Origin of the sequence: Vibrio sp. YQ_11 (genome assembly GCF_043103065.1) — a bacterium.
Lineage (GTDB): Bacteria > Pseudomonadota > Gammaproteobacteria > Enterobacterales > Vibrionaceae > Vibrio > Vibrio parahaemolyticus.
In genome coordinates, this window is sequence record NZ_JBICJM010000029.1 from 1 (window position 1) to 57,671 (window position 57,671).

52 protein-coding genes, 4 tRNA genes and 1 pseudogene are annotated in these 57,671 nt (G+C 46.0%); 35 read left to right on the plus strand and 22 right to left on the minus strand.

Going from position 1 to position 57,671, the window contains the following annotated elements; translation table 11 throughout:
- Nucleotides 1-115 precede the first annotated feature (115 nt).
- From ACF8EG_RS11780 to ACF8EG_RS11795, 4 genes are all read left to right on the plus strand, one after another.
- A tRNA-Leu gene (locus ACF8EG_RS11780) sits at nt 116-200 on the plus strand.
- Nucleotides 201-229: 29 nt separating this feature from the next.
- Nucleotides 230-314 (plus strand) — tRNA-Leu (locus ACF8EG_RS11785).
- A 47-nt stretch (nt 315-361) separates the two neighbouring features.
- Nucleotides 362-436 (plus strand) — tRNA-Gln (locus ACF8EG_RS11790).
- A 54-nt stretch (nt 437-490) separates the two neighbouring features.
- Nucleotides 491-575 (plus strand) — tRNA-Leu (locus ACF8EG_RS11795).
- A 141-nt stretch (nt 576-716) separates the two neighbouring features.
- Here the strand turns inward: ACF8EG_RS11795 and ACF8EG_RS11800 are convergent.
- Nucleotides 717-1,892, minus strand: coding sequence for a 2-octaprenyl-3-methyl-6-methoxy-1,4-benzoquinol hydroxylase (locus ACF8EG_RS11800; RefSeq protein WP_069506712.1), 1,176 nt, complete (start codon nt 1,890-1,892; stop codon nt 717-719).
- Between the two features lie 258 nt (nt 1,893-2,150).
- On the opposite strand from ACF8EG_RS11800, the gene miaB reads away from it, so the two are divergent.
- From miaB to lnt, 5 genes are all read left to right on the plus strand, one after another.
- Nucleotides 2,151-3,575 carry a tRNA (N6-isopentenyl adenosine(37)-C2)-methylthiotransferase MiaB gene (gene miaB, locus ACF8EG_RS11805; RefSeq protein ID WP_005496209.1) on the plus strand — a complete coding sequence of 475 codons (1,425 nt, stop codon included), beginning with the start codon at nt 2,151-2,153 and terminating at the stop codon, nt 3,573-3,575.
- 73 nt (nt 3,576-3,648) lie between these two features.
- Nucleotides 3,649-4,746, plus strand: a complete 1,098-nt coding sequence (locus ACF8EG_RS11810) for a PhoH family protein (protein WP_005483495.1) — start codon at nt 3,649-3,651, stop codon at nt 4,744-4,746.
- 2 nt (nt 4,747-4,748) lie between these two features.
- Complete coding sequence (gene ybeY / locus ACF8EG_RS11815; RefSeq protein WP_069506716.1) at nt 4,749-5,213, plus strand: rRNA maturation RNase YbeY; 465 nt, start codon at nt 4,749-4,751, stop codon at nt 5,211-5,213.
- 106 nt (nt 5,214-5,319) lie between these two features.
- The gene (gene corC, locus ACF8EG_RS11820; protein ID WP_005483493.1) at nt 5,320-6,219 is read left to right on the plus strand and encodes a CNNM family magnesium/cobalt transport protein CorC; all 900 of its coding nucleotides are present in this window, start codon (nt 5,320-5,322) and stop codon (nt 6,217-6,219) included.
- Nucleotides 6,220-6,258: 39 nt separating this feature from the next.
- Nucleotides 6,259-7,776: an apolipoprotein N-acyltransferase gene (gene lnt / locus ACF8EG_RS11825; protein WP_069506720.1), complete on the plus strand. Its 1,518-nt coding sequence runs from the start codon at nt 6,259-6,261 to the stop codon at nt 7,774-7,776.
- A gap of 94 nt (nt 7,777-7,870) precedes the next feature.
- Here the strand turns inward: lnt and ACF8EG_RS11830 are convergent, their stop codons facing one another.
- Nucleotides 7,871-8,341, minus strand: a complete 471-nt coding sequence (locus tag ACF8EG_RS11830; protein ID WP_005454505.1) for a zinc ribbon-containing protein — start codon at nt 8,339-8,341, stop codon at nt 7,871-7,873.
- A gap of 155 nt (nt 8,342-8,496) precedes the next feature.
- On the opposite strand from ACF8EG_RS11830, the gene leuS reads away from it, so the two are divergent.
- From leuS to lipA, 12 genes are all read left to right on the plus strand, one after another.
- A complete protein-coding gene (gene leuS, locus ACF8EG_RS11835) occupies nt 8,497-11,070 on the plus strand; it encodes a leucine--tRNA ligase (protein WP_069506723.1) in 2,574 nt (857 codons plus the stop codon).
- A gap of 171 nt (nt 11,071-11,241) precedes the next feature.
- Nucleotides 11,242-11,784 carry an LPS assembly lipoprotein LptE gene (gene lptE / locus ACF8EG_RS11840; protein WP_005454508.1) on the plus strand — a complete coding sequence of 181 codons (543 nt, stop codon included), beginning with the start codon at nt 11,242-11,244 and terminating at the stop codon, nt 11,782-11,784.
- 5 nt (nt 11,785-11,789) lie between these two features.
- On the plus strand, nt 11,790-12,809 hold the full coding sequence (holA, locus tag ACF8EG_RS11845; protein ID WP_005496214.1) for a DNA polymerase III subunit delta: 1,020 nt from the start codon (nt 11,790-11,792) through the stop codon (nt 12,807-12,809).
- A gap of 91 nt (nt 12,810-12,900) precedes the next feature.
- Nucleotides 12,901-13,218: a ribosome silencing factor gene (gene rsfS / locus ACF8EG_RS11850; RefSeq protein ID WP_021453827.1), complete on the plus strand. Its 318-nt coding sequence runs from the start codon at nt 12,901-12,903 to the stop codon at nt 13,216-13,218.
- Between the two features lie 4 nt (nt 13,219-13,222).
- A complete protein-coding gene (gene rlmH, locus ACF8EG_RS11855) occupies nt 13,223-13,693 on the plus strand; it encodes a 23S rRNA (pseudouridine(1915)-N(3))-methyltransferase RlmH (protein ID WP_069506726.1) in 471 nt (156 codons plus the stop codon).
- Nucleotides 13,694-13,722: 29 nt separating this feature from the next.
- Entirely contained in the window at nt 13,723-15,648 is a 1,926-nt protein-coding gene (gene mrdA / locus ACF8EG_RS11860) for a penicillin-binding protein 2 (RefSeq protein WP_005493014.1), read from the plus strand.
- Nucleotides 15,648-16,769 (plus strand): rod shape-determining protein RodA, encoded by a 1,122-nt coding sequence (gene rodA / locus ACF8EG_RS11865; protein WP_005483658.1) that lies wholly within the window; start codon nt 15,648-15,650, stop codon nt 16,767-16,769. The genes mrdA and rodA overlap by 1 nt, the downstream gene beginning before the upstream one ends.
- 2 nt (nt 16,770-16,771) lie before the next feature.
- A complete protein-coding gene (locus tag ACF8EG_RS11870) occupies nt 16,772-17,575 on the plus strand; it encodes a septal ring lytic transglycosylase RlpA family protein (protein WP_029832608.1) in 804 nt (267 codons plus the stop codon).
- Between the two features lie 92 nt (nt 17,576-17,667).
- Nucleotides 17,668-18,846, plus strand: a complete 1,179-nt coding sequence (locus ACF8EG_RS11875; RefSeq protein WP_005488796.1) for a serine hydrolase — start codon at nt 17,668-17,670, stop codon at nt 18,844-18,846.
- Nucleotides 18,847-18,984: 138 nt separating this feature from the next.
- The gene (gene ybeD, locus ACF8EG_RS11880) at nt 18,985-19,263 is read left to right on the plus strand and encodes a DUF493 family protein YbeD (RefSeq protein ID WP_005488798.1); all 279 of its coding nucleotides are present in this window, start codon (nt 18,985-18,987) and stop codon (nt 19,261-19,263) included.
- A gap of 176 nt (nt 19,264-19,439) precedes the next feature.
- Entirely contained in the window at nt 19,440-20,102 is a 663-nt protein-coding gene (gene lipB / locus ACF8EG_RS11885) for a lipoyl(octanoyl) transferase LipB (RefSeq protein ID WP_005488805.1), read from the plus strand.
- Complete coding sequence (lipA, locus tag ACF8EG_RS11890; protein ID WP_005496220.1) at nt 20,099-21,064, plus strand: lipoyl synthase; 966 nt, start codon at nt 20,099-20,101, stop codon at nt 21,062-21,064. Before lipB ends, lipA begins: the two co-directional genes overlap by 4 nt.
- A 261-nt stretch (nt 21,065-21,325) precedes the next feature.
- Here the strand turns inward: lipA and glyA are convergent, their stop codons facing one another.
- A complete protein-coding gene (gene glyA / locus ACF8EG_RS11895; RefSeq protein ID WP_025555682.1) occupies nt 21,326-22,576 on the minus strand; it encodes a serine hydroxymethyltransferase in 1,251 nt (416 codons plus the stop codon).
- A gap of 347 nt (nt 22,577-22,923) precedes the next feature.
- Between glyA and ACF8EG_RS11900 the strand changes: the two genes are divergently transcribed.
- Both ACF8EG_RS11900 and ACF8EG_RS11905 read left to right on the plus strand, forming a co-directional pair.
- Entirely contained in the window at nt 22,924-23,526 is a 603-nt protein-coding gene (locus tag ACF8EG_RS11900; protein WP_005496223.1) for a YitT family protein, read from the plus strand.
- Between the two features lie 90 nt (nt 23,527-23,616).
- Nucleotides 23,617-24,669 (plus strand): annotated as a pseudogene (locus ACF8EG_RS11905) (transcriptional regulator); the annotation flags it as partial.
- 76 nt (nt 24,670-24,745) lie between these two features.
- On the opposite strand, the gene treC reads toward ACF8EG_RS11905, so the two are convergent.
- The 4 genes from treC to gmhB form a co-directional block, all read right to left on the minus strand.
- Nucleotides 24,746-26,431, minus strand: a complete 1,686-nt coding sequence (gene treC / locus ACF8EG_RS11910; RefSeq protein ID WP_069506731.1) for an alpha,alpha-phosphotrehalase — start codon at nt 26,429-26,431, stop codon at nt 24,746-24,748.
- An 87-nt stretch (nt 26,432-26,518) separates the two neighbouring features.
- Nucleotides 26,519-27,943 (minus strand): PTS trehalose transporter subunit IIBC, encoded by a 1,425-nt coding sequence (gene treB, locus ACF8EG_RS11915; RefSeq protein ID WP_065764296.1) that lies wholly within the window; start codon nt 27,941-27,943, stop codon nt 26,519-26,521.
- 176 nt (nt 27,944-28,119) lie between these two features.
- Nucleotides 28,120-29,067, minus strand: coding sequence for a trehalose operon repressor TreR (treR, locus tag ACF8EG_RS11920; RefSeq protein ID WP_005459168.1), 948 nt, complete (start codon nt 29,065-29,067; stop codon nt 28,120-28,122).
- Between the two features lie 102 nt (nt 29,068-29,169).
- A complete protein-coding gene (gene gmhB / locus ACF8EG_RS11925) occupies nt 29,170-29,721 on the minus strand; it encodes a D-glycero-beta-D-manno-heptose 1,7-bisphosphate 7-phosphatase (protein ID WP_005459163.1) in 552 nt (183 codons plus the stop codon).
- Between the two features lie 342 nt (nt 29,722-30,063).
- Here gmhB and metN point away from each other — a divergent pair, with 342 nt between their 5' ends.
- From metN to ACF8EG_RS11940, 3 genes are read left to right on the plus strand one after another with little or no spacing between them, the layout of a single operon-like run.
- Nucleotides 30,064-31,098 (plus strand): methionine ABC transporter ATP-binding protein MetN, encoded by a 1,035-nt coding sequence (gene metN / locus ACF8EG_RS11930; RefSeq protein ID WP_005459161.1) that lies wholly within the window; start codon nt 30,064-30,066, stop codon nt 31,096-31,098.
- On the plus strand, nt 31,088-31,765 hold the full coding sequence (locus tag ACF8EG_RS11935; protein WP_005459160.1) for a methionine ABC transporter permease: 678 nt from the start codon (nt 31,088-31,090) through the stop codon (nt 31,763-31,765). The genes metN and ACF8EG_RS11935 overlap by 11 nt, the downstream gene beginning before the upstream one ends.
- 32 nt (nt 31,766-31,797) lie before the next feature.
- Complete coding sequence (locus ACF8EG_RS11940) at nt 31,798-32,607, plus strand: MetQ/NlpA family lipoprotein (protein ID WP_005459159.1); 810 nt, start codon at nt 31,798-31,800, stop codon at nt 32,605-32,607.
- 103 nt (nt 32,608-32,710) lie between these two features.
- Here ACF8EG_RS11940 and ACF8EG_RS11945 read toward each other — a convergent pair whose 3' ends face one another.
- Nucleotides 32,711-33,487, minus strand: coding sequence for a Zn-ribbon-containing protein (locus ACF8EG_RS11945; RefSeq protein WP_005459158.1), 777 nt, complete (start codon nt 33,485-33,487; stop codon nt 32,711-32,713).
- A gap of 2 nt (nt 33,488-33,489) precedes the next feature.
- Nucleotides 33,490-34,035 carry a SecY-interacting protein gene (syd, locus tag ACF8EG_RS11950; RefSeq protein ID WP_069506734.1) on the minus strand — a complete coding sequence of 182 codons (546 nt, stop codon included), beginning with the start codon at nt 34,033-34,035 and terminating at the stop codon, nt 33,490-33,492.
- Nucleotides 34,036-34,143: 108 nt separating this feature from the next.
- Between syd and queF the strand changes: the two genes are divergently transcribed.
- The 6 genes from queF to ACF8EG_RS11980 all read left to right on the plus strand — a co-directional run bounded on the left by queF (nt 34,144) and on the right by ACF8EG_RS11980 (nt 42,549).
- The gene (queF, locus tag ACF8EG_RS11955; RefSeq protein WP_005459155.1) at nt 34,144-34,989 is read left to right on the plus strand and encodes an NADPH-dependent 7-cyano-7-deazaguanine reductase QueF; all 846 of its coding nucleotides are present in this window, start codon (nt 34,144-34,146) and stop codon (nt 34,987-34,989) included.
- A gap of 162 nt (nt 34,990-35,151) precedes the next feature.
- Nucleotides 35,152-37,434: a lipopolysaccharide assembly protein LapB gene (locus ACF8EG_RS11960; protein WP_069506739.1), complete on the plus strand. Its 2,283-nt coding sequence runs from the start codon at nt 35,152-35,154 to the stop codon at nt 37,432-37,434.
- Nucleotides 37,435-37,532: 98 nt separating this feature from the next.
- Entirely contained in the window at nt 37,533-39,098 is a 1,566-nt protein-coding gene (locus ACF8EG_RS11965) for a diguanylate cyclase (RefSeq protein WP_017448796.1), read from the plus strand.
- 289 nt (nt 39,099-39,387) lie between these two features.
- Nucleotides 39,388-40,749, plus strand: coding sequence for a nucleotide 5'-monophosphate nucleosidase PpnN (gene ppnN / locus ACF8EG_RS11970; protein WP_005496242.1), 1,362 nt, complete (start codon nt 39,388-39,390; stop codon nt 40,747-40,749).
- Nucleotides 40,750-40,820: 71 nt separating this feature from the next.
- On the plus strand, nt 40,821-41,603 hold the full coding sequence (xni, locus tag ACF8EG_RS11975) for a flap endonuclease Xni (RefSeq protein WP_025794972.1): 783 nt from the start codon (nt 40,821-40,823) through the stop codon (nt 41,601-41,603).
- A gap of 193 nt (nt 41,604-41,796) precedes the next feature.
- Nucleotides 41,797-42,549: a DNA/RNA non-specific endonuclease gene (locus ACF8EG_RS11980; protein WP_024700108.1), complete on the plus strand. Its 753-nt coding sequence runs from the start codon at nt 41,797-41,799 to the stop codon at nt 42,547-42,549.
- Between the two features lie 91 nt (nt 42,550-42,640).
- Here the strand turns inward: ACF8EG_RS11980 and rlmM are convergent, their stop codons facing one another.
- From rlmM to pomA, 7 genes are all read right to left on the minus strand, one after another.
- The gene (rlmM, locus tag ACF8EG_RS11985) at nt 42,641-43,732 is read right to left on the minus strand and encodes a 23S rRNA (cytidine(2498)-2'-O)-methyltransferase RlmM (RefSeq protein WP_005459145.1); all 1,092 of its coding nucleotides are present in this window, start codon (nt 43,730-43,732) and stop codon (nt 42,641-42,643) included.
- Nucleotides 43,729-44,127: a DUF423 domain-containing protein gene (locus ACF8EG_RS11990; RefSeq protein WP_005496247.1), complete on the minus strand. Its 399-nt coding sequence runs from the start codon at nt 44,125-44,127 to the stop codon at nt 43,729-43,731. Before ACF8EG_RS11990 ends, rlmM begins: the two co-directional genes overlap by 4 nt.
- On the minus strand, nt 44,117-44,740 hold the full coding sequence (locus ACF8EG_RS11995; RefSeq protein WP_025631515.1) for an alpha/beta fold hydrolase: 624 nt from the start codon (nt 44,738-44,740) through the stop codon (nt 44,117-44,119). The genes ACF8EG_RS11990 and ACF8EG_RS11995 overlap by 11 nt, the downstream gene beginning before the upstream one ends.
- Nucleotides 44,721-45,641, minus strand: a complete 921-nt coding sequence (locus tag ACF8EG_RS12000) for a transcriptional regulator GcvA (protein ID WP_011105705.1) — start codon at nt 45,639-45,641, stop codon at nt 44,721-44,723. Before ACF8EG_RS12000 ends, ACF8EG_RS11995 begins: the two co-directional genes overlap by 20 nt.
- A 546-nt stretch (nt 45,642-46,187) precedes the next feature.
- Nucleotides 46,188-47,636 carry a tRNA uracil 4-sulfurtransferase ThiI gene (gene thiI / locus ACF8EG_RS12005; protein ID WP_005488737.1) on the minus strand — a complete coding sequence of 483 codons (1,449 nt, stop codon included), beginning with the start codon at nt 47,634-47,636 and terminating at the stop codon, nt 46,188-46,190.
- A 294-nt stretch (nt 47,637-47,930) separates the two neighbouring features.
- Nucleotides 47,931-48,878 (minus strand): flagellar motor protein MotB, encoded by a 948-nt coding sequence (locus ACF8EG_RS12010; RefSeq protein WP_069506742.1) that lies wholly within the window; start codon nt 48,876-48,878, stop codon nt 47,931-47,933.
- Nucleotides 48,879-48,893: 15 nt separating this feature from the next.
- The gene (pomA, locus tag ACF8EG_RS12015) at nt 48,894-49,655 is read right to left on the minus strand and encodes a flagellar motor protein PomA (RefSeq protein ID WP_005482965.1); all 762 of its coding nucleotides are present in this window, start codon (nt 49,653-49,655) and stop codon (nt 48,894-48,896) included.
- Between the two features lie 261 nt (nt 49,656-49,916).
- Between pomA and xseB the strand changes: the two genes are divergently transcribed.
- From xseB to dxs, 3 genes are read left to right on the plus strand one after another with little or no spacing between them, the layout of a single operon-like run.
- The gene (xseB, locus tag ACF8EG_RS12020; protein ID WP_005381566.1) at nt 49,917-50,159 is read left to right on the plus strand and encodes an exodeoxyribonuclease VII small subunit; all 243 of its coding nucleotides are present in this window, start codon (nt 49,917-49,919) and stop codon (nt 50,157-50,159) included.
- Nucleotides 50,160-50,180: 21 nt separating this feature from the next.
- Complete coding sequence (gene ispA, locus ACF8EG_RS12025) at nt 50,181-51,065, plus strand: (2E,6E)-farnesyl diphosphate synthase (protein WP_206948686.1); 885 nt, start codon at nt 50,181-50,183, stop codon at nt 51,063-51,065.
- Between the two features lie 20 nt (nt 51,066-51,085).
- Nucleotides 51,086-52,951 carry a 1-deoxy-D-xylulose-5-phosphate synthase gene (gene dxs, locus ACF8EG_RS12030; protein ID WP_069506748.1) on the plus strand — a complete coding sequence of 622 codons (1,866 nt, stop codon included), beginning with the start codon at nt 51,086-51,088 and terminating at the stop codon, nt 52,949-52,951.
- A 76-nt stretch (nt 52,952-53,027) separates the two neighbouring features.
- Here dxs and pgpA read toward each other — a convergent pair whose 3' ends face one another.
- The 6 genes from pgpA to ACF8EG_RS12060 form a co-directional block, all read right to left on the minus strand.
- On the minus strand, nt 53,028-53,534 hold the full coding sequence (gene pgpA, locus ACF8EG_RS12035; protein WP_069506750.1) for a phosphatidylglycerophosphatase A: 507 nt from the start codon (nt 53,532-53,534) through the stop codon (nt 53,028-53,030).
- A gap of 37 nt (nt 53,535-53,571) precedes the next feature.
- Nucleotides 53,572-54,537 (minus strand): thiamine-phosphate kinase, encoded by a 966-nt coding sequence (gene thiL / locus ACF8EG_RS12040; protein ID WP_005496252.1) that lies wholly within the window; start codon nt 54,535-54,537, stop codon nt 53,572-53,574.
- A gap of 83 nt (nt 54,538-54,620) precedes the next feature.
- A complete protein-coding gene (nusB, locus tag ACF8EG_RS12045) occupies nt 54,621-55,088 on the minus strand; it encodes a transcription antitermination factor NusB (protein ID WP_005456038.1) in 468 nt (155 codons plus the stop codon).
- Nucleotides 55,088-55,558: a 6,7-dimethyl-8-ribityllumazine synthase gene (ribE, locus tag ACF8EG_RS12050; RefSeq protein ID WP_005440184.1), complete on the minus strand. Its 471-nt coding sequence runs from the start codon at nt 55,556-55,558 to the stop codon at nt 55,088-55,090. Before ribE ends, nusB begins: the two co-directional genes overlap by 1 nt.
- Nucleotides 55,559-55,727: 169 nt before the next feature.
- Complete coding sequence (gene ribBA, locus ACF8EG_RS12055) at nt 55,728-56,837, minus strand: bifunctional 3,4-dihydroxy-2-butanone-4-phosphate synthase/GTP cyclohydrolase II (protein WP_005496254.1); 1,110 nt, start codon at nt 56,835-56,837, stop codon at nt 55,728-55,730.
- 169 nt (nt 56,838-57,006) lie between these two features.
- Nucleotides 57,007-57,660 (minus strand): riboflavin synthase, encoded by a 654-nt coding sequence (locus ACF8EG_RS12060; protein WP_005483039.1) that lies wholly within the window; start codon nt 57,658-57,660, stop codon nt 57,007-57,009.
- Nucleotides 57,661-57,671: the final 11 nt, after the last annotated feature.

The following is a 57,671-nucleotide window of genomic DNA, read 5'->3' on the forward strand; positions in this document are numbered from 1 at the left end:
GCTCAGCTGGTTAGAGCACATCACTCATAATGATGGGGTCACAGGTTCGAATCCCGTCGTAGCCACCATTGATTAGATTGTTAGCTTAAGCTATCGGTCATGTAGAATTTAAGATGCGGAAGTGGCGGAATTGGTAGACGCACCAGATTTAGGTTCTGGCGCCGTAAGGTGTGAGAGTTCAAGTCTCTCCTTCCGCACCATCTTAATAATCATCTACAATATCAAATATGCGGAAATGGCGGAATTGGTAGACGCACCAGATTTAGGTTCTGGCGCCGCAAGGTGTGAGAGTTCAAGTCTCTCTTTCCGCACCATACTTTCCTTGTTTAGGAAAGCGCTTAGTTGAAAGGCTAAGACCTGTAGGGCTATCGCCAAGCGGTAAGGCAGCGGCTTTTGATGCCGCCATTCCCTGGTTCGAATCCAGGTAGCCCTGCCATTACAAAACGTTGTTGAGGTTTTACCAATTACCTTGATGACTACAAGATAAGTTGCGGAAGTGGCGGAATTGGTAGACGCACCAGATTTAGGTTCTGGCGCCGCAAGGTGTGAGAGTTCAAGTCTCTCCTTCCGCACCATCATTGAAAACCCAGCATTAAAATTTGCTGGGTTTTTTCTTTTTTCCGATTCTGGACTCGGTAGATCTTTGATTTACCGAATTAAAAAAGCGAGCTCATGGCTCGCTTTTTTTCTATCTGGTTTGCTACGTAATACTTAGCCTACATACCTAACGCGTATTTCAATACTTGTGCTTTGATCGGCCCTGAATTTTCAGCCAGCTTTAATGCTGCATTGCGTGCAAACTTCAAAGGCCTCAAATCATTGCTAAAGCCTTTGTAGAAAAAATCCATACCGGTCTGCATTAGAAGATTGTCCGGGCGACGAGTACGCTCATATTTTGCTAATAGAGCATCCGTTAACTCATCTTGCCCTTGTGTCACTGATAGCAATACATCAACGTCTTTAAAGCCTAAATTCACGCCCTGCCCCGCTAATGGATTGATTGTATGCGCTGAATCACCAACTAGCACACAACCTCTATGCGAATAGGACTGCGCGTGTCGACGCGTCAAAGGAAAAGAACCAAACTGCAGAACTTCGATATCTCCAAGCTCTTTAGGAAAGTGACGCACGATCTCTTCTCTTAATTGAGGTTTGGTCATCGCGCAAAGCTGTTTGATTCGTTTTGGGGAATCATACCAAACTAGAGATCCTTGCCCGACTTCTTGTCCATCTTCTGTCAATGAACACAAAGGTAGGAAAGAGCGAGGCCCACTAGGGGTGAACTGTTGCCAAGTAATGTCTTGTTGTGGCAACTCAGTCTTAACATTGATGAGCATACAATGTTGACGGTAATCCCAAGCAGTCACGCCAATACCCGCTAGCTGACGTACTTTAGAATTAGCACCATCAGCGCCAATGCTCCAGTTCGCATCAAACTGTTCGCCGCTTTCTAGCGTGATACGGTTTCCATCATTGAAGTCGATATCTTTTAATCGCTCAGGACACTTCACCGTTAAGTTGTCGAATTGCGCGAAAGCTTGCCAAAGGCCAAGTTGGATTAGGCGGTTTTCAACGATGTAGCCGAGTTGATCCAATGAAAGCTCATCAGAATGAAAACGAGTACGACACTCAGGATGCTCCCACGTTTCCAGACGACGATAGGGACAGACACGCATTGCTTCGATCGCCGACCAAGCATCTAATGATTCAAGTAATTTCACCGATTGATGTGAAATAGCAGAAACTCGCACGTCCAGAGCTTGAGCAGCATCAAATGCTTTAGGCTCCGCTCCTTCAACTACCACTACGCTTCTACCTTGCTTGGCAAATCCAACTGCGACAGCTGCCCCGACCATGCCGCCACCGATTACGGCGATGTCATACTTGTTCATTTTTTGCTCTTCATCATGCTGATTATTTGGCGTTTTTCAATTGTACGTTCCGAGGCTATTTTTACAAAATTGTTTAACAAAAAACCTTGCTGTATATAGGGCAAAAAACTAGATTTCATCAGGGTTTGCAGAGAATTCGTCAGATCACTAGTCAGGTGCTTTTTAAAGCAGTACAATACGCCGCTTACCGCCGTGATGGCGGCTATAATTTGAGCAATAGCTCTCCAATTTAAGTACAACTGAACGAGCGAAAGTGAGATGAGTAAGAAACTGCTAATTAAAACCTGGGGCTGCCAGATGAACGAATACGATTCATCAAAAATGGCCGACCTGCTTAATGCTGCAAACGGCTATGAGCTGACGGAAGAGCCAGAGGAAGCAGACGTACTTCTACTTAACACCTGTTCGATCCGTGAAAAAGCGCAAGAGAAAGTTTTCCACCAGCTAGGCCGTTGGAAAACACTAAAAGATAAAAAACCTGGCGTAGTTATCGGTGTGGGTGGTTGTGTAGCAACACAAGAAGGTGACCACATCCGCGAGCGTGCACCATACGTTGACGTAATCTTTGGCCCTCAAACTCTGCACCGCCTACCTGAGATGATCAAACAATCTCAAACTGACGATGCACCGGTAATGGACATTTCGTTCCCAGAGATTGAAAAGTTCGACCGCCTACCTGAGCCACGTGCAGAAGGTGCGACGGCGTTTGTTTCTATCATGGAAGGCTGTTCAAAATACTGTACTTACTGCGTTGTACCATACACTCGTGGTGAAGAAGTTAGTCGTCCAATGGATGACGTGTTATTCGAGATTGCACAGCTAGCGGAACAAGGTGTACGTGAAGTTAACCTACTAGGTCAAAACGTAAACGCATACCGTGGCCCTATGCACGACGGCGAGATCTGCTCTTTTGCTGAACTGCTTCGTCTCGTTGCATCTATCGATGGTATCGACCGTATTCGTTTCACGACTAGCCACCCGCTAGAGTTTACTGACGACATCATCGCGGTTTACGAAGATACCCCGGAGCTTGTGAGTTTCCTACACCTGCCAGTACAAAGTGGTAGTGACCGTATTCTAACGATGATGAAGCGTCCTCACACAGCTATCGAGTACAAGTCAATCATCCGTAAACTACGTAAAGCGCGTCCTGATATCCAAATCAGTTCTGACTTTATTGTTGGTTTCCCTGGTGAAACAGACAAAGACTTCCAAGACACAATGAAGCTAATCAAAGACGTAGACTTTGACATGAGCTTCAGCTTTATCTTCTCACCTCGTCCAGGTACACCTGCGGCAGATTACCCTTGTGATATACCAGAGCAAGTGAAGAAAGAGCGTCTATACGAGCTGCAACAAACCATCAATGCACAAGCAATGCGTTACTCACGCCTAATGCTTGGTACTGAGCAGCGTGTACTGGTTGAAGGCCCTTCTAAGAAAAACCTAATGGAACTGCGCGCTCGTACAGAAAACAACCGTGTAGTAAACTTTGAAGGTAGCGCAGACCTAATTGGTCAGTTCGTTGACGTGAAGATTACGGACGTATTTGCAAACTCGCTACGTGGTGAGCTAGTACGTACAGAAAAAGACATGGACCTTCGTAGTGTGATTTCTCCAACACAAATGATGGCGAAAACACGTCGCGAAGATGAGCTAGGTGTAGCTACTTTTACGCCATAAGCTCGTATAAATCGCCATGGAGAGCCTGGTCGTCATCAGGCTCTCATTGAGTGGCATAAAATGAGAGGCAACATTGAGCAATAAAATCGTAACTCTAGAAATTAACCTAGAACCTTCAGATAACCGCCGACTTGCTAGCCTGTGCGGTCCATTCGACGACAACATCAAGCATTTAGAACGCCGTCTAGGCGTTGAAATCAACCATCGTAGTGACCATTTTACCATTGTTGGTAAGCCTCACACCTCAGCGGCTGCGCTGGACATTCTAAAAACGCTTTATGTAGATACTGCGCCTGTGCGTGGCGAGATCCCAGATATCGAACCAGAACAAATTCATCTGGCGATCAAAGAATCTGGCGTATTAGAACAAAATACCGAATCAAGTATTGCGCACGGTAAAGAAGTGTTCGTAAAAACCAAAAAAGGCGTCATTAAACCGCGCACACCAAACCAAGCTCAGTACTTGGTCAATATGGTTACGCACGACATCTCTTTTGGTATTGGTCCTGCAGGTACAGGTAAGACTTACCTTGCCGTTGCAGCAGCAGTTGATGCACTAGAACGCCAAGAAATTCGTCGCATTCTTTTGACACGTCCGGCGGTAGAAGCGGGTGAAAAACTGGGTTTCTTACCTGGTGATTTAAGCCAAAAGGTTGACCCATACCTTCGTCCACTGTACGACGCATTATTCGAGATGCTAGGCTTCGAGCGAGTTGAAAAGCTGATTGAACGCAACGTTATCGAGGTTGCTCCTCTGGCATACATGCGCGGTCGTACGCTGAACGATGCTTTCATCATTCTAGATGAAAGTCAGAACACTACCGTTGAACAGATGAAAATGTTCCTGACTCGTATTGGTTTCAATTCTCGTGCGGTTATTACTGGTGACGTCACTCAGATCGACTTACCTCGTGGTGCGAAGTCAGGTCTTCGTCATGCGATTGAAGTGCTCAGTGAAGTCGACGACATCAGCTTTAACTTCTTCCAAGCAGATGACGTTGTTCGCCACCCCGTGGTTGCTCGCATCGTCAACGCCTACGAGAAGTGGGAAGCGCAAGATCAAAAAGAACGTAAAGAGTTCGAGAAACGTCGCCGTGAAGAGCGTGATGCTAAACTGTTAGAAGCAGCGAAAGCAGAACTTAGCGCTCAAGTCGCTGCAACTAAGGAATAAAAATGGCAATTGAACTTGATCTGCAACTGGCAGTCGAAAATGAAGAAGGCTTACCTTCGCAGCAAGACTTCCAACTTTGGTTAGACAAGACCATCCCTCTTTTCCAACCTCAAGCAGAAGTGACAATTCGAATTGTCGATGAGAAAGAAAGCCACGATCTTAACCATGAGTATCGTGGTAAAGATAAGCCGACGAATGTGCTTTCCTTCCCATTTGAAGCGCCTCCTGGCATGGATATAGACCTTTTGGGCGATCTTATTATTTGCCGCCAAGTTGTTGAAAAAGAGGCAATTGAACAGAATAAGCCTCTGTTAGCACATTGGGCGCATATGGTTGTACATGGCAGCTTGCATCTGCTAGGTTATGATCATATCGAGGATGACGAAGCTGAAGAGATGGAGTCACTCGAAGCCGAAATCATGCAAGGTATGGGTTATGAAGACCCTTATATTGCTGAAAAAGAGTAACCCTTTGGGTACTCGACAGGGAAAGGCGAACCAATAAAACAGTTCTCGCGTTCGCCTCTCTACGTGAGCTATCACACGTCTGATAGCGTTACTTAATTGAGAAACAATGAACGAAGATAATTCTCCCTCTTCTAACGAAGGTAAGAAAGAAAAGGCAGAAGGTCCGAGTAGAAAGTCCTTCTTTGAACGCCTAGGTCAACTATTTCAAGGCGAACCAAAAGACCGCCAAGAGCTTGTGGATGTAATCCGCGACTCAGAAGTAAATGACCTGATTGACCACGACACTCGCGATATGCTCGAAGGTGTTATGGAAATCTCCGAAATGCGTGTGCGTGACATCATGATCCCGCGTTCGCAAATGGTCACCGTTGAGCGCACTGACGATTTAGATACTCTAATCGCACTTATTACCGATGCTCAGCACTCTCGCTACCCAGTAATCAGCGAAGATAAAGACCATGTGGAAGGTATTCTTCTTGCGAAGGACTTACTTAAATACTTAGGCTCAGGCAGTAACCCATTTGATATTGAAGAAGTAATTCGACCTGCAGTTGTGGTACCGGAAAGCAAACGTGTTGACCGCCTGCTAAAAGAGTTCCGTGAAGAACGCTATCATATGGCGATTGTTGTCGATGAATTCGGTGGTGTTTCTGGTCTTGTGACCATTGAAGATATCCTGGAAGAAATCGTCGGGGATATCGAAGATGAATTCGATGAAAGCGAAGAAACAGACATTCGTAAGCTAAGCAAGCATACGTTTGCTGTCAGAGCGCTGACAACCATCGAAGAGTTTAATGAGACATTCGGTACCAACTTCAGCGATGAAGAAGTAGATACGGTAGGTGGCATGGTCATGACTGCCTTTGGTCACTTACCTTCTCGCGGCGAATTGGTCGAAATTGAAGGCTACAACTTCAAAGTCACCGCTGCCGATAACCGTCGTGTCATTCAACTCCAAGTGACCATTCCAGACGAAGAAACGCTGGTTGAAGCCACTCAAGAGTAACGCGATACCCTACTACCGGGAATATCAGAAAAAACAATAATGATGAATTTACTCTTTCATCGCCTCAAGCGGCCCTTAGTGGCCGCTTTTGTTGGCGCCTCCACTACCCTAGCATTTGCTCCTTACCAGTTATGGCCAATTGCCATTCTTAGCCCTGCAATATTGCTAATTCTTCTTGCAAACCAAACACCTAAGCGCGCGCTTTGGATAGGTTATGCTTGGGGATTAGGCCAATTTGCAACAGGTGTTAGCTGGGTTTATGTCAGCATTTCTGGCTTCGGCGGGATGCCGCTGATTGCGAACCTCTTCTTGATGGGTATGCTCATTGCCTACCTTGCAGTTTATTCCGGATTGTTCGCTTGGCTAAACAATAAGTTTTTCCCTCAATTTAGCCTCAGTAAAGCGCTTCTTGCTGCTCCGGCATTATGGCTAATTACCGATTGGTTACGCGGTTGGGTGATGACTGGCTTCCCTTGGTTGTGGTTGGGCTATAGTCAAATTGATGCGCCACTAGCAAGCTTTGCACCGATCGGTGGTGTAGAACTGCTCACGCTGTTTGTTCTTATTAGTGCAGGTGCATTAGCATATGCGTGGATTCACAAACAGTGGTTGATGATTATCATCCCTGTTGTTTTGATAAGTGCAGGTTTTGGGATTCGCCAATATGATTGGGTGACACCTCGCCCAGCAGACACCACCAAAGTGGCGTTGATTCAAGGTAACGTCGACCAGAACCTCAAATGGCTGCCAAGCCAACGCTGGCCAACCATCATGAAGTATGCCGACCTTACGCGTGAAAACTGGGACGCCGACATCATTGTCTGGCCAGAAGCAGCAATCCCTGCATTTGAAGTTGAAGTTCCTTCCTTCTTGAGCAACATCGACAGTGCCGCGAAGATGAACAACAGCGCCATCATCACAGGCATTGTTAATCAATCGGAAGACAAGCAGTTCTATAACAGCATTCTGTCGCTAGGCGTCACACCATACGGTGATTACAGCTTTGATATGGGCGAACGCTACCACAAGCATCACCTATTACCGTTTGGTGAGTTTGTCCCGTTTGAAGATATCTTGCGCCCGCTGGCTCCATTCTTCAATTTACCAATGTCGTCGTTTAGCCGTGGGGCATTCGTGCAACCTAATATCGTTGCGAACGGCATGCACATGGCACCAGCGCTCTGTTACGAGATCATTTTTAATGAACAAGTGCGTCAAAACGTTACTGACGAAACCGACTTCATTCTAACGCTTTCGAACGATGCATGGTTTGGACATTCGATTGGACCACTTCAGCATATGGAAATCGCTCGTATGCGTGCTCTGGAACTGGGCAAACCGCTGATCCGTTCAACAAACAACGGCTTAACAGCAGTAACCGATTATAAAGGCAAGATTGTAGAGCAAGTTCCTCAATTTGAAACAGCTGTACTACGTGCAGAGCTCACCCCAACAGATGGAACAACACCATACCGAACGTTTGGCACTTGGCCATTGTATTTTTGGGTTGCGCTGAGTTTAATGCTGGCTTGGTGGTTACCGAGAAAGAAAGACTAAAAACGTCATTTTTTAACATAAGACGAATAACGAAAAAGAGGCCAATCGGCCTCTTTTTTCTTATCAAGCAAATACAAAAAGATGGTATAGATGGCTATGGTTTCAAGGACTGACGACTAAAGCCTTTGTGGCCACATTTGATACAAGGAATGATGATCGTTGGATGGTTGTAGGTAGTTTTATGTCCGCACTCATCACAGACAAGTGTGCCTAAGCCGATAACCTCGCCAGCTTCATACAAGCCTTGATGCTCCAAGTCATCAAAGAGCTCTACCCATTCAACTTTGGTACGGTCCGTAATCTCTAGTAAGCCTTGCCAAATGGAATCCGCTACCGTTAAGTAAAAAGGACCGCTTTTGCTGTCTTCATAGCTCTCAGAAAACTCTTTTAAGTCGGCTTTCACATACGCGGCAATTAAGGCCAACTCATCTTTGGTCAAGTCATTGGCGGCTTCCACCACTTTGCCCGACGTTTCTAAAGCTTTGTTAACTTCTTCCGGACTTTGCTTCAAGGTTTCAATCACATCCTCGAGCATTTCCTCATAACCTGTTTTACGTTTAGGCATAACTGACCTCCATTCTTTCTCCTACCTAGGCGCATTCAGTGCGCATGGGTACAGATTGGCTATTGTTGTGATCCCTAGCTTTAGGTATTCTATGACGATCTATTTAAGTCTGTTCTAACCGAACTCACAAATTCCAAGATAACCGGATATCATCGATGCAAGAACAATACAATCCACAAGACATTGAACAGAAAGTTCAAAAGCACTGGGATGACAACAAGACCTTTGTTGTAAGTGAAGACCCAAATAAAGAAAAATTCTACTGTCTATCTATGTTCCCATACCCAAGTGGTCGACTGCACATGGGTCACGTGCGCAACTACACCATCGGTGACGTAGTATCTCGCTTCCAACGCCTACAAGGCAAAAATGTAATGCAACCAATTGGTTGGGATGCGTTCGGTCTACCAGCAGAAAACGCAGCGGTGAAAAACAACACAGCACCTGCGCCATGGACTTACGAAAACATCGAATACATGAAAAACCAGCTTAAATTGCTAGGTTTTGGCTACGACTGGAATCGTGAATTCGCAACTTGTACGCCTGAGTACTACCGTTGGGAACAAGAGTTCTTCACTAAGCTTTACGAAAAAGGCCTAGTTTACAAGAAAACGTCTTCTGTTAACTGGTGTCCAAACGACCAAACCGTTCTTGCAAACGAACAGGTTGAAGACGGCTGCTGCTGGCGTTGTGACACTCCAGTAGAGCAAAAAGAGATCCCTCAGTGGTTCATCAAGATCACAGAATACGCGCAAGAGCTACTTGACGATCTAGACAAACTTGAAGGTTGGCCAGAAATGGTTAAGACCATGCAACGCAACTGGATTGGTCGCTCTGAAGGTGTGGAACTGAAGTTTGAAGTGAAAGGTCAACAAGACCTAGAAGTTTACACAACGCGTCCAGACACACTGATGGGTGTGACTTACGTAGGTATCGCAGCGGGTCACCCTCTAGCAACGCTAGCTGCAGAGAACAACCCAGAGCTTGCTGCATTCATCGAAGAATGTAAGAACACCAAAGTTGCTGAAGCTGAACTGGCGACAATGGAGAAGAAAGGTATGGCAACTGGCCTTACTGCTATTCATCCATTGAACGGTCGTGAAGTACCAGTTTACGTCGCAAACTTCGTATTGATGGACTACGGTACAGGTGCTGTAATGGCAGTACCTGCACACGACCAACGCGACTTCGAATTCGCAACTAAGTACGGTCTAGACATCATCCCAGTGATCAAACCAACAGATGGTAGCGAGCTAGACATCTCTGAAGCGGCATACACAGAGAAAGGTGTATTGTTCGATTCAGGTGAGTTCGACGGCCTAGAATTCCAAGCGGCATTCGATGCAATCGCAGCGAAGCTAGAAGCGGAAGGTAAAGGCACTAAGACAGTTAACTTCCGTCTACGTGACTGGGGTGTATCTCGTCAACGTTACTGGGGTGCACCAATCCCAATGGTAACCACTGAAGACGGTGAAGTTCATCCAGTACCTGCTGACCAACTACCAGTGATTCTTCCAGAAGACGTGGTAATGGATGGCGTAACCAGCCCAATCAAAGCAGACAAAGAATGGGCGAAGACCACATTCAACGGCGAACCGGCTCTACGTGAGACAGATACGTTCGATACGTTCATGGAATCTTCTTGGTACTACGCACGTTACTGTTCACCACAAGCTGACGATATCCTAGATCCAGAAAAAGCAAACTACTGGCTACCAGTAGACCAGTACATCGGTGGTATCGAGCACGCTTGTATGCACCTATTGTACTCACGCTTCTTCCACAAACTGCTACGTGATGCAGGCTACGTAACGTCTGACGAGCCGTTCAAACAACTACTATGTCAAGGCATGGTACTGGCTGACGCGTTCTACTTCGAGAACGAGAAAGGCGGTAAAGAGTGGGTTGCACCAACAGATGTTGCTGTAGAGCGTGACGGTAAAGGCCGCATCATTTCTGCTAAAGACAACGAAGGCCGTGATGTAACACACTCAGGCATGATCAAAATGTCTAAGTCTAAAAACAACGGTATCGACCCTCAAGAGATGGTAGACAAGTACGGTGCTGACACAGTACGTCTATTCATGATGTTCGCATCTCCAGCAGACATGACGCTTGAGTGGCAAGAGTCTGGCGTAGAAGGTGCAAACCGCTTCCTAAAACGTGTTTGGAAACTAGTGAAAGAACACGCAGAGAAAGGCGCAGCAGAAGCAGTGGATACAGCAGCACTTTCTGGTGAGCAAAAAGCACTTCGTCGTGACGTTCACAAAACTATCGCGAAAGTGACTGACGATATAGCTCGTCGTCAAACGTTCAACACAGCAATCGCAGCAATCATGGAACTGATGAACAAGCTAGCGAAAGCACCTCAAGAATCTGCACAAGATCGTGCAATTCTTGATGAAGCACTAAAAGCGGTTGTAACGATGCTTTACCCAATCACTCCGCACATTTCATACGAGCTATGGACTGCGCTTGGTGAGTCAGACATCGACAACGCAGCATGGCCAACGTTTGATGAGAAAGCGCTAGTTGAAGACGAAAAAACTATCGTTGTTCAAGTTAACGGTAAGCTACGTGCGAAGTTAACAGTAGCGGCAGACACAACGAAAGAACAAGTTGAAGAGCTTGGTCTAAACGACGAAAACGTTACTAAGTTCACAGATGGCCTAACAATCCGTAAAGTAATTTACGTACCAGGTAAACTGCTGAACATCGTTGCAAACTAAGCGGTCACTGTAAGCAAATTACAGCTTGCAATAACGCAACGCAGAGCGAACTAATTCGCGCGCTAAGAGTCTTTAAACAGGGTAGTTCACTACCCTGTTTATTTACCTCAAACCATTCACAGTGAGTGGTTTAAGGTAAATAACCCCTTCAATTTAGGATGAATACAATCAATGCGCTTTTTCTCTTTGATTAAACTACCAGTGGTATTGGTACTAGCGGGGCTTCTTTCTGCCTGTGGTTTTCACCTTCGTGGCGAGTATTCCGTTCCGGAAGAGCTGCACACCATGTCATTCTCTAGCTACGATGAATACAGCAAACTCACACGCTATGTACGCTCTCAGCTGCAACTCAACAAAGTTGACCTAGTTCAGCCGTCATCTTCAGTACCAAATCTGCATTTAATCAAAGCAACCATGGATGAGCGAACGCTCTCGCTTTACCAAAACAGTCGTGCGGCAGAAAAAGAGTTGACTTACGTGGTGCAATATCGCGTCACAATTCCAGGGTTTGGCTCAAAAAATTTCACCACAACCGTGAACCGCAACTACCTAGACAACCCGTTAACGGCATTGGCAAAATCGGTTGAACGTGACGTAATCGAAGACGAGATGCGTCAACAAGCAGCGAAACAGATGATGCGTCAACTTGGCCGAATTCGTGCCGAGTACGAAGCGGGGCAAATTGCCGCGCCAACTGAGAAAACAAACTCTTAATCAACATGCGAATTTATGCTGACAAGCTAGCTGACCATCTAGCCAAACACTTAAAGCAGGTTTATCTGATCTTCGGAAACGAACCGCTACTGATCCAAGAAAGCCGCCAAGCGATTCAAAAAACCGCTCTACAACATGGTTTTGAAGAAAGACACCGTTTTGCTGTCGATGCAAGTTTAGATTGGAACCAAGTGTATGACTGCTTTCAAGCTCTGAGCTTATTTTCTAGTCGACAACTCATTGAGCTTGAGATCCCAGAAAGCGGTGTCACCACAGCTATCAGCAAAGAGCTACAGACTCTGTGTGACATGTTGCATGATGACATCATGCTAGTGATCATCGGAACGAAGCTGACTAAAGCGCAAGAAAATGCCAAATGGTTTAAAGCACTGAATACCAAAGGCGATTGGGTCAGCTGCTTAACGCCGGATCTTCAGCGTTTGCCTATGTTTGTGCAAACGCGCTGCCGCGCATTAGGTTTAAAGCCCGATCAGCAATCCTTACAGATGTTGGCACAGTGGCATGAAGGCAACTTATTTGCACTTTCTCAGAGTCTAGAGAAACTGGCTTTGCTCTATCCTGATGGCGAACTGACTGTTGTACGCTTAGAGGAAGCCTTAAGTCGACACAACCACTTTACGACGTTTAATTGGATTGATGCGTTACTTGCAGGTAAAGCTAATCGTGCTCAACGCATCCTGCGTCAATTAGAAGCCGAAGGCATTGAAACGGTCATTCTCATCCGAAGTGTGCAGAAAGAGTTCAATCAACTATTAAGCATGCATCAAGATCTGACTCAAATGTCGATTAGCCAAGTCTTTGAGAAGTATCGCGTTTGGCAAAATAAACGTCCGCTTTATAACGCAGCGTTAATGCGCTTATCAGCAAGCCGTATATGTGCCCTAATCTCCTTGCTTGCGCAAGCTGAGATTAAAGCCAAAACCCAGTATGACGAGTCCGTCTGGCCAACTATTCATCAATTGAGCTTAGAAACCTGCTCTCCTGATATTAAGCTGGCAATTTAAAAATCAAAGCGTGCTATAGTGCGCGACCTATTTTGCCCAACTACACGCAAAATAGATGAGATGTAAAAAGAGATAACCCGAGGAAAACCGAGTGCTTCGCGAAGAACTGAAAGACTTTTTAGCAGACAAAGCCGACGATATGAAAGCGGAAGATATTATCATCCTAAACGTGGAAGACAAATCCAGCGTAACAGACTACATGATCATTTGTACGGGTACGTCTAAACGCCACGTTTCATCCATCGCCGATCACGTTGCATCTGAAGTAAAAAAAGCAGGCCTTGAACCTTTAGGTATGGAAGGAGAAAACGAAGGTGAATGGGTTGTCCTAGATATGGGCGACGCGATGCTGCATGTCATGCAGGAAGAACACCGCTCTCTGTACCAACTAGAAAAACTCTGGGGTTAATCTTTTGAAAATTCAACTAATTGCCGTTGGCACAAAAATGCCAAAGTGGGTTGAAGAAGGCTTCCAAGAATACCGTCGCCGTTTCCCTCATGATATGCCACTAGAGTTGGTTGAAATCTCAGCAGGAAAACGCGGCAAAAACGCTGATATTGCTCGAATTCTACAAAAAGAAGGCGAAGCGATGTTAACAGCAGTGCCAAAAGGCAATCGTATCGTGACCCTAGATATTCCCGGTAAAAAGTGGGACACCCCACAACTGGCAGAGCAGCTAGAAGCTTGGAAACTCGATGGTCGTGACGTTTCTATTCTGATAGGTGGTCCTGAAGGTTTAGCACCTGCATGTAAAGCCGCAGCCGACCAAAGTTGGTCACTGTCAGCGCTAACGTTACCGCACCCACTTGTGCGTATCGTCATGGCAGAGAGTTTATACCGAGCGTGGAGCATTACCGCTAACCACCCTTACCATCGCGAATAATCGTTGTTTAACTTTAGAGCCAAGCGTTAATGATTCGTAGACGCCGCAGTCAAATCCGAGATTATCAAGCCGAAGCGCGCCTGTTCGCCAGTCGCGCTATCGTTGCTTTTTTCGGCATCGTTGTTTTGATGGGCTTGCTGGTCGCCAATATGTACAACATTCAGGTGAACCAGTTTCAAGATTATCAAACCCGTTCAAATGACAACCGCATCAAAGTGGTTCCTATTGCGCCAAACCGCGGTCTTATCTACGACCGAAATGGTGTCCTGTTAGCCGAAAACCGTCCTGTCTTTAACTTGGAGCTGACTCCAGAAAAAATCAAAGACATCGACGCTACTATCCAAGAATTGCAAACCATTCTGGAAATCACACCAGAACAGATCGAACGCTTCCATCGTGAGCGTAAGCGTACCCGTCGATTCAAATCCGTCCCATTGCTAACCCAGCTGAACGAAAAGCAGGTCGCGGTCTTTTCCGTCAACCAATACCGTTTTCCTGGTGTTGAAATTAGTGCCACACTCAAACGTTACTACCCTTACGGGGAAGTGTTAACGCACGTAATCGGCTATGTTTCTCGTATCAATGACCGCGACATGCAGCGTTTGATTCGAGAAGAAAAAGACGCCAACTACCAAGCGACTCGTGACATCGGTAAGTTGGGCATCGAAAAATACTACGAAGATCTGCTGCACGGCACTGCTGGCTACCAAGAAGTGGAAGTCAACAGCCGAGGACGCGTGATTCGCACGTTAAAATACGTACCGCCAGTTCCGGGCAAAGACATTGTCTTAAACCTCGATATCAACTTGCAGCTTTACGTTCATCAGCTTTTGGATGGTCGACGTGGCAGCGCTATCGTGCTTGATCCTCGAGACAATGGGGTGCTAGCTATGGTGTCTAGCCCAAGTTACGACCCGAACGCTTTTGTCCACGGCATTTCAGGTAAAGCCTATCGCGACTTGTTGAACGATAAAAACCGCCCGTTGGTAAACCGCACGACGCTAGGTATTTATCCGCCAGCTTCAACAATCAAGCCATTTATGGCAGTCGCAGCGTTGCAAGAAGGCGTAATCACGCCAAATACTACTCGCAACGACCCAGGTTATTGGCGCATCCCTAACTCAGACACTCGTCCATTCCGTGACTGGTTGCGTTGGGGACATGGCCGCGTAGATGTCATTAAATCCATTGAAGAGTCTGTTGATACGTTTTACTACCAAATTGCTTATGACTTGGGGATCGACCGAATTTCAAACTGGATGATGATGTTTGGTTTTGGTGACTACACAGGCATCGATATCTACGAAGAAAGTAAGGCTAATATGCCAACTCGTGATTGGAAGATGTCTCGTCACAAAACGCCTTGGTATAAAGGTGACACCATTCCTGTTGGTATCGGCCAAGGCTATTGGACGGCAACACCAATGCAAATTGCGAAAGCAACATCGGTGTTAGTGAATAATGGTGCGGTTTCCGCTCCTCACCTCCTAAAGTCCACCATCGATAATGGTGATAACTTTGAGGAACAAGAAACCTCTGAATACGTAACCTACCCACCGATTCAAAATGTGCCAGAAAAATACTGGGATATTGCGAAAGAAGGTATGCGCCGTGTAAACCATGGTACTCGTGGTACAGCTCGTCGTTCTTTCTACAATATGAGCTACCAGACAGCCGGTAAATCAGGTACAGCGCAGGTCTTTGGCTTGGGCGAGAACGAAGAGTACAACGCAGATGAAATCGCGGAACACTTGCGTGACCACGCCCTGTTTACGGGCTTTGCTCCGTTTGACGATCCAAAAGTTATCGTTACACTCGTGCTAGAAAACGCAGGTGGTGGCTCAAGTAACGGTGGTCCAATGGCGAGAAAGATTTTTGACCGAGTGGTTCTTGGCCCAGAAGAAATCAAACCAGAAGATGACAAAACCAACGCGCAAAAAGAGGTTACACGCTAATGAAGATGGATCCCTCTACAGGTAAAAACCGCGCCTTGTTTGAGCGCTTCCATATCGACTTGCCCCTCCTACTCGGCATCTTTGCTTTAATGGGTTTTGGTCTCGTGATCATGTACAGTGCCAGCGGACAAAGTTTGGAGATGATGGATCGCCAAGCAATGCGCATGGTATTGTCTCTTGTCGTGATGGTGGTTCTGGCTCAGCTTTCTCCACGAACGTATGAAAGCCTGGCGCCACTAATGTTTGTTGCCGGTGTAGTTTTACTATTTGGCGTACTGTTCTTTGGAGAGGCCTCGAAAGGTGCGCAACGCTGGCTCAACCTAGGCTTTGTTCGATTCCAACCGTCCGAATTACTCAAACTTGCGGTACCGTTGATGGTTGCGCGCTATATCGGCCGCCAACCATTACCACCAACATTCCGAACGCTGATTGTTGCGCTAATCATGGTGTGCTTACCAACGATTCTTATCGCGAAACAACCAGATTTGGGAACGTCGATTCTGATTGCGGCTTCAGGTATTTTCGTTATTTTCCTAGCAGGCATCAGTTGGAAGATCATCGCTGCTGCTGCCATTGCCTTGGGTGGCTTCATACCAATTTTGTGGTTCTTCTTGATGCGCGAATACCAAAAGGTTCGCGTTCGTACTCTGTTCAATCCAGAATCTGACCCACTTGGTGCGGGTTACCACATTATCCAAAGTAAAATTGCGATTGGTTCTGGCGGTATTTCCGGTAAAGGTTGGTTGCACGGTACGCAGTCACAACTGGAATTTCTTCCTGAACGACACACTGACTTTATCTTTGCAGTAATTGCTGAGGAATGGGGTATGATTGGCTTCCTTTGCCTATTAGCCATCTATCTCTTCATTATTGGTCGAGGTTTGTACCTTGCTAGCCAAGCACAAACCGCGTTTGGACGAATGATGGCAGGCAGTATTGTACTTAGCTTCTTCGTGTATATTTTTGTAAATATCGGCATGGTGAGTGGCATCCTACCTGTTGTAGGTGTACCGTTACCACTGATCAGCTACGGCGGTACCTCGATGGTGACCCTAATGGCTGGTTTTGGCATTTTGATGTCGATTCATACGCACCGAAAAGCATTCTCTAAGGCGACCTAGACATGCAAAAACGCGCTTTATATTCCTTAGTTTTTTCTGCACTGATTTTGGCTGGTTGTTCATCCACCAGCCAAAAGACACAAGAAGGCCGTTACGAACTTGAATCCGATGTAGCACCTGATACACCGCTTTCAGTCGAACACATCGAGGATGCGCATCCCAAATACGAACCTTACAGCCTAGGTGGTAATACCGATTACCACTTGCGCGGTAATGATTACAAGATCGTTCGCGACGCAAAAGGGTTTACTGAAAAAGGTCGTGCATCTTGGTACGGTAAAAAGTTCCAGGGGCATTTGACGTCTAACGGTGAAATCTACGACATGTACTCCATGACGGCTGCGCATAAAACGCTACCGTTACCAAGCTATGTGAAAGTGACCAACACCGACAATGGCAAAGCCACAGTCGTTCGAGTAAATGATCGAGGTCCGTTTCACGATGGCCGTATCATCGACTTGAGCTACGCCGCTGCGCATAAATTGGATGTCATAAAAACAGGAACGGCGAATGTTGAAATCGAAGTTATCAGCGTAGAGAAACCTACCGATCAAAAGTCGCTAGAATCTCACCCAAAGTACGTCATTCAAGTCGCATCTTCAAAAAATGAAGATCGCGCACGAACTTTAGGCGCAGAGCTTGGTCAAAAGCTGGATACCGAAACTTTCTTGGAAAACGCGAAAGAGTCTTATCGCTTGTTATTGGGTCCATTTACTGACTATTCCCTGACGCAAGCCACACTGGATAAAGTAAAGTTGCTCGGCTATTCGTCCGCATTTATTAAAAAACACAACACTGCGAAATGACCTTGAGTCATGAATTTCTAAACGAAGCCCCTCTTACATAAGTGGGGATTCTGGTAAGATGTGTGCAGTTAAACCCAAAAATTTGAATTACCATGAATAAAAATAAGTTTGTGAAATCTATTCTCGTTTCTTCGGTTGCCCTTTCTGCAACCTTCGCTCAATCTGCTTTTGCATCACCAGTCGTTGTTCCAGATGCGCCTCAAATTGCGGCAAAAGGCTACGTACTGATGGATTACCATTCAGGTAAAGTGCTAGCAGAAAAAGAAATGAACACAAAATTGTCTCCTGCTAGTCTAACTAAAATGATGACCAGCTACGTAATCGGCCAAGAGCTAGCACGTGGTAATATCTCAGAAGATGATGACGTAACCATCAGTAAGAATGCATGGGCGAAAAACTTCCCAGATTCTTCAAAAATGTTCATTGAAGTAGGTACTACGGTAAAAGTACGTGATCTTAACCGTGGCATCATCATTCAATCAGGTAACGATGCGTGTGTGGCAATGGCTGAACACATCGCAGGTTCTGAAGATGCATTTGTTGACCTAATGAACGCGTGGGCAAATACCCTAGGCATGAAGAATTCTCATTTTGCCAACGTTCACGGCCTAGATAACTCAGAACTGTACTCAACACCTTACGACATGGCGCTACTTGGTAAAGCTCTGATTCGTGACGTGCCAGATGAGTACCGTGTTTACTCTGAAAAGAAATTCACTTACAACGGCATCACCCAATACAACCGCAACGGTCTACTTTGGGATAAGAGCATGAACGTTGATGGCATCAAAACTGGACACACAAGCAACGCAGGTTACAGCCTAGTAAGCTCAGCAACAGAAGGCCAAATGCGTTTGGTTGCTGTAGTGATGGGCACTAAAGATGCAAATGCTCGTAAATCAGAAAGTAAAAAACTACTGAGCTACGGCTTCCGCTTCTTCGAAACAGTAGCGCCTCACAAAGCGGGTGAAACCTTCGTAGAAGAAAAAGTGTGGATGGGTAACAAAGACACCGTTGCTCTGGGTCTTGATCAAGACACTTACGTAACACTGCCACGCGGTGAAGCGAAAAACCTAAAAGCAAGCTTCGTACTTGAAAAAGAGCTAGAAGCCCCAATTAATAAAGGTGATGTAGTCGGTAAGCTATACTATCAAATCGATGGTGAAGATATTGCTGAATACCCGCTAATGGCACTAGAAACCGTAGAGCAAGGCAGCTTGTTCAGCCGTTTATGGGATTACATCGTATTGTTATTCAAGAGCTTCTTCTAAACGAGTCGCAGAATAGCAAACTTATTCGCAAAGCCGCCAATTATGGCGGCTTTTTAAGTCTGTGATCCTCACCTTGAGTTCACCCTAATTTGACTGTACTATTTCGCACCGCAACGAATACCAACTGGAGTTATCGATATGCTAACCATCAACTCTGATGCAAAATTGAAAGACCTGCTTGAGTTCCCTTGTTCTTTTACTTACAAGGTAATGGGTCATGCAAAGCCTGAGCTTCCAGAACTCGTTCTTGAAGTAATCCAGCGCCATGCTCCAGGTGACTACAGCCCAAAAGTCAAACCAAGCGCTAAAGGCAACTACCACTCAGTGTCTATCAACATCACTGCAACGTCTATCGAGCAGGTTGAAACCCTATACAAAGAATTGGGCGAAATCGACATCGTTCGTATGGTTCTATAATTTTTTGATAGATTAAATTTTTTTTGAAAGCAGCTTCGGCTGCTTTCTTTTTATTTATCAACTAGATAACTCGATACCCTTGTGCTTTCAGTTAAAAATCTGTTACTCAGCGGTAGAGCATCTGGGTCATCCGGTTTATAATCCAAAAACTTTATATATTAGCGACAGGAATTCCCATGCAACACCAACTTGTTGTAAAACGACTTGGCCGCCAAGACTATGAGCCTGTATGGAAGGCGATGCATGAGTTCACCGACCAACGCACAGAAGAAACCCCTGATGAAGTCTGGTTGGTAGAACATAACCCAGTATTTACCCAAGGGCAGGCAGGCAAAGCCGAGCACTTAATTAACACTGGTGATATTCCTGTCGTACAAAGTGACCGTGGTGGTCAGGTAACCTATCATGGTCCTGGTCAACTCGTGGCTTACTTCTTGATCAACCTACGTCGCAAAAAATTAGGCGTACGAGATCTCGTTACAACCATCGAGAACCTCGTGATCAACACATTAAAAGCATACAATATCGACTCTGCCGCAAGACCAGACGCCCCTGGCGTTTACGTCGATGGCAAGAAAATATGCTCTCTCGGTCTACGTATTCGTAAAGGTTGCTCATTCCATGGGTTAGCCCTGAATGTAAATATGGACTTAACGCCGTTCCTACGCATCAACCCTTGTGGTTATGCCGGCATGGAAATGGTTCAAGTGAGCCAATTTAACGGCCCGAGTGACGTAGAAACCGTAGAAAAACAATTAATAGAAGAACTCGTTACTTTGCTCGATTACGAGCGAGTAGAATTCAGCACAGAAGCACCTTCTCAAGGTAATAAAGCATGAGCAAACCAATCCAGATGGAAAAAGGCGTTAAATATCGTGACGCCGATAAAATGGCATTGATTCCCGTAAAGAACATGCCTACAGAGCAGAAAGAAGTGCTACGTAAGCCTGATTGGATGAAGATCAAGCTACCAGCCGACAGCCAACGAATTCAAGACATCAAAGCTGCGATGCGTAAGAACAAACTTCACTCCGTATGTGAAGAAGCGTCTTGCCCTAACCTAGCTGAATGTTTTAACCACGGTACAGCAACCTTCATGATCCTAGGTGCAATCTGTACTCGTCGTTGTCCTTTCTGTGACGTTGCTCATGGCCGTCCATTACCACCAGAAGCAGAAGAGCCACAAAAGCTGGCAAGAACTATCGCCGACATGAAACTGAAGTACGTTGTTATTACTTCAGTAGACCGTGACGACCTACGTGATGGTGGTGCACAGCACTTTGCCGATTGTAACCGTGAGATCCGCGCGTTAAACCCAGACATCAAGATCGAAACACTGGTTCCTGACTTCCGTGGTCGTATGGACGTGGCGCTTGACCTGATGAAAGACAACCCGCCAGATGTCTTCAACCACAACCTAGAAACTGCGCCGCGTCTTTACCGTAAAGCTCGCCCAGGTGCGAACTACAAGTGGTCACTTGAGCTTCTTAAGAAGTTCAAAGAACAGCATCCAGATGTACCGACCAAATCAGGTCTGATGATGGGCCTTGGTGAAACCAAAGAAGAAATCATCGAAGTGCTTAAAGATCTGCGTGCACACGGTGTAACGATGCTGACTCTAGGTCAGTACCTAGCGCCAAGCCGTCACCACTTGCCTGTAGAACGTTACGTTCCACCATCAGAGTTTGACGAGCTAAAAGAAGTCGCACTAGAGCTAGGCTTCACGCACGCAGCATGTGGTCCATTTGTTCGCTCTTCATACCATGCCGATATGCAGGCACAAGGTCTTGAGATAAAATAAGCATCTTGAACTCGAAAACTGAAAAGGTTGGCTTAGTGCCAACCTTTTTTGTATCTGCCAAACAAGAGATGCCCTGCACTACTCTCTTTTATTCGATGGCACGATTAAACAATCCCAGACGCCAGAAAAACAAAAAGGCCCTCAATTGAGGACCTTTAGTATTTTCAAATTGATTTGTTTCTAGTTCAAGGAAAAGGCGCGCAGTTTACAACTGTAAATGAGCACCTTTGACGCAGAAATAGAGTGAATCAGACAGAACAATTAGGCGTAAACCGGTAGACGCTTACAGATTTCTAATACTTTCTGTTTAGTCGTTTCGATAACGTCTTCGTTGCCGATGTTATCTAGAACGTCACACATCCAGTTTGCTAGATCTTTTGCATCTTCTTCAGTAAAACCACGACGAGTGATCGCTGGCGTACCTACACGAATACCAGAGGTTACGAATGGGCTGCGTGGGTCATTTGGTACTGAGTTCTTGTTCACAGTGATGTTTGCTGCACCTAGTGCCGCGTCTGCATCTTTACCCGTGATGTCTTTGTCGATTAGGTCAACAAGGAATAAGTGGTTTTCTGTGCCGTTAGATACGATTTTGTAGCCACGCTCTTGGAACTGACCAACCATTGCTTTTGCGTTTTTCACTACGCGAGCTTGGTAAGCTTTGAACTCTGGCTCCATCGCTTCTTTGAACGCTACTGCTTTACCAGCGATAACGTGCATTAGAGGGCCACCTTGACCACCAGGGAACACAGCTGAGTTCAGCTTCTTGTACATATCTTCGCCAGCATTAGACAAGATAAGACCACCGCGAGGGCCTGCTAGTGTTTTGTGCGTCGTTGTTGTTACTACGTGAGCGTGTGGAACAGGTGTTGGGTATTCGCCTGCTGCGATAAGACCAGCTACGTGTGCCATATCAACGAAAAGGTAAGCATCTACTTTGTCCGCGATTTCACGCATGCGCTTCCAATCAACGATTTGCGAGTAAGCAGAGAAACCACCGATGATCATCTTAGGCTTGTGCTCAAGCGCTAGCTGTTCCATCTCGTCATAATTGATTTGACCCGCTTCATCGATACCGTAAGGGATAACGTTGTAATGCTTACCAGAGAAGTTTACTGGAGAACCGTGAGTCAGGTGACCACCGTGCGCTAGGCTCATACCTAGTACTGTATCGCCTGGGTTAAGAAGCGCCATGTAAACTGCGCTGTTTGCTTGAGAACCTGAGTGAGGTTGTACGTTCGCGTACTCACAACCGAATAGTTTGCATGCACGATCGATAGCAAGCTGTTCTGCTTTATCTACGTACTCACAACCGCCGTAGTAACGCTTGCCTGGGTAGCCTTCAGCGTATTTGTTCGTTAGCTGAGAACCTTGCGCTTCCATTACACGTGGGCTTGTGTAGTTTTCAGAAGCGATAAGTTCAATGTGTTCTTCCTGGCGAAGGGTTTCTTCCTGGATAGCTGCGAACAGTTCCGCATCGTAATCTGCGATGTTCATATCACGCTTAAGCATCTGTATCTCCTGACTCAGATTAGTACTGAAAGTTGCAAAAAAACTGGTTAACGACCTAACGCAAACGTTTTCGTCGCATCAATGGCGCGCATTCTACATAATTTGATCTAGGTCATAAAGAGAAATTTACAATTTTTCTCATGCAGTTTTTTCATGATGACAAGCAATAGTTATCATGGTGATGTTGCAATTGTTCAACCACGATTTATTGCCTGTCAATTTTGTGCTTTACACCCTGTAAAACAGCAATTACATAGGTTTACCGCAAATTTTACCCTCTAGCTACCGAAAAGATCATCTTTTTACTACTATGCACGCCTTATTTCTCACCGATGACTGCAATTTTGATGGAAAAACACTCAAGAAAAGAAGACTGGATAGCAATTCTCACTGGTACCTTTTTGGTAGCTCAGGGCGTTTTCTTTCTCCAATCCGCGAACCTTCTAACAGGAGGCACGACTGGATTGGCATTGCTAATAAGCCAATTTACACCTTTTACCTTTGGTGTGCTGTACTTTTTGGCAAACTGTCCTTTTTACTTACTCGCATGGAAACGCTTCGGCCGTCATTTCGCAATCAATAGCGCTATTTCTGGCGCTTTGGTTTCTATCTTTGCCGATCACCTTTATTTGCTGATCTCACTCGAATCCGTTAACGAAATTTATTGCGCGGTAGCAGGTGGCCTATTGATGGGATTAGGTATGCTGATTTTGTTCCGACATCGCTCCAGCCTAGGTGGCTTTAACGTGTTGTGTTTGTTTATTCAGGACAAGTTTGGCATTTCTGTTGGCAAAAGCCAGATGGCAATCGATGCATGTATCCTGTTTGCTTCATTCTTCTTTGTCACTCCAGAGGTGATTGGCCTTTCGATTTTGGGTGCCTTTGCACTGAATGTCGTATTGGCGATGAATCACAAACCACACCGATATTCCGTTACCTACGGCTCATAAACTTTTGATGATAATTGACGCGCGATTTATAAGATTTCGCGCTTCAATAACTATATAATATTTCGCGATTTCCAAATAACTCGGTACGGTATGCGCGACTTTCTACAACAAGCCAAACAAACTCACAGTTGTATTGCGATTGGCGAGTTGGTCTACAATCCGAAAACTCAGACTCTTCATCAAGACACTATCGCGATTGTTCTCGAACCTCGTACCATTGAGTTATTAGAACTTCTGCTAACAAGCGTGGGGCATCCGCTCTCTGCCGACACCATTATCGAAACCATTTGGCAGAGCAAATTCATCTCCAAGAATGTGCTCACTAACCGCATTAGCACCTTACGTGCGCTGCTACAGCAACACCTACCCGAGTACGATGCGGCTAAGCTCTTGGTCACTTATCCTCGAAAGGGCTATTTTCTTAACCCTGCCAATATCCGTTTAATACCGCCAGCGAAAAGCCATCGACGCGTTCTCCCAACTCAGGTTGCGAGTAATAAGAACTTCAAGCTAATTTTTGCTTATAGCTTGTGTGCCATACTTGCGGTTTGTAGCGTGACGCTCGCAAGCTTGCTATGGCAACGCCAAGAGATTTCAACACAACAAACACGTCATCAGTTACTTATCCCCAAAGTCGAGTTGCTGCTCAACCGTGTCGATGCAATCGGCTCTCAGGCACGAAAATATCGCACACTGGTCAAAGCCGTCTTACTTCAACAACAAGTCGAATATCCATATACCGACATCGCTAACCAAGACGCTCCAAGTTACTTTCTGGATCCCATTGGTCATACACCGTATTTCCCTGGTGCACGAAATATGCAGACCAGTGATTACGAACTCAACATAGAGTGAAAAGACGGCGCAGAACAAGGCACCTTGAAAGCGCAGATGAACCTTATTTATCCTGCGACAGGGAAGATGGCATTTCGCAATGAATACACACTGCGCTTATCCGACCTACAATCGGACACCTTCCAAATTCACTCGGATGTCGCACAATACTTCAACTTGCCTGCACCTTCGGCAAGCACATGGCAGCTGTCAGACGTTCACCAAAAAATGCTGTTTGAGAATATCTTTTCTAACCAACCTCTCCAACAAGCTGATGAGTTTGCGGCTATCACAGCCGCAAGGTATCTCAAATAAAAGAAGGCTTTGGGGAGCACACCAAAGCCTTCATCTCGAACATCAATCCTAGGGGTGATGACACCCGAGTTTATTCTTCTATCAATAAAATAAGAGTTTCGTAAGGTCGTAACACTTGATGGTTTGACGCGACTGCGCTCGCTGAGTTTTGATAATTGGATAGCAAGTTTTTCGCTTTACTCAGTTCAAAACGTTCTGGCAGAACGCATTCCACCTCTTCAGCGTAGTAGTTATTGATACACAGCAGCGTTTGTTTGTCGTTCTGGCGAGCGTAAGCAAAAATACGTTGATGCTCTGGCAGTAAATCTTCATAACGGCCATCGGTGATCACCGGAACCTGTTTACGTAGCTCAATCAAACGTTTGTAGAAGTAGAACACCGAGTTCAAATCAGCAACCGCTGCTTCTGCGTTGATTTCAGAGTAATTCTGCGCCACCTCAAGCCACGGTGTGCCTTCGGTAAAACCAGCGTGCTTTTGGCTGTTCCACTGCATTGGCGTACGTGAGTTATCACGCGACTTCTGCGCCAAAATCGCCATCATCTCTTCGTGTGATACGCAATCGCGGTTGACCATGATGTCGTACATATTGGTGCTTTCTACGTCGCGGTACTGGCTGATCTCAGTGTAACCAGGGTTGGTCATACCAATCTCTTCACCTTGATAAACATACGGCGTGCCTTGCATCATATGTACAGACGCCGCCAGCATTTTCGCTGACTCGACGCGGTATTGTTTATCATCACCTAAGCGGCTGACCACACGAGGTTGATCGTGGTTACACCAGAACAGTGCGCCCCACCCTTTGCCATTTAAGCCCGTTTGCCAATGGTTGAAGATCTGCTTTAACTGAATGAAATCAAACGGCGCTTTGGTCCATTTTTCACCATTCGGATAATCGACTTTCAGGTGGTGAAAATTGAACACCATCGACAGCTCTTTGCCATCTAATGAAGAGTATTGCTGGCAGTGCTCTAGCGTGGTCGAAGACATTTCCCCCACCGTCACGCTTCCGTACTTTTGAAACACGGCTTCGCTGATTTCTTGCAGATATTCGTGCACGCGAGGACCATCCGTATAGAAACGGCGGCCATCGCCAATATCATCACTTGGGAAGTCTTGCTGTTTAGAAATCAGGTTGATGACGTCGAGACGAAAACCATCCACGCCTTTGTCTGCCCAGAAACTGATGACTTCTTTGACTTCTTCACGCACCACTGGGTTTTCCCAGTTCAAATCCGCCTGCTCTTTAGCAAAAAGGTGCAAGTAGTACTGCCCTGTCGCGTCATCCAATTCCCAAGCATTGCCTCCAAACTTCGATTGCCAGTTGTTAGGTTCTGCGCCCTCAACCGGATCTTTCCAGATGTAGTAGTCACGGTATGGGCTGTTTTTGTCCCCTAACGCGGATTGGAACCAATGATGCTCAGTCGACGTGTGGTTCACTACAATGTCCATGATGATACGAATACCCAACAGATGCGCTTCTGCCAGCAAGGTATCGAAATCTTCCATAGTGCCGAACTGTGGATTGATCGCGTAGTAATCGGAAATGTCATAACCGTTATCAACCATAGGAGACTGATACACTGGCGTCAGCCAAATCGCATCCACACCAAGGTGTTTTAGATAATCCAGTTTAGAAATGATCCCTTTAATGTCGCCCGTGCCTTTACTGCCACTGTCACAAAAGCTTTTTGGGTAAATTTGGTAGATGGTTGCGGTTTTCCACCAGCTCTCATCATGCTTGGTCATAGCCATTTCTAACACTCACTTACCAGTAATCGGAAACTTAAAATTTGAAAAGAAAAACAGGAGGAGGCAGCCAAGTCACTGCCTCAAATTGAATTACGCGTTTGCCGCTTCAAGCTCACCTTTCGCTTGTGCACGCTTATAGAGAATTAATGTTAATGCGGCAGGTACCACCATCGCGACTAGCATCGCCAGAGCAAAGATGCCCCAGAACTGCGGTTGGATAGATAAGATACCCGGCAAGCCGCCTACGCCGATACCGTTCGCCATTACGCCCGCACTACCACAGATAGCAGCAGCACATGCACTACCGATCATCGCGCTCAACATTGGGAACTTGTATTTCAAGTTGATGCCGTACATGGCTGGCTCTGTTACACCAAGGTAGGCAGAAATCGCCGCAGGCACTGAGATTTCACGCTCATCCTGCTTTTTACTGATGATAATGATGCCAACCACTGCCGATGCTTGAGCAATGTTCGATAGTGCAATTAAAGGCCAAATCGGAGTACCACCCAATTCTTGCATCAACTGTAAGTCAACGGCATTGGTTGTGTGGTGGATACCAGTAATCACAAGTGGCGCGTATAAGAAGCCAAAGATGGTAGAGCCAATCATCGCGAAGTCACCGGTCATGGCCGCTTTGGCTGCGAATGCCACGCCATCACCCAACATACGACCAAATGGACCAATGATAGAGTGCGCAAGAATCACAGACACAATGATGGAAACAAACGGTACTACTACTAGGTAAAGGTAAGACGGAATGATGCGTTTTAAGTGCGTTTCGATAAACGCCAGTGCCATACCCGCTAACATCGCTGGAATCACCTGCGCCTGATAGCCCACTTTCTCAATAACAAACAATCCGAAATCCCAGACTTCTGGTGCTTGTTTACCGATCAAGTACGCGTTCATTAACTGCGGCGAAACCAACGTCACACCAAGCGTGATGCCCAGAATCGGTGTACCACCGAGCTTTTTCACGGTCGACCAACACACACCAACGGGTAGGAAGAAGAAAATCGCTTCACCAATTAACCATAGGAATGAGTGAACAGTTGCCCAAAACTGACTGATTTCCGTTAGGGTTTGACCATCAAACATTTTGATGTCGCCAATCACATTACGGAAGCCAAGGATCAGACCACCAGTGATGATCGCAGGCAGCAACGGTACAAAGATTTCTGCAAGGTGGGAAATACCACGCTCAACAATATTCATGTTTTGACGAGCAGCGTTCTTGGATTCGTCTTTGCTCGCTTCACTTTTACCGCTTAGCTCGATCAGTACTTTGTAAACCTCATCAACTTCAGTGCCGATGACGACTTGGAATTGACCTGCGTTGGTAAAACAGCCTTTCACCATACGCAAGGCTTCTAACTGTTTCGTGTCCGCTTTGTCCGTATCATTTAGAACAAAACGCAAGCGAGTTAAACAGTGGCTTACACTGGCAATATTGTCCGCCCCCCCGACCAGCTCAATAAGACGCTCCACGTCTTTACGCGCAATCTTACTCATAACTTTGTCCACCCCGTATTGGATACATTCGATTCATCATTTTATTTTTATAAATGGGAACATTCCCATTTCTTAATTTTAATATTGCCACCCAAAGACAAAAAACAAAATGGGAACAGTCCCATTAATTGAGAATGATCACAGTATAATTTTAGAGCAGATCGTTTTAGAACGGGTTAACGGCAAACAGGATGTTGAGTGAAGTGAACGACTTCTTCATCGCCATTTAATTGATTAATCAGCATCTTAGCGGACTTTTCACCCGCAAGGGTATAACCCGGGTCAACACTAAATACTTTAGGGAAAAGGAAAGAAAGCAACTCGTTACCACCCACGCCTGTCACGACCACGTCTTCACGGCCTAACTCTTGAAGACGCTTAATTACGCCCAATGCAATGGTATCGCTGGCACACACAATGGCTTGCGTGTCTGCTTTTAGAACGTGATCCACCAACTGATAAGCACTTTCATGGCTAAGCTTACCGGTTTGGAAACAAGGTGTGAGTTGTTTGCGTTGACACCAAGCTTTATAAGCATTTAAACGCGCCAAGCCTGTGGTTTTGTCTTCAGGATCAACACCAATGTAAGCAATGCGAGATAAAGCTTGCTGCTCAAGATGAGACAAAGCCATGTCTATCACGCCTTGGTTATCATAATTGATGGAAGAGACGTTATTGGTATCCATCGCAATCACCACAATGCGATTTCCCCACTCGGCTAAGGCTTGCTCATCGCACCCAGTAAAGCCAAACACGATCACCCCATCCACATTGCGACGCTTAAGCACGTTTAGATGCTCGTTGGTTTTGTCGCGATCAAATTGGCTTTCCATGATCACCGCGTCATAGCCAGCGGAATACAATGCATTGAGCATTGTACCAACTGCGCGATTTTCGGATGGTGAGTCCAGACGGGAGATAATAACACCGATGACTTTTTGGCTACCGCCTCGCATTGATTGCGCAGATTTGGACGGTACATAGCCAGATTCACGAATGATTTGCTCTACTTTCTCTCGCGTTTGAGGTTTCACTTTTGGATCATTGGTAAGCACACGGCTTACTGTTGATTTGCCAACGCCTGCCAATTTCGCGATATCAAGAATGGTGAGTTTTTTGCTCATAAGTGATCAAACTAGAATGGATGAATGCTTAGGTGACTGAACTTTAACAGCAATAAAAGAAAAGGGAAGCAAACGCTTCCCTTAAACATGCAAATTGTGGTGTTATTTTTGTAAATACGCTGGCACATCTGCGATGCTATCGAGCACTACTGTAGCTAATGCTTCACCTTGCTCGGTGATTGGCTTACCTGTGCGAACCAGAATCTTAGTGCCAACACCTGCGGCTTCTGCTGCCATCATGTCTTCGGCTTTATCACCAATCATCACAGATTTTTCCATGTCGATTTTCAAGAAGTCGCGAGCAGAGATAAACATACCAGGTTTAGGTTTGCGGCAATCACAATCTTGCTTGTAGTCACCGATGCCATGCTCAGGATGATGTGGACAGTAGTAAAAACCATCAAACTCAACGCCATTATCAACGAAATTCCAGTCCATCCATTGTGTCAGAGACAAGAAACGGTCTTCACTGAATTTACCGCGCGCGATGCCCGATTGATTCGTTACAAGCACCAACAGGTAACCTTTATCTTTCAGCGCTTTTGTCGCTTCAAACACACCGTCAATGTACTCAAAATCATGTTCGTCATGAACGTAGCCGTGGTCAACGTTGATCACGCCGTCACGATCGATAAAAACAGCAGGTTTTGCCAAAACGTATTTCTCTATTAACTCGGTTTAATCAGATTATTACATACCTTATAAACTTCAACACTATCTAATTCGTTCTAGGCCTCGACAAAACGGTTGATTTGTTGGGCAAGAATCGGTAAATCTGAGGGTGTCCCTCCGCTCATCTTCTTGTTGGTATCTACGCCTCTTTCTTTCCAAAACAGAACATCCATACATTTAGACGTCTAGACGTAAAAATATCTATTGACTTCATTCTGGTTAACCCATAGCATCAACTGAGAATTGAGATAAAGCTCAAAATTAAGTTCTGTCAAAGGCCGTTTTTGACAGCGAAGTTCCCCTTATCTCTGGGCAGGTTGAAACATGATAGAAATAAAAAACGTCAATAAAGTGTTCTACCAAGGCAGTAAGGAAATCCTTGCCCTGAAAGACATTAACCTACACATCGCCAAGGGCACCATCTTCGGTGTTATCGGTTCATCAGGCGCTGGTAAAAGTACGCTGATCCGCTGTGTAAACATGCTAGAAGCACCAAGCTCTGGCTCCATCATCGTTGATGGCGTTGATTTAACAACACTCAGCAAAAAGCAGTTGGTCGAAACGCGCCGCAACATTGGCATGATCTTCCAGCACTTTAATCTGCTTTCGTCTCGTACTGTGTTTGATAACGTGGCTCTACCACTGGAACTGGCTGGCAAAGACAAATCGCAAATCACAACAAAAGTGACTGAGTTGCTAAAGCTCGTTGGCTTAGCGGACAAGCACGAAAGCTATCCGTCCAACCTAAGTGGCGGTCAAAAACAACGTGTGGCTATTGCTCGTGCATTGGCATCCGACCCAAGCGTACTGTTGTGTGACGAAGCCACCAGCGCACTGGATCCTGCAACGACTCAATCCATCCTTGAGCTATTAAAAGAGATCAACCGCAAACTCAACATCACGATTCTACTGATCACCCACGAAATGGAAGTGGTAAAAAGCATCTGTCACGAAGTGGCGATCATCGGTGGTGGTGAATTGGTTGAGAAAGGCACGGTTGGCGATATTTTTGCGCACCCGAAAACGGAACTGGCTCACGAGTTCATTCGTTCCACATTGGATCTTTCCATTCCAGAAGATTACCAAGCGCGTTTGCAACCAAATCGCGTTGAAGGCAGCTACCCTCTTGTCCGTATGGAATTTACTGGCGCAACCGTAGATGCACCGTTGATGTCGCAGATTTCGCGTAAGTACAACATCGACGTCAGCATTCTGAGTTCCGATCTTGATTACGCCGGCGGCGTGAAGTTCGGCATGATGGTCGCAGAGCTGTTTGGTAATGAACAAGACGACAGTGCAGCAATTGAATATCTGCGCGAACACAACGTAAAAGTAGAGGTACTTGGTTATGTCCTTTAATACGATTTTTGAATGGCTAAGTTTAAACAGCAAACTACTTTTAGGTGCTACGTGGGAAACCATCTACATGGTCGCGGTTGCTGGCGTAGTGGGTTTTGCGGTCGGCATTCCATTGGGGGTGATTCTGCATATTACTAAGAAAGGCGGCTTGCTAGAAAACACCAAACTGAACGGAATTCTTGGTGCAGTGGTTAACGTTGGGCGCTCAGTTCCTTTCCTTGTTTTGATGGTTGCGATCATTCCAGTAACTAAGATGTTAGTGGGCACTTTCATTGGTACAACTGCGGCAATCGTTCCGCTGACTATTGGTGCGATTCCGTTTGTCGCTCGTCTCATTGAAGGGGCATTGCTGGAAGTACCAACTGGCTTGGTTGAGGCTGCGCAATCCATGGGCGCAACACCAACGCAAATCATCACAAAAGTTCTCCTACCAGAAGCAATGCCGACTATTGTTAACTCAGTGACGATTACTCTAGTGACATTAGTGAGCTACTCTGCGATGGCAGGAACGGTGGGCGGCGGCGGCCTCGGTGACGTAGCCATCCGATACGGCTTCCACCGTTACGACATTACTATCATGGCAGTAACCGTTGTGATGTTGATTGTTCTAGTACAAATTATTCAGTCTATCGGTGACGCAGTGGTGCGCCGTGTAGACCACCGATAAGCATTGAAAATACATATTATAAGGAGATAAACATGAAATTTAGCCTTAAAGGTCTTTTGACTGTAGCAACTGCTGCTTCTGCTCTTGTTCTAGCGGGTTGTGGCGATAAAGAAGTGGACGTTAACAAGGTAAAAGTTGGCGTAATTGCAGGTGCTGAAGCGCAAGTTGCTGAAGTAGCGGCAAAAGTAGCGAAAGAAAAGTACAACCTAGACGTTGAACTGGTTACGTTCACGGACTACGTAACACCAAACGCTGCGCTAGATGACGGCTCTGTAGACGCGAACGCTTTCCAACACAAACCTTACCTAGATCAACAAGTTAAAGATCGCGGCTACAAACTGGCTATCGCAGGTAACTCGTTTGTTTACCCAATCGCAGGTTACTCAAAGCAAGTAAAATCAGTGGATGAAATTCAAGATGGCGCACGCATCGCGGTTCCAAACGATCCAACCAACCTAGGTCGCTCACTACTGCTTCTTGAGCAACAAGGTTTGATCACTTTACGTGATGGCGTTGGTCTACTCGCTACAGTACGTGACATCGTAGGCAACCCTAAGAACATTGAAATCATTGAGCTAGAAGCACCGCAACTTCCTCGCTCTCTGGATGACGTAACGCTGTCTATCATTAACACCACTTACGCAAGCTCTATCGACCTGTCTCCAGAGCGTGACGGTGTGTTTGTTGAAGATAAAGAATCTCCATACGTAAACCTAATCGTAGCGCGTGAAGAGAACGTTAATGCTCAAAACGTACAAAACTTCGTAAAAGCTTACCAAACTGAAGAAGTTTACGAAGCAGCGAAAAAACTATTCAAAGGCGGCGTAGTGAAAGGTTGGTAATCCCGCTTTTCTAAAACCGAACTATTCGAAAACAAAAGGGCTGATGTGAAAACATCAGCCCTTTTTAGTCTTTCTCAATCTATCAGTTAGACCAAGTAAGAACCTATTTAATATGATCCCAAGAGATGTTCGAAACAATTCGGCACGAGTCGCACTTAAAATAGAAGATGTCATGTAATGGCTCATCAAGCAGCCATTCTCCACCACACTTCGGACACTTACGTGCTTTCTCGCTCTCCAACGACTGACCGCCCACACGATACTGATAATAGTAAGTTGGAATCTTGGTGATGTATTCGATACGACCACGCAAATCCCAACCGCGGCGGAACAACACACTGTCTACGTCGCAAATTTCGTGCAGCGCCGCATGCTCTGCGCGGCACCCGCCCGCCATTTGGATTTCATCGCACGCTTGCCATTCCGTCTGCCATTTGATGACTGCTTTATGATCGCCATTGAGTGTCGGATCATTACGATACAGTGGAATTGGCAACAAGGTTTCACCACTGCGCAGTGGCGAGCATGTGTGCACATACGTCGTGTAGAGCACTTGCCAACTTGGCGCTTCGTCTTCGGCCGCTTGTTCTGAATTTAAATCACGACCAAGCATACGCATTTTCGGCGCAAGCAAAGACGCATCCGACAAACGATTCATGCACACTTTAACGAAATCTGAATGATAACGCGGATGCAAACTGTCTTGCTCCGGACAAACCACGCGCACAAAAAATTCGCCATCGCCCATCACTATCGGGAATTCACGACCTAGCACTTGGCCGTTGTAACGTAACGCATCCATCAAACCGTTAATGGCTTTATCTACCGCACTGACGGTGGTGTTATCAAAACACTCAAATTGCAACTCAACAACGTACATGCTTACACCGCAGCCTCAATTTTGGCCAAAAACTCCACAACATTCTCTGCGAGCACTTCGCGCTTATCTGTTCCTAAACGCTCTAAAATCACATTGCCCGTTAAGTTACAAATTGAAATCACGTCCAATTCTGCATCCGTCGCTGCGATAAACACCGTCGGTTTTAGCTTTAGACGACGCTGTGTCACCAAGTGACCCAAAATGTTCTCTTGTAAACGAACAAAATCGTCATCGCTCCAAACTTGAAGCAATGTCAGAGGATTCGTCTGCCACGTTGCGTCCATATCTGCACTGTATTGAGATCCATAAAACGCTTTAATGTCTTCATGCAGCGTCAACTCAATCGCATTTTCAACGTTAGTGAAATCCGCCATCTCTTCTCGCGGGAATGCTTTCCACAATGCCACGCCGTCACACTTCTCTTCGACACATGGAGAAACAAGATCAGCAAGCTCCTCATTGCGAGGCAATTCATTATGCTTATTTTGCCAAGCTTGTTGGTAGCGCAGGCTGAAGTCTTGTAGCGCCTGAGTAACGGTTTGGGTCATGAAGGTCTCCTCATTCCTTATTTGTCAGATAGCAGAATTTGCCGGATAGCAATTAATCAGCGGATTCAGTAAAATTCTCGCCATTCTAATCGAAAACGACCACAAAGTATGAGCAAATATTCTGACGCTAAAGAGCTTGCTGGCCTGACGCTGGGTAAAAAGACTGAGTACGCTAACCAGTACGATGCAAGCCTACTGCAACCTGTACCTCGCAGCCTAAACCGTGATGACCTTGAACTAGGCGACACCTTACCTTTCTTGGGACATGACATTTGGACTCTGTACGAACTGTCTTGGCTAAACAGCAAAGGCTTGCCTCAAGTGGCCGTTGGTGAAGTGTACATTCCTGCAACCAGTGCAAACTTAATTGAGTCGAAGTCATTTAAGCTCTACCTAAATAGCTACAACCAAACCCGTTTCGCGAGTTGGGAAGAAGTAGCAGAGCGTTTAACGCAAGACCTATCCGCGTGTGCGGGCGAAAAGGTATTGGTCGAAGTGAACCCTGTAGGTCACTACACCAACCAACCTATCGTGACAATGGAAGGCGAATGCATTGACGACCAAGACATTGAAATCAACAGCTACGATTTTGATGCTGATTTGCTAGCAGGTGCTGCTGGCGAAGATCAAGTGGAAGAAGTGTTGCATAGCCACCTATTGAAATCGAACTGTTTGATCACCAACCAGCCAGACTGGGGCAGCGTTGAAATTCGCTACCAAGGTGCCAAGATCGATCGTGAGAAGTTGCTGCGCTATTTGGTGTCTTTCCGTGAACACAACGAGTTCCATGAGCAATGTGTAGAACGTATTTTCACTGACCTGATGAAATACTGCCAACCAAACAAATTGACGGTGTTTGCGCGTTACACTCGTCGTGGCGGCTTGGATATCAACCCTTACCGTTCGACAGAACAAGATAAGCCAGCTCATAATCATCGCATGGCTCGTCAATAATAGCGTGATAGGCAGAAATAAGTTCGGCAATCAAGAGGATTGCCGGGCGTTTTTATTGCCCAAGCATGTTACTATACCAAACGACTTCAACCGGCTATAAAAAGCAAGTTGAAGTCATTTGGGTTTATCCGCTATCTAAAACAGTTCGAGGGAACGAAAAGAATGTTTTGGGACAGTTCGCGTCTAATTAAATTAATAGGCTTTTTTTGTCTACTCTTGGCACAGCCACTCAACGCGACCATTTTATCTTCGGCTTTGCTTAACGAAGCACAACAACTGGCTGAGATAGAGCCAGCTCAAGCAAAGCAAGCAGCCAAAAACTACTTATCGCAACGCGAACTGACCGAACGTAAAGAAAGCGGCAGCCCTTCAGCGATGTCTCGAGAAGAGACCGATCGCAGCATTCGTACCCCAGCCAGCACCATCGAAGCACACAAGATCATTGCGCAAGCCGACTATACGATGGGCAATGTCCGCTCAGCGATCGATAACCTCAATGAAGCAGAAAAGCTCGCGAAAGAATATCAACTGCCTTACATGACTTTGGATGTGCAACTCATGCGCAACCAAATGATTTGGATGTACGACCACAACTATTCAGCTGCCGAAGACACCCTCAATCAAATTGAAAAACAGCTAGACGAAGCCGACTCTGTACTTCAACGTACAGACAGCGTCCGTTATCGTATGGTGATGCAACGAGCCCTGCTAGCGGCTCATCGTGGCGATAACGTTGGCGCAGAGCGTTTGTATGCTCAAGCGAAAAGCATGCTTGAGGACAGTCGTTCCGATTTGGCCTTAATTGATTACTACACTTCTGTTGGTGAGTTTTACCTTAACAGTAAAAAATACAACCTTGCGCTTTCAGAACTGCTTTACGGTTATTGGCAGTCCATCGAAAGTGACAGCGGTACTCGCCTTGCCAAAGTAAACCGCTTGCTGGCGAGACTTTTCCAAGAGCGTCGTGTGTACGACAAAGCCATTGAATATCTGTCTCAGGCTGCAGATTTCTACGACTCTTACCCAAGCTCCCCTATTTTGGCCGATGTGCTTGAACAAATGGGCGACATCTATTTTTATCAAGGCAAGTTCAATCTTGCTTTGGTGCACTACTTCAACGTACTGGATCACGAAAGCACCAGTCGTAATATCAATCGCACCATTAAGATTCGGTTGAGCTTGGCTGCGACTTACCTGCAACTCTACAACTACGCACTTGCAGAGCAATATCTGGAACGTGCGACAGAGTTACTGGAATACGCGGATATCCCTCAGCTTGAAGCGAAAGCCGCCCTACTTCAGTCTGGTCTCGCCTATCATCAGAACGACAGCAAAAAAGTAATTGAAAACGCGAAGAAAGCCTTAGAGCTTGTCAAAAAGGCGCCGGAAAACAAAAACTTCATCAAGCAGCAATCTTACCGTTTGTTGGGCTTGGGTTACGAACAGGCGGGCGAATATCAACTGTCACTGCAAGCGTACAAAAAATACACCAGCTTAGTGCGTTTGGAGCAAAAACAACTCAACCAAATTAGTGAAGATGCGTTCCGTCAGCAAAAAGAGTTTGCGGAACAGACCATTCACTATGTCGGTCAATCAGAGCGTCTAGAGCAGGTGGAAATGGAACACCGTAAGTTCCAGAAAATTTCCTTTGCCCTATTCATCACCGTTCTGGTTATGTTTTTGTTCATTATGCGCCGCGGCGTGATCATGCAGCGCCAAGCGGGTGAAATCGAAAAACTTCGTAACGACCTCTTTACCCATTCCCGCTCTCGCTTACGTAATCTGCGCATGCTGAACGTGAAGTTGTCTCGCTCACTGAAAAAATCGCGTGACACTTTTGAACAGTGGCAAATGGGTGAACTTATCCATGAACCGCTCAACGACCGACTACGTTTTGTGATGATCGACCTACCGTTCTTACGCAGCATGTACGTTCAAAATGGTTACAAAGCGGGCTTGGAATTAGAACGCGCATTCGGAGAATACCTAGCAGAGCGCATCGAAAAACCGGCACGTTTGTACCACTTCTCGGATGCAAACTTACTCTACATCGAACCTAACGCAGACCGCGACGCCTCTGCCGAAGTCATGTTTGAAAAATTCCAAGCGTGGGTAGACGAATTTGCGACTCAACATAACGTCAATCGCATCATTCGTATGGGCATCAGCGACTACCCATTCTTGCCTCGTGCTTACACCGCTATCAATGATGAAGAACTGCTCGATTTACTGCTACTTGCGACGCATATTGCACGCGAAGTTAGCCTCAAAGATAAACAAAGTCATTGGGTATTTTTGAAAGCCATTGACAACGCGCCAGCAGCGAGCTTTGCAACCGGTAACATAAGAACCGCTTGCCAACACGCCATCAACCAAGGCCTGATCAAGATCCACTCCTCTTACAAGAATGAGGACGACATCAAGAAAATATTAAAAAATGGATAATTAACCATCGGTTAAGCGTAATAACTAATGACGCTATAAAGTTTTTTGTTATTATCAGTTAATTGTCAGTAGTACATGGACTTAACCGTAGTCGTTTCATGGGAATCTTGGAATCCGATATTCAGTCGCAGCTTCATCAGCTGAGTTGTCAACTTGACCAACTCAGGCTGACACATCGTGATACTTCGCTCAAATTTAAGCGAGAACAACAAGTTCTCAAGCGCGTTGTGGCATCTTTGTCGTCTGCTTGCCAAGGCTCAAACACCCAAGTTGCTAACTATCTGTTTGAAATTCAGCAAGAGCTGCAACATCAAAAAGACATCAGCACTCTGATCCCGCGTTTGGCGGTACTTGAAAGAATGCTCAAACAGCAGTCGAAAACGATGGATAAACAGAACGGCTACCTCGATGAACAAATCAAACACAGTGGTGAGACACTCCAACGTGTTACGGGTTTGCCAGCGCAGTTAAAACGCGAACTGCGCAACTTAATGAGCTTCTCGGAAGTACACGCAGGGAAGAAAGTCGATCAAGCTACCCGTCTACTGAGCATCTACGAACGCGCGATTAAAATCATCACTTCGAACTCGCGTTTACAACTCAGCGAATTCGAAAACAACCCAGACAAATCTCAACTAGAATGCCTCGCCGTCGATCTACAACATACGATTACAGAACTTGATTTTGAAGGCGAATGTGGCGAGAGACTGCTTGATATTCGTGCAAAACTGTTGCTTGGCGTGAATGCAGAATCCTTAATCGAGCTGACGTTAAGCACTCTGAAGTTAGTCGTCGAAGCGACTAAGTTTGAGCGTAAAGCATCAAGCCAATTTCTCGATCAGTTAAACTCTGCTCTGGCGAGTAACCTCAAAACCGTCCATCAAAACGTCGATCAACACCATACTTATTTTGAGCATCGCCAAGAGCTAAATGCAGAAATGAATGGTTTGGTTGAACTCAGCCAACAATCTCTCGACCAAGCACAGGATTTAGCAGAACTCAAACAAGAAGTCGCTCCATTGCTGGCCAAAATGGCCTCGTTAACCGAGCGCCTCAAGATGACGGAAGAGAGAGAACAGGCCCTGCAAGAGCGTTTAAGCTACAGCAAAAACCAGCTTGAAGCGGTGTTTGAAACCACACAAGATTACCGTCGCCGCTTAGACGACCAGACACAGCGAATGTTGCTTGATCCACTCACGAAGGTTTACAACCGAACAGCATTTAACGATCGTCTTGAGCTCGAATACCGCCGTTGGATTCGCTCTCAACAAAATCTACGAGTGGTACTGTTTGATGTCGATAACTTCAAAGCCGTAAACGACAGCTATGGTTATACCGCTGGTGATAAAGCGCTGAAGATCATCGCTCGTGCTATCAATAAGCGCGTGTCTGATACCGAAACCGTCGCTCGCTTTGGCGGTGAAGAGTTTATTCTGCTGATCCCAGAACAAAGTGAAGAATACACTTTAGAACTGATGAAGAATATTCAGCGCGATATCTGTCAGCTGCCGTTTAAGTTCCGCGAGCAAAACATCATCATTACTCTGACAGCCGTCTCTACTTCATTTAAGGAATCAGACGCACCAGAATATGTGCTCGATCGCCTTGGGCAAATGCTCACTGACGCTAAAAAACGGGGCACAAACCAGCTAAACTGGAACTAAAAACCGTTCAAAAAACAAGCAAACAAACACTTTCACCCCCTCTCAAACGCTCATAACCTCCCATTTTCAACGAGTTATCACATTTATCCCCTTTCAGTCTGCTAAGCTGTTAAAACCCAAGTCACTTCAAGATGATGTATTCATTCATGACGAATATGGCATCTTGAGGTTGCTTGGGACTCGATAACCATAAAACCAAACCCTCCAGCCATCTGAGTAAAACGACACGTACAACTAAGTAAGATGCGTTGGAACTATCCCTCAAAATAATGCAACACAAGGAGGCGTTATGATTACCCATATAAGCCCCGCAGGTAGCATGGACTTGCTATCCCAACTGGAAGTTGAACGCTTAAAGAAAACCGCTTCGAGTGATCTTTACCAGCTTTATCGTAACTGTACGTTAGCGGTATTGAACTCTGGTAGCCACACAGATAACTCCAAAGAGCTTCTCGATAAACACCAATCGTTTGATGTGAATGTAGTGCGCCGCGAGCGTGGCATTAAGCTAGAGCTGACCGACCCACCAGAGCATGCGTTTGTCGATGGAGAGATCATTAAAGGCATTCAAGAACACTTATTCTCTGTACTGCGTGACATCGTTTACGTGAACATGCACTTGGCTGACAGCCAGCGCCTAAATCTCACTAACCCAACGCATATTACCAACCTTGTGTTTGGTATTTTGCGTAACGCAGGCGCGCTCACTCCCGGTATTGAACCAAATCTCGTCGTCTGTTGGGGCGGCCATTCAATCAATGGCGTTGAATACCAATACACGCGTGAAGTGGGTAACGAGCTTGGCTTACGTGAACTTAATATCTGTACGGGTTGTGGACCAGGTGCGATGGAAGGCCCGATGAAAGGAGCGGCAATCGGTCACGCTAAACAGCGTTACACCGAGCAACGCTACCTTGGCTTGACGGAGCCTTCAATCATTGCCGCTGAGCCGCCAAATCCAATCGTTAACGAGCTGATCATCATGCCGGACATCGAAAAACGTTTAGAAGCGTTTGTTCGTATGGCACATGGTATTGTGATCTTCCCGGGTGGTCCGGGTACTGCCGAAGAGTTGCTGTACATTCTTGGTATCATGATGCATCCAGACAATGCTGATCAGCCGATGCCGATTGTGTTAACCGGACCAAAAGAGAGCGAAGAATACTTCCGTTCTATCGACGCGTTTATTCGCGATACCTTAGGTGAAGAAGGTCAAAAACACTACCAAATCGTCATTGATGATCCTGCAGAAGTTGCACGTATCATGAAGCGCTCGATGGAAGATGTACGCCTTCACCGTAAAGAAAAAGGCGATGCTTACAGCTTCAACTGGTCATTGAAAATCGAACCGGATTTCCAACTGCCGTTTGACCCAACGCATACATCAATGGAAGGGTTGAATTTGAACTTGGATCAAGAACCTCAGGTTCTGGCGGCTAACTTACGCAAAGCCTTCTCTGGTATTGTGGCAGGTAACGTCAAAGCCGAGGGCATTCGCGAAATCGAATGCAAAGGTCCATTTTCCATTCATGGCGATCCTGTACTGATGAAGAAGCTCGACAAGCTACTGCAAGACTTCGTTGAACAGCATCGAATGAAATTGCCAGGCGGTTCTGATTATGAACCATGCTATCGAATTGCCCATCCATAAATTGGTGGTCGATAGTCTGGCTTGCATTCGTTACACTAGGGGCAACGCCCCTTTTTTATTGCTAAGTCATTATGTCTATTCATCTTGTTATTATTGATGCCCTCAACTTGATTCGCCGTGTGCACTCTGCACAACCGGATCCAACTGACATCGCAAGAACCATCACGACGACTCAGCGAACCCTTACGCGTATTCTTTCCGAAGCGAAACCAACACATATCATCGCGGTGTTTGATCACCATGAACAAGATAGAGGTTGGCGCGCTGAAATCCTTCCTGACTACAAGCAAAATCGCAAACCGATGCCAGAGCCGCTGATGCAAGGTTTGGATGCCATCCAACAAGCATGGTGGGAACAAGGTATTGATTCACTGCTATCAGAAGGCGATGAGGCGGACGATTTAGTTGCAACACTGGCGACCAAAGTGGCAAGCCACGGCGAGAAAGTAACGATCGTTTCAACCGACAAAGGCTACTGCCAGTTACTTTCACCGACACTGCAAATTCGCGATTACTTTCAACACCGTTGGTTGGATGAGCCGTTTATTGAGAAAGAGTTTGGCGTAAAGCCAAGCCAGCTCGCTGATTATTGGGGGTTAACTGGCATTAGTTCGAGCCAAGTGCCGGGCGTTCCGGGCATTGGACCGAAAGCTGCCAAAGAGATCCTAACTCAATTTGAAGACATTGAAGCGGCCTACGCCAGCGATGAACTTGCACCAAAATATCGCAAGAAGCTGGATGAAAACATTGAGTCTGCACGTCTATGTAAACGAGTAGCGGCGTTGAAATGCGATATCGAGCTCGGCTTTAACCTGCAAGACATTCGCTTTACCGGACCAAATAAAGCCGAGTAAGTACATCTCTTTTACGCTGTAAGTTTTGGGTTAGACAACACGTTTATAAAATCTGTTGTGTAACCCTTTACATTCACGGCAATGATATTTACCTCATCATTAACCTACAAGATACTGATTAGTTTATAAGCTAATTCACAGTCTTAGTGAGTAATTTCATTATTTTTAAATCCCTTAATAACGGAGAAAAATAATGAAAAACATCATCTTAGTATCTTTAGTCACACTCTTATCCTTCCCTACTCTTGCTGAAACTTGTGGTCAACACCTTGATAAAGGCATACCTTCAAGCAACAGCGATCAGTTCCTTTGCCGAGATGGCTATGCGGTTGGGTACAACTACAACACCAAAAATGCAGACTGGGTTGCCTACCACATTACCGCAGAAAGCGTGAACATCACCAACAAACGCAGTAACGCCTTCCAAGAAGACACTGAAATGCCGGATTACGCGCGATCTACCCTAGCGGACTACAAAGGCTCAGGATACGACAGAGGGCACCTTGCGCCGTCAGCGACAATGGATTTCACCCAAGAGTCAATGAAGCAAAGCTTTTTGATGAGCAACATGTCACCTCAACTGCCGGGGTTTAACCGAGTTGGTTGGCGCGTTCTAGAAGAACATGTTCGTGATCTCGCCAATGAGTACAATGAGCTTTATGTGGTGACCGGACCGATTTACCAAGGTAACGAAGGAACAATCGGTAATGGCGTGGTGATCCCGAGCGCATTTTACAAAGTCATTCTTGATCCAAGCTTTGATGAAGCCATTGCGTTCATTGTCCCGCATCGTGATGTTTCAAGCTCTGAGTTAGCCAACTTTATTACCACTATTGACGAAGTTGAACGTCAAACTGGATTAGACTTTTTTGCTCAAACGCCAGATAGCATCGAAGACAACATGGAATCAGTAAAATGGGAAGAGATGTGGCCAACCAACCAGTAATTGAGTGACTGTCGCGATTCCTAAACCGCAATAAAAAAGCGCCTGAAGTAGGCGCTTTTTTGATAATGTTCAACCACATAGAAACGATAACTTAGTGCGGAGAGATATTAGATAGACACTGAATGTGAATCGTGATCTCTTCACGGTCATGATACAGATGCTTTGCTTGCAGCTTGAATTTCACCTTGTTCTCAATCAAGAACATTTTTAGATTTTCAAGATCTTGCAGTACTTCATCGTAACGGCCTTTCATTGGCAATTTCAGGTTAAAGATGGCTTCTTTAGCCCAACCTTTAAGCAGCCATTGGCCCATAAGATGTGCCACGCGAGCTGGTTTCTCAACCATATCACACACAATCCAAGTCACGTTCTTGCGGTCTGGTTCAAACTTAAAGCCATCCACCATGTGGTGCTTAATTTGACCGGTTTCCATCAAGCTGTCTGCCATCATGCCATTATCAACACAATGAACGAACATAGAACGTTTCACTAATTGGTACGTCCAACCACCTGGACATGCACCTAAGTCAACGCCCCACATGCCTGGCGCTAAACGCTCATCCCACTCATCTCGCGGAATAAATACGTGGAAAGCTTCTTCCAGTTTTAGCGTTGAACGGCTTGGTGCGTCTGCTGGGAATTTCAAGCGAGGGATACCCATAAAGAACTGCGAGTTGTTGCCTGGTAGTGAGTAACCCACATAACAATGACCCGGTGCGACAAAACAGATGTGTAGCACTGGCTTCTTCGCGTTGTCTTTATTCCACATCAAACCTTTACCACGCAACGCTTGGCGCATTGGTACGGTGAACTTGCGGCAGAACTTCAATAGCTCTTTTGCTTCGTTCGTGTCTGGCGTTTCGATACGTAGATCGCCACAACGTGGGAACGATTCAAACTCTGACAGCTCGGCAAGAATTGGGCTGATGCGGTCTTCACTTGGCAGCGCTTCAAACTCAGCCGCTACAGCAAACATCTGACGCGCAAAAATCAATGAGCTAAAGTCTAAGCCTTTAACTAGCTTCTCTGCGTCTCCATCTTGGTAACACTCGAAGACAACATAACCTGAGTTTTTCTTCACACGAGGGAAGCCATACACTTCCAACTGTGTCGCTTTGTCCTGAATTTCACCAGCACACTCTTTCTCAAAGCCGGAACGGCAATAGAGCATTAGTTGTTTCACTTGGAGACCTCTTTGATATTAAACGCAGCAAAAAAGAACAGACACCAGCCGATCATGAACATGAATCCTCCCATTGGGGTGATTGGTCCAAACCATTTAATGCCCGTCAGCGCCAGCGCGTAAAGACTGCCGCTAAAACAAAAGATGCCGATGATAAAGCAAATCGCCGCGATGAAAAAATATTTTTGCGCTTTTTGTCCCAAATTGAGCAGAAGCAAAATGGCACAAAATGCAACCGCTAAGGTGTGGATGAACTGATACAACACGCCCGTCTCAAACACGCCAAGCAAATAAGGCGCAAGCTTGGCTTTTAGGCCGTGCGCTGCGAAAGCACCTAGTGCAACAGAAACTAGTCCCGAAAGTCCCGTAAAAGAGAGTAACCACTTACTTTTCACTGTACACCTCATTGATGAATGCTGACAGTTGCTCTACTGCAAGTGCAATATTGCCCGCTTCGGTATGTCCCGAGCTCTTGCGCGGCTTAAAGCTATGGTCGCCATCAGGTAAGAAGCTCACTTTCACTTGCTGAGAAAAGACAAACTCATCAAACTCTTCACGCTTACCAAAAGTATCTCGCTCACCTTGAAGAATCAGAGTGGGCTTGTCGATGCTTGCAAGATGATCACCTTTGAATTTTTCTGGCTTACCCGGAGGGTGAAATGGAAAGCCTAAACAGGCAATGCCCGCCACCAGCTCGTGCTCTGCGAGTAAACTCGCCATTCTCCCCCCCATCGACTTGCCACCAATGACCACGGGAGAAGAAGCAAAGTGAGCGATCACTTCGCTGTATGCTTCGAGCAACTTTGGGGCGCGATCGGGCGGACGCTTTTTGCCATCTTCCGAACGTTTCACCATGTAAGGGAAATTAAAACGCACCACACGAATGCCTTGCTCAACTAATCCTTTGGCGACAGTAGTCATGAAGTCATGCTCCATCCCCGCCCCTGCGCCGTGAGCAAAAACAAACAGCGGCCCGTTTTCAGGCCCCTCAACTATCCACTGGCTCATCCAATACTTCCTCTTGTTCTTTTCTCGCCGTTGCCAGCATCCAATCTCTAAATGTCGCGATGCGTCCCATGTCTGCCTGCTGCTCATGGCACACCACATAGAAGGCATTTTTGGAGATAAGCACCTCATCAAACGGCGCAATCAGTCGTCCCGCTTCCATTTCTGGTTTTGCTAACACGTTGTTGCCCAATGCTACGCCTTGTCCGTGTGCAGCAGCCTGCAGCACCATAGTCGAGTGGCTGAAAATCGGACCGTGATTCACGTTAATGCCTTCGATGTTGTAGTGACGAGCGAACTGCTTCCAATCTTTGCGCGAAGTATCATGTAACAAAGTGTGTAATTTGAGGTCACTTAGAGATTCTAATGGTTTGTTACCTAAAAGTAACGAAGGTGAACAAAGTGGGATCAGAAACTCTTGGTACAGTTTATCCGCTCGCAAACCCGGCCAGTTCCCACGGCCATAGTAGATCGCTACATCTACATCATCAGTCAGTGAACCTTCATCCATATCCACAGCTTTGATGCGTACATCGATGTCTGGCTCTTGGGCATTAAAGTCCGCCAAACGAGGCACCAACCACTGAATGGCAAAACTCGGTGGCAAGCTGATGGTCAACGCACCTTTTTCACTACGTTCCAATACCTTATCGGTAGCTTCAGCAATCGAGGTAAAGATGTCTTTGATGTCGAGAAAGTAACTTTGCCCTTCTTCTGTTAACAGCAAAGAACGGTTACGGCGACGGAAAAGTTTTAGAGATAGAAACTCTTCTAGGGCTTTAATTTGATGACTCACTGCGGCTTGAGTCACAAATAACTCTTCTGCCGCACGCGTAAAACTGAGATGACGAGCGGCTGCTTCAAATACTCGAAGCGAATTTAAAGGAGGCAATCTGCGAGACATATGGGACCTCAAATAGGATTAGTTTTTTTAATCTGAAACATTATAAAATGTCCGTTGTCGAACAGCCAGATAAATTCTATATTTCACCCCGCAACACGAGCCTGAACGGCTTGATTTCCTTGGAAATCAATTGGCTTCGTTGTTGCGATGTTGTGTTTGCAAACTCGTATTTCGAGTTAGGTAGATTTCTACCATGATGTTTTGTCCACACTCCCTGTGACAAAACAGATACTTCCTGTATTTATTTTTGACCTGTCTGTCAAATTTGTTACACCGCCTTTTTAGGCGGTGTTTTTTTATCTAAAGAAAATCCCACCTTTCAAATCTGGCATCAACATCACTTTTTATCGCATTTCGGATTAATTATCGTTATATCAACACAACCAATATAGCTTTGCGATAAGCCTCAACATTATGCCGAGTTACGCTTATTTATTGCGCGATCAAAAACAAAAAAGCGCAAATTACATCAGCAATTTGCGCTTTGGGTCTGCTTAAGATCACCGCCATTGGCGGCCATCGAAAGTGTGTTTATTTACTGAGTGACTATGGACGGTAAACTTTCACGTTGTTAAAGCCTTGCTCTTGCAAGTAAAGCGCTTGCAGACGGCTCATTACGCCACGGTCACAGTACAATAGGTAAGTTTTCGACTGGTCCAGGTCACCGAACTGCGTACCCAGCTTGTAGAACGGAATATGTTTCACATCCACACCAGCGATTTCTAGTGGGTTATCGTCTTCCTCATCAGGGCTACGAATATCCAATACTACCGCGTGTTCTTCTACCGCTTGTACTTGCTCGACTTCTGGTGCCGCTTGCTCAGATTCTTTTGCGATATCACGAATGTCCATTTGACGCGCTTCGTAAACCACTTTCTCTAGAATGCTGAAGTCAAACTTCGCTTCTTCTGCTTCTAGCTTCTCTTTCACCGCTTTTACTGTTGGCTTCTTAGAGATCACGCCACAGTACTCTGGCATGGTTTTCGCGAAGTCTTCTGTACCGATTTCACGAGCTAAGTTGATGATGTCTTCTTTATCCCAGTTGATAAGAGGACGCAGAATCAGCGTATCCGTAACATTATCGATGTGACGAAGGTTCGTTAGCGTTTGGCTAGATACCTGGCCAAGAGCTTCACCCGTTACCAACGCTTCAATCTTAAACTTCTCAGCAATCATGCCAGCAGCGCGCATGAACATACGCTTCAAGATGACGCCCATTTGACCGTCATCTACTTTCTCAAGAATTTCAGCAACCACAGGTTCGAAATCAACAGAGATGAAACGCACCTTCGCTGATGAGCCGTATTTGTTCCATAGGTAGTGAGAAACCTGCTTAACGCCGATTTCATGAGCTGGGCCACCTAGGTTAAAGAAACAGTAGTGAACTTTAGAGCCACGTTTGATGTGTAGGTAGCTTGATACGCCAGAGTCGAAACCACCTGAGATCAGGCTTAGTACGTCTTCTTGAGTACCTAGAGGGAAGCCACCTAGACCTTTGTGACGTGCCAACACTTGGTTAAGTTTGTCACCCGACACTTCAACTTTTACCGTCACATCAGGGTTGTGCAATTTAACGCGTGCGCTTTCTACTGCTTGGTTTAGACCACCACCAACGTAACGTTCAAGCTCGATAGACGTGAAGTCATGCTTACCACGGCGTTTTGCACGAACCACAAACGTTTTATTTTCAATAAGCGGACGGCTAAGTTCCAGCACCTGCTCGTAGATGTCGTGCAGGTCTTTAAACTCAGATTGCTTCACTTCTAGAACGTGATGAATGCCTGGCGTGTGAGTCAGGATTTCTAAAACTTCAGCGTGGTATTCGTTGCTCTCAGAGGTCACTTCAATGTGATCACGACGGTTAAATACTGCGACAGACTCCGTGCGGCTCTTGACGATGTTACGAATGTTGCACTCTAAAATCTTTGTGAAGCGCTTACGCACAGATTCACTTTTTACAAAAATTTCTGGATGGGGCTTTACAATAAATTTCATAGTCTAATTCGCAGGTTAGTTTCGCAATCAACAATGAGTGAACTCTCATAACTATAGAATCAAATCGAAATCCGCGTGAAAGGCACGCCGTTTTCAACGATGTAATGAGCTCACTTTTAGGGCGCAAGATTATATACCCAAACAACCTTAAGATGCTAGGTGCAGCGAGAATGCCTTGGATTGTAGGCAAGGCTTCGATTTTAAGAACAAGCGACTCTCGACTAAAAATCTTCAATAAAAAAGCGAGCACTCTGCTCGCTTTTTATCTTCTGAACTATTTATAGACGCGCTTTGTTATTGAATAACGGGCACTTCTTCACTGTATAAAGGTTCACCTTGCATGATACTGATTTCAACACGACGGTTAAGTGCGCGGTTTTCATCAGAATCATTCGGCACCAAAGGCTCGGTATCCGCCATACCTCGCACACGAAGACGCTGATGCGAGAAACCTCTGACCTTTTCCATCTCTTGAACGACCGACACCGCACGCTGCGATGACAAGTCCCAATTCGAGCGATACAGCTCAGAATCCAAACGCTGATTGTCTGTGTGACCAGAGATTCGGACAATACCTGGCACATCTTTCACTAGCTCAGCAATCTGTCGCACTAATGGTCTGAACTTCGGTTGCAGGAATGCAGAACCTTCTGGGAATGCGCCTTTCTCTCGCATTCGTATAACGATTTGCTGACCGAGGTTCTCCACTTCAATCGCACCTTGTTCGATTTCACGTTCGAGCGCCTTCTTGATGCTCTCCATCAAGGTTTCCATCTCTTGTGACATCTCTTCAGACTGCTGCTGTTGCATGTCTGACTCTGCGGACTGATTGCTTTGCGTCGAGGTTTCCGGTGATTGACCGCCCGTCAGCTTGCCTTCATCACGCTTAGTACCACCAGCTCGGTCAGACTCACCTTCGTGGAATTCTAGCGTCTGCTGAGTGATATCCATGGTTTGTTGCATGATGACATCAATCGGTGTCGGCTCAGGACGGCCTGGTCTAAATTCTTGTGCGATGATGCTGGTGCCTTTAGGAATGTCTTTCACTTCCAGTTGGTTTTGCACACCAAATGCAAATTTCATCGAACCAGCAATCTGTTTGAACTTCAAAACATCCATTTCAGAGAATGAAAGCAGCAGTACGAAGAAGCACATCAACAGCGACATCAAGTCCGCGAATGTCCCCATCCACAACGGGAGACCGGGTGGCGGACAATCGCATTTGTTATCTTCATCATCCATCACAAATCTCCGCGATTACTCATCAATCTCAAGAGCACGTTTACCCTCGTTGAGGTAGTTCTTCAGGTAGCTGTCGATAACTCGTGGGTTTTGACCATCTTGAATGGCAAGTACGCCGTCCATGATCAAACGGCGGTTAAGCGTTTCTTGATCACGGCGTAAAGAAAGCTTATCGGCAATTGGGAAGAACAGCATGTTTGACAACACCGCACCGTAAAGTGTGGTTAACAGGGCTACCGCCATTGCAGGGCCGATCGCTTTTGGGTCATCCATGTTCGAAAGCATCGCAACCAGACCAACCAGCGTACCGATCATCCCCATCGCTGGAGCAACGTCACCAAACGCCCGGAAAACACCAGTGCCTTGCGTGTGTCGCTCATCCGTCAAGGCAATGTCTTTTTGCAACGCAGCGCGAACCACATCCGCATCGTGACCATCCACCAAAAGGTCAATGCCTTTCTGCATAAAGCTGTTGTTGATTTCCATCTCTTCCAAAGCTAGGAAACCGCCTTTACGCGCCGCATCAGCCATTTCAACAATCTTTGCGATGAGGTCTTCTGGCTCATCGGCTTTAAACATGAATGCCTTGCCTGCAATTTTCGCCGCACCAAAGAACTGGCCGAGCGTAAACTTCATCAATACTACAAATGCAGAGCCACCTACTACGATAAGGATCGATGTAACGTCGACGAACATGCCGATACTGCCACCTAGCACCATTGCCATGATGACGAAGGCAAAACCACCGATCAAACCTATTAGGGTTGCTAAATCCACAAAGCACTCCTCACGCTATTTTAATACTGCCGTTAGGCGGATTATTACTTGTATCGACAACTAGAACAGATTTTTTAGGAAAATCTTAGCTAATAGATCACAAATTAACGCCAACAACCTTAACTAAAATATGGGGTTTGTCTAATCAGACCCGTTTAGAGCCAATTTTGTGACAATTATGTAAGGTTAAATTTGACCAAGTAACTAGGCTAAGGTAACTTTCGTGCATCCTATTCAAGGCTTGATTAAGGCAGAAAAAAGATGGCGGTCAAGAAACCAGAAAACATGACCTTCGAAGCAACCATTGAAGAGCTTGATAGCTTGGTTGATCAATTAGAAAACGGCGATCTTGCCCTAGATGATGCCTTACGTAAATTTGAACGAGGCATTGCCTTAGCTCGTGCTGGCCAAACCAAACTGAGCGACGCAGAACAGCGCGTAAGCATTCTTCTTAGCGAAGATGACGAAGCCCCTCTTAGCGACTTCAAACCAGATTCAGAATAACCATCAGTAGTGAGCAATGTGATGCAACAGACATTGACGTCTTTCCAAGAAAGAAACAATCAGCAATTGAATTTGTGGCTAGAACAGCTTCCATATCAAGAGCAGCCATTGATTCAAGCAATGAAATACGGCCTTTTGTTAGGCGGCAAACGCGTTCGCCCATTTCTTGTTTACATCACAGGTCACATGCTCGGCTGTAAACCTGAAGATCTAGACACTCCAGCTTCAGCCATCGAGTGTATTCATGCCTACTCGCTCATCCATGACGATCTTCCTGCTATGGATGATGATGATCTGCGCCGAGGTCAGCCAACCTGCCATATCAAATTTGATGAAGCGACCGCCATTTTAACCGGTGATGCCCTACAAACTCTTGCTTTTACCATCATTGCTGACGGTCCGTTGAGCCCAAGCGCAGAAAACCAACGTGTCAACATGATCAAAGCGTTAGCTCACTCCTCTGGTGCGAACGGCATGTGTGTCGGCCAAGCATTGGATTTGGGTGCGGAGAATCGCCAAGTTTCTCTTGCAGAAATGGAAGATATACACCGTAAAAAAACCGGAGCTCTGATTGATTGTGCGGTAAAATTAGGTGCTCTGGCCGCTGGTGAAAAAGGTATCGAGGTTTTACCTCATTTAGAACGCTATTCAAAAGCAATTGGTTTGGCGTTTCAGGTTCAAGACGATATTCTTGATATCATTAGTGACACAGAAACATTGGGTAAACCTCAAGGTTCAGACCAAGAACTGAACAAAAGCACTTACCCATCCCTGCTGGGTTTAGAGGGATCCATTGAGAAAGCTCACACTCTATTACAGGAAGCACTTCAAGCATTGGAAGCTATCCCATACAATACTCAGTTACTCGAAGAGTTCGCCCGATACGTCATCGAGCGCAAAAACTAACACTATAAGCGCGCATTTATATGACTCTTGATATTTCAAAGTACCCAACACTGGCGTTAGCAAATACACCGGAAGAATTGCGTCTTCTTCCAAAAGAAACATTACCAACTCTGTGTGATGAGCTGCGAACGTATCTGCTAAATTCAGTGAGCCAATCTAGCGGACACTTAGCGTCTGGCTTAGGCACCGTAGAGCTAACTGTGGCTCTGCATTATGTTTACAACACACCCGTAGATAAACTTATCTGGGATGTTGGTCATCAGGCTTACCCACATAAAATTTTGACGGGTCGTCGCGATCAAATGCCAACGATTCGTCAGAAAGACGGCTTACACCCTTTCCCTTGGCGCGAAGAGAGCGAGTACGACACGCTATCAGTTGGTCACTCTTCTACTTCCATCAGTGCAGGGCTTGGCCTAGCCATCAGCGCTCAAAAAGAAGGGAAAGGTCGTAAAGTCATCAGTGTGATTGGTGATGGTGCGATTACTGCAGGCATGGCATTCGAAGCCATGAACCACGCAGGCGATGTTCACCCTGACATGTTGGTGATTCTGAACGACAATGAAATGTCGATCTCAGAAAACGTTGGCGCTCTGAACAACCACCTAGCGAAAGTGCTTTCCGGTAGTCTTTACACCTCTATCCGTGAAGGTGGAAAAAAAGTGCTATCAGGTGTGCCACCAATCAAAGAACTGGTTCGTCGCACTGAAGAACATCTAAAAGGCATGGTTGTCCCTGGCACTCTGTTTGAAGAGTTTGGCTTTAACTACATTGGTCCAATTGATGGGCACGATGTGAATGAGCTCGTTAAAACACTGAAGAACATGCGTGAGCTTAAAGGCCCTCAGTTCCTGCACATCATGACTAAGAAAGGCAAAGGTTATGAGCCAGCAGAGAAAGATCCTATTGGCTACCACGGCGTCCCTAAGTTCGATCCAAGCCATAACTGCTTACCAAAAAGCAGTAGCGGCAAACCAACTTTCTCAAAGATTTTTGGTGACTTCTTATGTGACATGGCTGCGCAAGATCCTAAGCTAATGGCAATTACGCCAGCAATGCGTGAAGGTTCTGGCATGGTGCGTTTCTCGAAAGAGTACCCAGATCAATACTTTGATGTGGCAATTGCAGAGCAACACGCTGTGACACTTGCAACGGGTATGGCAATTGCTGGCGATCATCCGATCGTGGCTATTTACTCAACCTTCTTGCAACGTGGTTACGATCAACTTATCCATGACATCGCTATCATGGACTTACCAGTAATGTTCGCTATCGACCGCGCAGGTTTGGTCGGTGCAGATGGTCAAACACACCAAGGTGCCTTTGATCTTAGCTTTATGCGCTGCATTCCTAACATGGTGATCATGGCACCAAGCGACGAAAACGAATGTCGCCAAATGCTGTACACAGGTCATAAGCACACTGGACCAAGTGCCGTACGTTATCCTCGTGGTAGTGGTATGGGTACAGAAATCGAAAAAGAGTTTACCGCTCTTGAGATTGGTAAAGGTCGAGTGATACGCAAAGGTGAAAAGGTGGCAATCCTGAGCTTCGGTACTTTCTTACCGAATGCACTAGAAGCAGCTGAAAACCTCAATGCAACGGTTGCTGATATGCGTTTCGTCAAACCTCTTGATGAAGCATTGATTCGCCAACTCGCTGATGAACATGACGTTCTTATCACACTAGAAGAGAACGCAATCGCAGGTGGTGCTGGCGCAGGTGTTATTGAATTTATGATGAAAGAAAAAATCATCAAACCAGTACTCAACCTTGGCTTGCCTGATAAATTCATCCATCAAGGTACTCAAGAAGAACTTCACGAAGAACTCGGTTTAGACGCAAAAGGGATTGAAAAATCCATTGCGGAATACCTTGCGAAGTAAGCAATTAAATAGCAAAAAGGGATGCCAATGGTATCCCTTTTTAATTCTTGTTGTTCTTCGAGTGATAGGTGATGTACTAACTCATCCAACCCGCATACTTTGCAACGAGAAACAAAGCAATAGCAGCCATAATACCCGCCACAATATCATCGAGCATAATGCCAAGCCCGCCATGGATGCGTTTGTCTAACCAACCTATTGGCCACGGTTTGACCATATCGAAAAAGCGGAAAAGAATGAAACCCGTCAACAACCATTTCCATTCCGTGATAGGAATATTCAGGGCTGGTACAATACTCATGGTGATCCAAAAGCCCGCAAACTCATCCCATACAATTGAACCGTGATCATGCACCTTCATATCATCTGACGTGACTTGGCAGATTTTGATGCCAATCACGCACGAAAGTAATACCACAACGACATAAGCTGGAAATGGCAGCTGCGCAAACAACAGAAAAAACGGAACCGCAGCAAGCGTCCCCATTGTTCCAGGAACTACTGGCGACAAACCACTGCCAAACCCTGTCGCCAACAAATGCCACGGGTTCTTTAATGAGATCAGAGAAAGAGGGTTGGTCATATCCTTAAACCTATACTGCTAGTTTAACTCGATGAGCTTATTTAAAGTGGTCGAAACCACTTAAATCCCAGTCGAGAGGTTGGTTGTTATCGTGAAGCTCAAACGTTCCATTTGGTCTAATTTGGCCAATGCACGTCACTTTGCACCCGCTATAAGACAAAGCACTCTGCAAAGAACCTCGATTTTGTTCTGATACAGTGAAACACAACTCGTATTCTTCACCGCTAGATAAAGCATACTGCTGTGCGCTGACCTTATCATCTAAAAATTGTACCAGCTCTGAGGAGATTGGTAATTGAGACACATCGATACTCACACCAACTTGTGAGCGTTTTAAAATATGTTTGATATCCGAAATCAGGCCGTCTGAAATATCAATCGCCGAAGATGCTAATCCTACCAAAGCTTGCCCCGCTAACACTCTCGGAGTACTTAGGTAATGGGCTTTTTCTAGTTCATCAGCACCAATACGACTGCGAAGTGTTTCATCTAAGATGACATCCAGCCCTGCTTTTGCGTCACCCAAATTCCCCGTGACATACACCCAGTCCCCGACTTTCGCGCCAGAGCGAGTCAGCGCTTTGCCCTCAGGCACAAAACCTTGCACTGTCAGTGTTAGGCTTAATGGGCCTTTCGTTGTATCACCGCCGATTAACTGAATACCAAAGTAATCCGCCAGTTCGAAAAACGCATCACAGAATGGTGCGAGCCATTCTTCATCCGCTTCAGGCATGGTCAATGCAAAGCTTACCCAAGCTGGTGTTGCGCCCATGGCAGCTAAATCGCTGATGTTGGATGCAAGCGCCTTGTGAGCAACCCAAGCAGGGTTCGCGTGAGGAAGGAAATGGGTTCCAGCAACCAAGGTATCGGTGCTGATAGCAATCTGTACATTTGCTGGCGCCTTAACGAGAGCGCAATCGTCCCCAGCGGCGAGGTGTACGTCTTTGCGCTGGTTTTGTCGGCCAACAAAATACTTATCAATCAGGTTAAATTCACCAGACATAATTCATTTATCTTTTCATGCCAATGGCATTGATATCATACAAAAAAGGTCAGCATGTGCTGACCTTTTTATTGAAGAAATCGTTATTTCTTACGTACGTGTGGTGCGGCTTTATCTAGCACACCGTTCACGAATTTGTGGCTGTCTTCTGCAGCGAATACTTTAGCAAGTTCAATCGCTTCGTTGATTACCACTTTGTAAGGAACATCTTCGCGACGAGTCATCTCGTACATAGCAAGGCGAAGAAGAGCAAGTTCCATCATATCTAGATCCTGCATAGGACGAGATACGTAAGGACGAATTTTGCTATCTAGCTCAGCGTGGCTAAGTACAACACCGCTTAATAGTTCACGGAAGTAAGCAACGTCTGTTTCTGGAGCAGCAAGTGCTGGCTCAGATGCACGAAGTTCTTCTTCATCGTATTTGTCGCCAGACAAAAACTGTTCTTCAATCGTGGCAACATTCTCTTTAGTAATTTGCCATGAGTAGATCGCCTGTAGAGCGAATTGACGTGCGTTACGACGTGCGGCTGGTTTCACACTGGCCCCCATTAGGAATCAATTTCAGATAGTACATTAATCATTTCAAGTGCGCTTAGTGCAGCCTCTGCACCTTTATTACCAGCCTTGGTTCCTGCGCGTTCAATCGCTTGATCGATAGTATCAACAGTCAGCACACCGAATGCGACTGGAAGACTGTATTCCAGAGACACTTGTGCTAGGCCCTTGTTACATTCACTACAAACATAATCAAAGTGTGGTGTACCGCCACGGATTACTGTACCTAGAGATACGATCGCATCGTATTTACCAGTTTTAGCAACACGTTGAGCTACTAGAGGTAGTTCTACGGCACCTGGACAACGTACAACAGTGATGTTGTCTTCGCTTACTTGTCCGTGACGCTTTAGTGTATCGATCGCACCAGAAAGTAAGCTTTCGTTAATAAAACTGTTGAAGCGAGAAATAACGATAGCAATTTTTGCATTTGGCGCTGGGAAGCCACCCTCGATCACTTTCATAAGCTTTCCTTTAACTCTATTTATAAGTGAAATTTGTTCATCAAGTGAGAATCGCCGGATTCTAGCACAAATTTGTGAGCAATATCTAATGGAAATTGGCCGCGTGTCACGAGTTCCTAGTCCACACCAAAATAGGTGTGCATGGGACTAGGAACTTATCGTTCACTTCTTATTCGCAAACGTATTCAACCACGTTCAGGCCGAAACCGCCCAATGCATGGTATTTTTTGTTGGTCGAAGACAGAAGACGCATATCGTGAACACCAAGGTCAGCGAGAATTTGCGACCCCACTCCCACGCGGCGAGACGTGCCCTGCTTTTTCGCTAAAGTCGGTGCTTCGCCTTTATCTTGCGCTTCGAACATCTTCACGCGGTGGATGAGCAACTCGGTTGATTCTTCATTGCCAAGAACAACCAGAACACCGCCTTCTTCACCGATACGCTTCATCGCTTTATCCAGTGTCCAGCTGCGCTCTGCATTGCGGTCACTGCGTAATACATCGGTGAATACGTCTTGTAGATGCACACGAACCAGCGGCGCCTCGCCAGCCAAATCACCTTTACACATCGCGTAATGCACTTGATTATCGATGGTGTCTTTGTAAGTCACCAAAGTGAACTCACCGTGTTCAGTTGGCAGTTTGCATTCTGCTACACGCTCAATGGTCGTTTCTGTGTTGTTGCGGTATTCGATAAGGTCCGCAATAGTGCCTAACTTCAAGCCGTGTTTTTCAGCAAAGATTTCAAGATCAGGACGGCGAGCCATGGTGCCGTCGTCGTTTAGAATCTCAACAATCACAGAAGCAGGCTCAAGCCCAGCAAGGCGAGCTAAATCACAACCCGCTTCGGTGTGACCAGCGCGAGTCAATACACCACCATCTTGCGCAGCAAGAGGGAAAATATGACCCGGTTGAACCAAGTCCGCCGCTTTTGCGTTTGGCGCAACCGCAGCTTGAACGGTGCGTGCGCGGTCAGCCGCTGAAATACCCGTGGTGACGCCTTCAGCAGCTTCAATAGAAACGGTAAAGTTAGTGGTGTACTGCGCGTTGTTGTCTTGCACCATTGGCGGCAAGCCGAGATTTTCACAACGCGCTTTAGTCATGGTCAGACAGATCAAGCCACGACCGTAAGTCGCCATAAAGTTGATCGCTTCCGGCGTAATATGCTCGGCAGCCATGATCAAGTCACCTTCATTCTCACGGTCTTCATCATCCATTAGGATGACCATTTTGCCTGCACGAATATCATCAATAATTTCTTGTGGTGTACTGATTGGCATATTCTGTTTCCCGTTATTCTAAAATTTATTTTCAGACAGCAATGCGTGAAATCTTATTGCAATGGTAATGACATCAACAGTTTGAGCCTTGCACAATGCAAGTCAATTGCCCTAACGATGTTCTGTGAATCCGGTCTGTTATGGCAATTATCGCAACGTGGCTGAGCGCTTACGCAAAGCCATTTTGTTGTAAGAAATCCATGGTGATGCGAGATTCAGGCTGCTCTTCTTGCTGACCTTGCAGCAAGCGTTCCATGTAACGCGCCAACACATCCACTTCTAAATTCACTTTGCGGCCCACTTGGAACTGGTCAATGGTGGTTTCTTCACTGGTGTGAGGCACAATCGTCAGTTTGAATGCGTTTTTACGTAAATCATTCACCGTTAAGCTGATACCATCAACGGTGATAGAGCCTTTTTCTGCGACGTACTTGCTGATCTCAGCAGGCATCGCGACCCAAAACTCTATCGCACGACCAACTTGATTGCGCTCCACAATTTCACCCACGCCGTCCACGTGTCCAGATACAATGTGTCCGCCAAAACGTGTCGTCGGCAGCATGGCTTTTTCTAAGTTAACCTTTTCGCCTACTTGGTAGTTTGCAAAACCGGTTTTTTTCAAGGTCTCGAGAGACAAATCCGCGCTGTAGTAATTGCTGCCAAAGTCAATCACCGTTAAGCACACACCGTTAGTTGCGATGCTGTCGCCTAACTTCACGTCAGACATGTCTAACTTACCTACTTCTACCGTAACGGTAATGTCTTCGCCTTTTGGCGTAATCGCAGTTAATTTACCAACTGCTTCTACAATTCCTGTAAACATAGTGCTTCTTT

Excerpts from the sequence above, each read along its gene's own strand:
- ACF8EG_RS12010 (WP_069506742.1), bottom strand. The coding sequence starts at position 48,878 with ATGGATGATGAAGATAACAAATGCGATTGTCCGCCACCCGGTCTCCCG.
- metN (WP_005459161.1), top strand. The coding sequence starts at position 30,064 with ATGATAGAAATAAAAAACGTCAATAAAGTGTTCTACCAAGGCAGTAAG.
- ACF8EG_RS11935 (WP_005459160.1), top strand. The coding sequence starts at position 31,088 with ATGTCCTTTAATACGATTTTTGAATGGCTAAGTTTAAACAGCAAACTA.
- xni (WP_025794972.1), top strand. The coding sequence starts at position 40,821 with ATGTCTATTCATCTTGTTATTATTGATGCCCTCAACTTGATTCGCCGT.
- ACF8EG_RS11960 (WP_069506739.1), top strand. The coding sequence starts at position 35,152 with ATGTTTTGGGACAGTTCGCGTCTAATTAAATTAATAGGCTTTTTTTGT.
- ppnN (WP_005496242.1), top strand. The coding sequence starts at position 39,388 with ATGATTACCCATATAAGCCCCGCAGGTAGCATGGACTTGCTATCCCAA.
- mrdA (WP_005493014.1), top strand. The coding sequence starts at position 13,723 with ATGATTCGTAGACGCCGCAGTCAAATCCGAGATTATCAAGCCGAAGCG.
- treC (WP_069506731.1), bottom strand. The coding sequence starts at position 26,431 with ATGGCTATGACCAAGCATGATGAGAGCTGGTGGAAAACCGCAACCATC.
- ACF8EG_RS11870 (WP_029832608.1), top strand. The coding sequence starts at position 16,772 with ATGCAAAAACGCGCTTTATATTCCTTAGTTTTTTCTGCACTGATTTTG.
- ispA (WP_206948686.1), top strand. The coding sequence starts at position 50,181 with ATGCAACAGACATTGACGTCTTTCCAAGAAAGAAACAATCAGCAATTG.
- xseB (WP_005381566.1), top strand. The coding sequence starts at position 49,917 with ATGGCGGTCAAGAAACCAGAAAACATGACCTTCGAAGCAACCATTGAA.
- lptE (WP_005454508.1), top strand. The coding sequence starts at position 11,242 with ATGCGCTTTTTCTCTTTGATTAAACTACCAGTGGTATTGGTACTAGCG.
- ACF8EG_RS11800 (WP_069506712.1), bottom strand. The coding sequence starts at position 1,892 with ATGAACAAGTATGACATCGCCGTAATCGGTGGCGGCATGGTCGGGGCA.
- ACF8EG_RS11875 (WP_005488796.1), top strand. The coding sequence starts at position 17,668 with ATGAATAAAAATAAGTTTGTGAAATCTATTCTCGTTTCTTCGGTTGCC.
- ACF8EG_RS12000 (WP_011105705.1), bottom strand. The coding sequence starts at position 45,641 with ATGTCTCGCAGATTGCCTCCTTTAAATTCGCTTCGAGTATTTGAAGCA.
- corC (WP_005483493.1), top strand. The coding sequence starts at position 5,320 with ATGAACGAAGATAATTCTCCCTCTTCTAACGAAGGTAAGAAAGAAAAG.
- glyA (WP_025555682.1), bottom strand. The coding sequence starts at position 22,576 with ATGCTTAAGCGTGATATGAACATCGCAGATTACGATGCGGAACTGTTC.
- ACF8EG_RS12060 (WP_005483039.1), bottom strand. The coding sequence starts at position 57,660 with ATGTTTACAGGAATTGTAGAAGCAGTTGGTAAATTAACTGCGATTACG.
- treB (WP_065764296.1), bottom strand. The coding sequence starts at position 27,943 with ATGAGTAAGATTGCGCGTAAAGACGTGGAGCGTCTTATTGAGCTGGTC.
- holA (WP_005496214.1), top strand. The coding sequence starts at position 11,790 with ATGCGAATTTATGCTGACAAGCTAGCTGACCATCTAGCCAAACACTTA.
- ACF8EG_RS11980 (WP_024700108.1), top strand. The coding sequence starts at position 41,797 with ATGAAAAACATCATCTTAGTATCTTTAGTCACACTCTTATCCTTCCCT.
- ybeY (WP_069506716.1), top strand. The coding sequence starts at position 4,749 with ATGGCAATTGAACTTGATCTGCAACTGGCAGTCGAAAATGAAGAAGGC.
- ribE (WP_005440184.1), bottom strand. The coding sequence starts at position 55,558 with ATGAAAGTGATCGAGGGTGGCTTCCCAGCGCCAAATGCAAAAATTGCT.
- rodA (WP_005483658.1), top strand. The coding sequence starts at position 15,648 with ATGAAGATGGATCCCTCTACAGGTAAAAACCGCGCCTTGTTTGAGCGC.
- ACF8EG_RS11900 (WP_005496223.1), top strand. The coding sequence starts at position 22,924 with ATGGAAAAACACTCAAGAAAAGAAGACTGGATAGCAATTCTCACTGGT.
- ribBA (WP_005496254.1), bottom strand. The coding sequence starts at position 56,837 with ATGCCAATCAGTACACCACAAGAAATTATTGATGATATTCGTGCAGGC.
- ACF8EG_RS11830 (WP_005454505.1), bottom strand. The coding sequence starts at position 8,341 with ATGCCTAAACGTAAAACAGGTTATGAGGAAATGCTCGAGGATGTGATT.
- syd (WP_069506734.1), bottom strand. The coding sequence starts at position 34,035 with ATGACCCAAACCGTTACTCAGGCGCTACAAGACTTCAGCCTGCGCTAC.
- queF (WP_005459155.1), top strand. The coding sequence starts at position 34,144 with ATGAGCAAATATTCTGACGCTAAAGAGCTTGCTGGCCTGACGCTGGGT.
- lipA (WP_005496220.1), top strand. The coding sequence starts at position 20,099 with ATGAGCAAACCAATCCAGATGGAAAAAGGCGTTAAATATCGTGACGCC.
- miaB (WP_005496209.1), top strand. The coding sequence starts at position 2,151 with ATGAGTAAGAAACTGCTAATTAAAACCTGGGGCTGCCAGATGAACGAA.
- dxs (WP_069506748.1), top strand. The coding sequence starts at position 51,086 with ATGACTCTTGATATTTCAAAGTACCCAACACTGGCGTTAGCAAATACA.
- pgpA (WP_069506750.1), bottom strand. The coding sequence starts at position 53,534 with ATGACCAACCCTCTTTCTCTGATCTCATTAAAGAACCCGTGGCATTTG.
- lnt (WP_069506720.1), top strand. The coding sequence starts at position 6,259 with ATGATGAATTTACTCTTTCATCGCCTCAAGCGGCCCTTAGTGGCCGCT.
- ACF8EG_RS11965 (WP_017448796.1), top strand. The coding sequence starts at position 37,533 with ATGGGAATCTTGGAATCCGATATTCAGTCGCAGCTTCATCAGCTGAGT.
- ACF8EG_RS11940 (WP_005459159.1), top strand. The coding sequence starts at position 31,798 with ATGAAATTTAGCCTTAAAGGTCTTTTGACTGTAGCAACTGCTGCTTCT.
- ybeD (WP_005488798.1), top strand. The coding sequence starts at position 18,985 with ATGCTAACCATCAACTCTGATGCAAAATTGAAAGACCTGCTTGAGTTC.
- ACF8EG_RS11995 (WP_025631515.1), bottom strand. The coding sequence starts at position 44,740 with ATGAGCCAGTGGATAGTTGAGGGGCCTGAAAACGGGCCGCTGTTTGTT.
- ACF8EG_RS11945 (WP_005459158.1), bottom strand. The coding sequence starts at position 33,487 with ATGTACGTTGTTGAGTTGCAATTTGAGTGTTTTGATAACACCACCGTC.
- thiI (WP_005488737.1), bottom strand. The coding sequence starts at position 47,636 with ATGAAATTTATTGTAAAGCCCCATCCAGAAATTTTTGTAAAAAGTGAA.
- treR (WP_005459168.1), bottom strand. The coding sequence starts at position 29,067 with ATGAGCAAAAAACTCACCATTCTTGATATCGCGAAATTGGCAGGCGTT.
- leuS (WP_069506723.1), top strand. The coding sequence starts at position 8,497 with ATGCAAGAACAATACAATCCACAAGACATTGAACAGAAAGTTCAAAAG.
- lipB (WP_005488805.1), top strand. The coding sequence starts at position 19,440 with ATGCAACACCAACTTGTTGTAAAACGACTTGGCCGCCAAGACTATGAG.
- nusB (WP_005456038.1), bottom strand. The coding sequence starts at position 55,088 with ATGGGGGCCAGTGTGAAACCAGCCGCACGTCGTAACGCACGTCAATTC.
- thiL (WP_005496252.1), bottom strand. The coding sequence starts at position 54,537 with ATGTCTGGTGAATTTAACCTGATTGATAAGTATTTTGTTGGCCGACAA.